The organism is Enterococcus hirae ATCC 9790 (genome assembly GCF_000271405.2).
Lineage (GTDB): Bacteria > Bacillota > Bacilli > Lactobacillales > Enterococcaceae > Enterococcus_B > Enterococcus_B hirae.
On record NC_018081.1, the window covers coordinates 346,029 to 403,699 of the forward strand.

Below are 57,671 nucleotides of genomic sequence, written 5' to 3' on the forward strand. Positions count from 1 at the left end.
TGGATATTGTCCAACCCAACATTTTCGAGATAATCAATTGCTTGACCTAGTGCGATGGCTCCAGCGATATTAGGTGTGCCGGCTTCGAATTTCCATGGAAGTTCTTTCCAAGTACTATCGTACAAGTCGACAAAGTCGATCATTTCGCCACCAAATTCGACTGGTTCCATTTGTTCTAACCATTTTCGTTTGCCATATAAGACTCCGATCCCAGTCGGTCCACACATTTTGTGTCCGCTAAACGCAAAGAAATCACAGTCTAATTCTTGGACGTTGATTGGCATATGAGGAGCGGATTGTGCGCCATCTACGACTAGTACCCCACCTTGCTCATGGACAAGTTTTCCTAGTTCTTTGACGGGATTGATCACACCTAAGACATTTGAAACATGAGCAATCGATACGATTTTTGTTTTGTTAGTGATCAATTGTTTTGCTTGTGCCATGTCTAAAAATCCGTCGGTAGTCAAGTCAATATATTTTAATGTTGCTCCTGTCTTTTTGGCTAATTGTTGCCAAGGAATGACATTGGAATGGTGTTCCATGTAAGAAATTAAGATTTCATCCCCTGCTTGCAGAAACTGTTCACCAAAACTGCGAGCGACCCAATTCAAACTCGTAGTAGTGCCACGAGTAAATAGGACTTCAGCAGTTTCAGCTGCATGGATAAACTTTCTGACCTTTTCCCGAGCGCCTTCATAGGCAAATGTTGCTCGTTCGGCTAAGGTGTGGACTCCTCGATGCACATTGGCATTATCTTGTTCGTAGTATTTTTTTATTGCTTCAATTACTGCTATTGGCTTTTGCGTAGTGGCTGCATTGTCTAAATAAACGAGCGGTTCATCATTGACTTCTTGAAATAATATTGGAAAATCTTCGCGAATGGTTTCTTTCAGAATCATACATTCAACTTCCCTTCAATAACCTCCACTAACTCTTTTCGGACTGCTTCTACTGGAATTGCTGTTAACACAGAGCCAAGGAAGCCTCGAATAACCAATCGTTCTGCTTCTTCTTTATGAAGACCACGGCTCATCAAATAATACATTTCTTCAGGATCGACCCGACCAACACTGGCAGCGTGTCCTGCAGTGACTTCATTTTCATCAATGAGTAAGATCGGATTGGCATCTCCTCTTGCTTTATCTGAAAGCATCAATACTCGACTTTCTTGTTGGGCATCGGCTCCTTTTGCGCCTTTTAAGATATGTCCGATCCCGTTGAAAGTCAACGTCCCTTTTTCTCGGATCACACCATGTTGTAAGATATGTCCGATCGTATGAGGCGCTTTGTTCGTGACACGCGTATCAATTCCTTGGATTTGTTTTCCTGAGCTAATGGCAACGATTTTCACTTCTGCATGGGCGCCTTCGCCAACTAAATCAGAATCAAAATCAGCAATTACATGTCCATCATTCATCACGCCGATTGCCCAATCTACAGAAGCATCACGTAAAATATGACCTCGACGATTGATATAAGAAGTGATATTTTCTCCTAATTGATCGACAGCTGAATATTTGATTTTTGCTCCAGCTTTAGCGATCACTTCGACAATGATATTACCAGAAGCTTTTTGGATTTTCTCTTTGGTCGATTGGAATCGTTCCAAGTAAGAAAACTCACTATGTTCCTCTGCGACGATCAAGACATGTTTAAAGAAATGCTGTGCTAACTTGCCATCTTGGATGAATAAGCTCTCAATTGGCTCATTGATCACGACATTTTTAGGAACATATAAAAACACTCCGCTGTTCATGAAAGCAGCATGTAAAGCGGTCAATTGATCTTCATCCATTTTCACTGCTTTTTCCATATAGTATGGTTTGATTAAATCTGGATGCTCTTGGAGCGCTGTGAAGATATCTGTAAAGATCACGCCTTTTTCCATGAGTTCCACTGGTAATTGTTCAAAGATCGTATTTGTTCCTTCTTGCACCAACACAGGGTTATCTTTCATTACGTCAAACCCAGCTACATTTCCTGTTTCACTAAAGTGGTCTGTGAACTCATGGATATCGAATAATGGCCAGCGATGGAATTTTACACGATCGATCTGAGGAAGTGGTAATTGATTGGCTTTTTCTAACGCTGCTTGACGTAATTGGGTCATCCATTCAGGTTCCCCTTTGCTTAAAGAAAAATTGGTAACTGCGTCAAGTTGGTCGAGCCAGTTCGTTTCTTTCATTTTCCGCTCCTCCTTACGCTTCTTCTTCTTTATAGTCGATTCCTAGTTCTTTGCTGATACCAGCATACCCTTCTGCTTCAAGTCGTTTTGCTAGATCTGCATTCCCAGTCATCACGACACGTCCTTCCATCATGATGTGGACGACATCCGGAGTGATATAATTCAATAATCGTTGGTAGTGGGTGATGATCAATGCGCCAAAGTTTTCGCTACGCATTTCATTGACCCCTTTTGCTACGACTTTCAATGCATCGATATCTAATCCAGAATCAATTTCATCTAAAATGGCAAAAGTTGGTTCTAACATCAATAATTGTAAGATTTCATTTCGTTTCTTTTCACCACCAGAAAAGCCTTCATTCAAGTAACGTTCGGCCATTTCTTCTGGCATATTTAACAGCGCCATTTTTTCATCTAATTTTTTCAAGAAAGTCAAAACAGACATTTTATCGTCTTCATCACGTTTGGCATTGATCGCTGCACGCATAAATTCTGCATTCGTGATCCCAGGAATTTCGCTTGGGTATTGCATCGCTAAAAATAATCCTAGACGTGCCCGCTCATCGACCTCTAAATCTAAGATATTTTTTCCGTCAAATAGGATCTCGCCTTCAGTGACTTCATAGTTTGGATTCCCCATAATAGCGGCTGACAGCGTCGATTTCCCTGTTCCATTTGGTCCCATAATGGCATGGATCTCGCCTGTTTTCATCGTTAAGTTTACGCCTTTAAGAATTTCTTTCTCTTCAATTGAGACGTGTAAATTTTTTATTTCTAAGACAGACATGCAAATTCCCTCCAGATTCTGTTTCGTTCTCACTTATTTTAGACTAATTGAGAATAGAGCGCAATGTTATAACCCACTAAAATCAAAACTTTTTTCACGAGTTATCATTAAATCAATATTACTAGATAATAATATTTATAAAGAAACTTCTGTTTTTAGCATTCATAGATCACTGGTTATGTTGATTTGTTTTATGTAAAACGATAGGTAAACGTTGGCTTGCAGAATGATGTCAGTACGCATCTCTTGATTACCGCTTATCTGTTCTTAATAAATGCTTCTTGAAAAATGCCATAATAAAGAGAGTTCTCTATTGGTTACATAGCTAATTTATTCACTATTCACTCTACAAAAAAACATCAAAGCTAGTAAAATCAACTAACTTTGATGTTTTTGATGACTTGATTATTTTTTAGATGAACATTTGATTTTGTTCAACTCTATTTTTTGAAGTGCTTATTTGGCATCAGCTGCGACAGGTTTGACTGAACCGCCCCATTTGTCTTCGATCCATTTTTGAACGTCTTCACGGTGTAAGACTTCAAGTAATTTTTTGATTTTTTCGCTATTTTCATCACCTTTACGTGTGGCAATGATATTCACATATGGTGAGTTGTCTTCTTCTAATAAGACAGAATCTTTCAATGGATTCAAACCAGCACCATAAGCAAAGTTTGCATTGATCGCTACTAAGTCACCTTCATCATTTTGATAAGTAGAAGCTAATAAAGAAGGATCAATCGAATGATTGAATTTTAAGTTTTTAGGGTTTTCAGCGATGTCATCAAACGTAGCTGTTTCTAGATCTACGCCATCTTTTACCTTAACTAAGCCAGCATTTTGTAAAATAGTGATGATTCGTCCCCAGTCAGATTCTGAATTTGAAGTAATCACTGTTGCGCCGTCTTTTAAATCAGCAATGTCTTTGATTTTCTTTGAGTACAAGCCCATTGGTTCAATATGGACAGCACCCGCATTGACAAAATCATAGCCTTTTTCTTTGATTTCTTTATTTAGATAAGGAATATGTTGAAAATAATTGGCATCGATATCGCCTTCTGCTAAAGATTGATTTGGTAAAATGTAGTCATCGAATTTCACGATCTCTAAATTAATGCCTTCGTCTTTCAATAGCGGTTGGACGTGTTCCAAGATTTCTGCATGAGGTGTTGGTGATGCGCCTACTTTTAAAGTTGTATCGTCACTTTTTGATGAAGCACCTTTACTATCGCTATTATTGCCACAAGCTGCTAACCCTACAGTCAGCAAGACCGCTGCTGCAAATCCAAAAATTTTCTTTTTCATATCCTTTATCCTCCTATTTCTTCTTATCTTTTATCTGTTTTCTTTGTTAAAAAGTCCCCGATTCCTTGAACAATAAATACAATGACTAGTATCACTAACGTTGCCACAAATGTCACGGTCAGATTACCACGTTGGTAACCTTCTTGCCAAGCAAGACCTCCCAAACCACCAGCTCCGATCGCACCCGCCATCGCAGTAAAGCCGATCATCGAAATGGTAGTAACTGTCAATCCGGAGATCAGTGCAGGCACGCTTTCTGGTATCAAGACTTTCCAAATGATTTCCCAGTAGCTGGCACCCATCGCATCCGCCGCTTCTAAAACTCCAGGACTAACTTCACGAAAAGCAATTTCAACTAGACGAGCATAAAATGGGGCAGCTGAAAGTACCAAGGCAGGAATAGCAGCTTGCGCCCCTAGCATGGTTCCGACGATTGCTTTCGTGAAAGGAATGATCAAGACCATCAAGATCATAAATGGCGTAGATCGAAAGATATTACTAATAATCGAAACAATGCCATAAATGATTCGTGCATAAGGTTTATTTTTCGTCCAATCGAATACAGGATCAAACCTAGTACCAAACCAATGATGGTCACTAATACCATGGACACCAACGTCATATACAGCGTATCGATGAATGCTTGTTTCATCGTTTCCATGTTGATTTGACTAAAATCTAAATACGTTTCTGCAAAGCTTTTATCCACGGTGGATCACCTCCACTCCAACACCTTGTTCTTTAATAAACCGCTCTGCTTGATCCAATTCGTTCTCTGACCCAGTCATCAGTGTCGTTAAGGAACCAAAAGAACCTTCTGCTGTTTGTTTGATTTTACCGTAAACGACATTGATGTCGACGTTATACTGACGAATGGCTTGAGAGATGACTGGCTCGTTAGCATTTTTTTCGTTGAACACTAATGTCACTAATCGACCTTTTGGATTTTCTTTGATCAATTCAGCCAATAATTCTTTTGAGTCTGCTTCTGGTTCGATATCTTGTTGCACGAAACGTTTTGTTACTTCTTGTTTTGGATTTTTGAAGACTGTCAAAACATCGCCTTCTTCCACAACTTTTCCTCGTTCCATCACAGCTACCTTGTTACAGATTTTACGAATCACGTTCATTTCGTGCGTGATCAATACGATCGTTAAATGTAATTTCTTATTGATAGCTAATAAAAGATCCAATACTTCTTCAGTGGTTTGTGGATCTAGCGCACTGGTTGCTTCGTCACAAAGTAAGATCTCGGGATCGTTTGCTAACGCTCGAGCTATCCCAACTCTTTGTTTTTGTCCTCCTGAAAGTTGAGAAGGATAGGCATTTCCTCTACCCTCTAATCCGACTAATCCAAGCAATTCTTCCGCCCGTTCTTTGCGTTGGGCTTTAGGTACGCCTGCTAATTCTAATGGTAGTTGGATATTTTCTAAAACTGTCCGTGACCATAACAAATTGAAATGTTGGAAAATCATACCGATTTTTTTACGAAATGTTCTCAGTTCTTTATTTTTTAGTTTGGTAATCTCTTGGTCATTCACAACAACCGTTCCGCTAGTAGGTAGCTCTAATCCGTTCAATAAACGGACAAGTGTACTTTTACCTGCTCCAGAATAGCCAACGATGCCGTAAATATCACCCTTTTCAACAGTTAATGAAACATCATTTACCGCTTGGATCGTTCCATTTCTGCCACCAAATGTTTTCTCAACATTGGTTAATTGGATCAATGACATATTGCTCACATCTTTCTTTTATTTTTTACATGGAGATCAAGTAGGAAACAAAAAAGCTTCCGCCCCCTTGCTTTAGCAAAAGGACGAAAGCTGAAACTTCCGTGTTACCACCTTGATTTGCTGCTATCTCACAATAACAACCTTTACCAGTACTTGGGTCATCGTTCTTTCATCATAATCCTGCCCGTATACCGTTGTGCTGTAACGGGCACCCCCGTAGTAAGTTTGCAAGGCTCACCTACTCTGCTCTAAGACCATCTTCCATCTCATTTCCGTTACCCTTTTTCAGCAATCAGGGCTCTCTTTGAACGTCTGTGACATGTACTCTTCTTTTCAAAGCTTTATTTATGATTGTTCTGATTATAGCAGTTGGAAAATAACGTGTCAACATTTTACCGGTTACTTCTTTAAAATTTTCTGAAAATTGCTAACTCTTATAATTTCTCAAATTCTGTTGGATCGACTTCTTTAAAGCTTAAAAGCCAAGCATTCATTTCATCTTGATCATTTAAGACATTGATATCTTCATTGATTTTTTCATTCACGGAAGAAACCGTACCGCTTAACGGGCTAGCAAATTCACTGACCGCTTTTTCAGCTTCCACTTCGATCAAAGGCTCCCCGATTTGATAAGACTGACCAGCTTTTGGCAAATTGGCAAATGTGATATCACCTAATTCTTTTTGTGCTTCATTAGTTAAACCGACACAATATTCTTTCCCATTAAATAAGATCCAAAGGTTATCTTTTTTCTTCAAGTGTTTCCCAGCCATTTTATATCAATACTCCTTCGTATATTTTTTCATTAAAACCGATTGCGACGAGTTGTTTGCCTTTGACGATCAGGGGACGTTTGATTAACATCCCATCACTTGAAAGAATGCGACTAGCTTCATTGATCGAAAAATCAGCCACTTGGTCTTTTAGCCCCATTTCCCGATACTTCATGCCACTCGTATTGAACAGACGACGTAATGGAATCTCATTATGTTCCAACCAGTCTGTGATCATTTCTTCCGATGGTGGACTAGCAATCATATCAATTACTTGATAATCAACATGATGCGCATCCAACCAAGCTTTCGCTTTTTTGCAAGTGGAACATTTCGGATACCAATAAAAACGATACAACAGTGTTACCTCCTAGAAGTTTTCGCAGGCGCCTCATTTTGATACCTCATGGATAATATCAAACCGATACCGATCATATTTCCAAGGATCGATGATCCACCTTGACTAATGAATGGCAGGGGAATCCCTGTTAATGGTAAGAGTCCAATATTAGCACCAATATTTTCAAATACATGGAACAAGAGCATCATGATCAAGCCGCTGGCGATATAAGCATAAAATTCATTGTTCGTATCAAAGCAGACACGAATCATACGATAAATCAAAATAAAATACAAGAAGATGACGAATGCGCCACCGATAAACCCAAAATTCTCACCAATCACGGTGAAAATCATATCTGATTCACGAACAGGTACATAGATATTACTTACATTAAATCCTTTACCTAATAATCCACCAGTTCCTATTGCAAGCAACCCTTGTGCTGGCTGATAGCTCATCCCAGTCGTGTCATGGAATGGATCAAGCCAAGAATCGATACGAGCAAACTGGTAAGATTTAAACCCGATTTTATATAATAAATCTCTTCCGCCTTCTGTGGTAACTAAAAAGATCGTCCCAGCACCGACAATCACTGCCAAAGCAATTACGGGCACGATAATGCGCCAAGAGATACCAGACATTAAGAAAACTCCACCAAAAATTGCTAAGAATACCAGCATGGTCCCAAAATCATCTTGTGCCATAATCAAGGCTAAAACCGGGAGCGTCACAATCAACATCTTGGCGATCAACCAAAAATCTGATTTGAGCGTTCGTTCCTTCATCTGAGTATTATGTTTTGTCACGATCAACGCCATCATTAAAATATAAGCAATTTTCATTAACTCTGCTGGCTGAAACGTCAAGGAACCAAAACTAAACCAGTTTTTGGAACCGGTCGACTGGGCGAGGTTGCGGTCATAAAACTTTAACAAGAGTCCCATTACAATTAGACCAAAACCATAGAGATAAGGTGTTAATTTCCAGATCCATTTGGAATTCAAATGCATAATCACGACAATAGCAATTGAGCCCACGATATACCAAATCGCTTGCATCCCAACACCTCTTACTACCGAAGGGTGGTTAGGATCATGACTCAGCGCGACATATAAAGAAAGCAATCCAATCAAACATAATAAGAAGACTGGTAATATGACGCCATAATCAATGCGATTATCACGATTATTATTAGAAGCTTTTATTTTTTTTCCATGTTTCATCCCTTTTCTTAAAAACCATACTGTTCTATATTATAGCGGTCTAGCGGCATAATTGAAAGCCAAAGCAAATACATTTGGGAAAACTTAAAATTATTCTTATCTAATCATCTGCCTTGCTGCTCTTCAGTCAGACCCATCATCGAGATAACAGATAACGTTCTGACGAATCATTTTTGATAGCGTTCATTATATCTCAAGATCTCTTTACCAATCGCTTGTAAATTCTCTGAAACTAAATTTGTTCGCTGGATCAAATAAAAATTTCGATGATACGCTAATTTCTCGGTTGGAACTTCTGGTGGCACCGCACGTTTTGATAAAATCGAACGTCCTACTCCTTCCTTTAAAAGAGCGACAATGACTTCGTTGCTTTTTACTAACAACTTTTTCCCATGGATATTTTTTTCTTCAAAATACCGTTGCGTATAATGAAAAACTCCAGAAGTTGTTTCTCGAACTAACCATAACTGACTGTCAGGATCCCCCGCGATCACTAGTTCATCCTCCATCAATGAAAATCTTTGAACACCAGAAGTTTCTAAAGGTTTTTCGATAAAACCAAAGTCAGCCTCGTGTTTTGCTACTTGTTCCAACGCATCATGAGAATTGGCATAGGCAATCACAAAATTAATTTTAGGATATTTCAAAAGCAAATCTTTCAACAATTTTGGTAACAGATAGACGGCAAAAGTGTGAGAAGCAACGATTCGGCAAACTTCTTCTTCATTTTGTTCATCTAGTAATTGTTGTTGTGTTTCTTGCCACTCCTCTAATAAAACTAACGCTCGTTCGTAGAGTAGATCTGCTTGTTTTGTCGGCTTCATTTCTTTCCGACCATTTCGCTCAAAGAGAATCACTCCTAATTCTCTTTCCAGCTGTTTGATTTGATTGGAGACAGCAGGTTGAGATAAGAAAAGTAATTCGGCTGTTCGAGAAAAATTTCTTGTTTCGTATACGACACGAAAAGTTGTTAACAATTTCAGCATGCGATCACTTCCATAATTTTTTATTATAGTAACTATATCAACTATTTGATTTAAATATATCACGAAATGACTATAATAGTAAATGTAACGCACAATATATGAGATTGAAAAGCAACGAATGTTTCAATCTCGCTCAGACATAAAAAGATCGTTACTTGTATTCTTAATGATCAGTCAGGGCTACCGATTTGTTTATTTCCCAATAAATAGTCATTCATAATTATTTATGCAACCTACTATCAACCTTTCCACCTGACTGATCATTTTGTTCTGAGCTTTAGACAACACACTCATCTTATGAAAAGGAGAATTCAATTAATGAAGAATTTTTTAAAACTTATTCCTGTCCCGATTTGTGGGCTCATTCTAGGTTTAGCTTCGCTAGGTAATCTGTTTAAAGAATATCATTGGATTCATCTAGGGAATATCATTGGTGGGATTAGTATGATTCTCATGATCCTAATGTTTAGCAAATTGTTCCTATTATTTGAACATACGAGACAAACATTACATGATCCAATCATTGCCTCGGTTTCACCGACTTTTACGATGTCATTAATGGTTATTTGTACTTACTTTGTACCATTTACGCACCTTTTACCAATCGTTCGGATCATCTGGCTTGGCGCTGTCCTGCTACAAGTGATTTTAGTTGTTTACTTTACTTACCATCATGTAATCAAAGCAGACTTATCACTGGAAGTCATTTATCCAAGTTGGTTCATTATTTATGTTGGTTTCGGGGTAATTACAGTAACTGCTGGAAACTTTTTCCCATTCATTGGCCAACTATTCTTTTGGTTATCTCTAGCTTGTTACGTTTTCTTATTGCCAATCATCATCCATCGGGTGTTTTTCGTGAAAAACATGGCACATCCTACACTACCATTGATCACAATCGTTGCAGCTCCGGGATCGCTTTGTTTAACTGGCTATTTGAAAAACTTTGCGCAACCTTCCTTTTATTTAGTCGTTGCCTTATTTATCCTTTCGCAAACTTTATATTTTATCGTGCTATCTCTTTTACCACGATTACTTAAACTACATTTTTATCCAAGCTACGCTGCTTTTACCTTTCCACTAGTTATTTCTGCAACTGCTATGTTTTGTGCTGTAAATTACTTTCATTCATTAGGGATCGCTACTGGCTTTTTAACGGTCTTGAAACTGGCTGAATTAGTAATCGCTACTGGAATGGTGCTTTATGTATTAGGTCATTATATCCGCTTCTTGTTCAAAGAACATGGAAACACAAATAAATATGTCCCTAAAGAAATTTAATTAAGATGTTATTCTTCTGTCTTTTTCAAATTTAGAAAAAGGCAGAAGATTTTTTGCGTTTTTAAACTTTGTCAATCAAAACGAATAGTGCTACTATTATCAAGGATATTCTTGAGTTCAGAGTCGTCGTCCTCTAAATACGAGTACCCGTTTTTCAACTCTGAAACATGCGCACAGATAATGAAAGGAATTTTTAGAACATGAATCTACAAGTAACCATTAATCAATTTAAAAATCAAGGCTCACGAAGAATCTTGCCTGGATTACTTCTTGCTTTTTCAGTAGCAGTCATGAGCAAACTTCTCGCATTGTTGCTCCCACAGCTTGGTGCTGCCACGATCGCCATTTTATTAGGGATCTTGTTAGGTAATACTTTTTTCAAACAACCTTCTTTAGCCATTGGAACGAAATTCGCTGAAAGCAAATTATTGGAATGCTCCGTTTTCTTATTGGGAGCAACGGTTACGGCTCAAACGATTGCTCAAATCGGCATTAAAGGGATTGCCTTCGTCTTGTTGCAAATGAGTGTGACGATCGTCGGTGCCTATTGGATCGGCAAAAAATTGTTGTTTAGTGATACAGCTTCCTTGATGATGGCAGGAGGAAATGCTGTTTGCGGTTCTTCGGCTATTGCAGCGATCTCTCCAGTGATCCATGCTGAAGAGGAAGAAAAAGGACAGATCATTACATTAGTTAATTTATTAGGAACGATCATGATGCTTTCTTTACCTTTTCTTGGCTTACACTTATACGGAGATCACTTAATTGAAAAAAGTGCCCTTTTAGGTGGAACACTTCAATCTGTTGGACAAGTAGTCGCTGGCGCCAGTTTGCTTGATGCTTCAGTTGTTCAATTTGCCATGCTCTTTAAAATTTTAAGGATCATGATGTTAGTTGCTGTTGTCTATTTATTTGAAAAATTTATCCAAAAAAAGACAGCTTCTGCTGAAACGATTTCGTCTGACAGTCCCAAGAAAAGAAGATTCCCATTACCATGGTATGTTTTAGGCTTTTTAGTTTTCTGCTTGCTCAACAGCCTATTTACGCTCCCAACTTTTATCGACAAAGGGGCTCACTTTATTAGTAATTGGTTTGAAATCACTGCTTTAGCCGCAATTGGTTTACGTTTAGATTTCGCTAAATTCATGAAAGAAGGACCTCGATTCTTATCTTATGGTCTAGCAGTTGGTTTACTGCAAACTGTTTCTGCGCTGCTATTCATTTGGTTAACAACACTATAACTACCGGATTCCACTGGTATAAGCGGTCTGCCTTTGTTGGCTTCATAAAATCCCCAGACTTAAAACCACCTCTTCGTCCCAAAATAGTCACTTCTATTTCAGGGCGAAGGGGTGGTTTTTAGGTCAAATAATTCCAGTTCTTTTTTATTCAGATAGTGCTTTTTCTAATACAAGTAGTTGACGTTTGATCAATAAGCCAGCTTCCGCATTTCCCATATAACCGGTTAATTGACCGTTTTGTCCAATCACTCGATGACATGGAATCACGATTGGTAATGGATTCATGCGATTCGCTTGTCCGATTGCTCGGACCGCTTTGGGATGATCAATGGTTTCTGCTATTTTTTTATATGTGCGTATTTCTCCATAAGGAATCTCTTGTAATGCTTGCCAAACCTTTTGTTGAAAAATCGTGCCTGTGTTTATTGATAACGGAAGTTGAAAGTCCTGCCGGTTTCCCTCAAAGTACTCAGCCAATTGACGTTCTGTTTCAAGTAGGATTTCTTGTTTCTTTCCTTGATCCTGTGCACCATTTACCGCCATTTCTTCAATCGGATGAAACGAAACCTTCGTCAACCCATTCTGATCTGCATCTAACCATAGTTCTCCAATTGGCGTATTTATTTTCATTTTCATCGTCTAATCCTGAATGAACTAGACTTGCCCTCCTCTACCGTTCTACTATTTTATTTATCTTGTATTATTTTAGCTAAAAATGCAATTTAAAGTTTTATTAAGTGTCAGCTTAATGATAAACTAAAAATGATGATTACTTAAGTAACAGAAAATACAGTTTATTTACTATTCTGTTCGAACAAATAATATTTGCTTGAAAGGATTTATCATATGAAAATATCAATTGTTGTCCCTTGCTATAACGAAGAAAAGACTGTACCGCTTTTTTTCGATGAAGTAGAAAAATTCAAAGACGGACACGAGTTTGAATACTTGTTTATTGATGATGGCTCCTCAGATGGTACGCTACAAGCCATTAAAGCATTAGCGAGAAAATATAAATATGTGAGATTCGTTTCTTTTTCTCGAAATTTCGGAAAAGAAGCTGCCCTCTATGCGGGTTTACAAGCTTCGACTGGGGAGCTAATCACAGTAATGGACGTTGATTTACAAGATCCTCCAGAATTACTACCACTCATGATTGAAAAAATCACGACAACTGACATTGATTGCGTAGGAACGAGACGCTCAACAAGAGAAGGAGAACCAGTGATTCGGAGTTTCTTCGCTAAACGGTTCTATCAGTTGATCAATAAAATCAGTGACACAGAAATGGTAGATGGTGCAAGAGATTTCCGTTTGATGACTCGACAGATGGTTGATGCTGTTTTAGAGTTAACCGAGTACAATCGTTTTTCAAAAGGATTATTTAGTTGGGTCGGTTTCAAAACAGAGTATCTTTCTTTTGAAAACCGTGAACGAGTGGCTGGTGAAACCTCTTGGTCCTTTTGGAAATTATTCAATTATTCGATTGATGGAATCGTCAATTTTTCAGATGCACCACTAACGATCGCCTCTTTCACTGGCGCTCTTTCTTGTATTGGTTCGGGAATTGCTATTTTATTTATCATTGCACGAGCCTTATTATTTGGTGACCCGACAGCCGGCTGGCCTTCAATGGTATCGATCTTTTTATTTATCGGCGGCATCCAATTACTATGCCTAGGGATCATTGGCAAATACATTGGTAAAATTTTCCTTGAAACCAAACAACGCCCCGTTTATATCATACGTGAAACAGAACAAACCATCGTTTCTCGTGAAAAAGAATAAGTCGTGAGAATAACTATTTCTATTTCGAGATTTTCTCCCTTCGTGCCAAGGTTTTCTCTATAAAAAAACACCTGAAATGAGCGTTTGATTTCAGGTGTTTTTTATTTTTCTAGTTAGCAAATACATTACTTCTAAACATAACAATAACATTCCGATAAAGCTATTGAATGAATCTCTGTCACATTATAGGCAGGTAAAGAAAAAAGACTAGCTGGTAGAGGAAACATTGGACGTTTCCTTTTGATTTACGACATTTTTTTCGCTGATGCATTGTTTAATTTGTTTAATTAGTTCTTGCCAATTATGATTGTTGGGCAATCGTTGCCATAAGATATGGGTACATTGAAGGTTTCCTAAATGAAAGTCAGAAATATAGATATCCGTTTTCGAAGAAATAACTTTTTCAATGACTATTTTTCCAGCTAAGGAATATTGGAGATGTTCTGCAATAAACTCTTCATACGCTTTTCCATAAGAAAAATCCAACGTAATATAAACAGCTTCTTCAACTGCTTCTAAGGGAAAATTTTCAATCAATTCCATCATATAGTACATGTATAAATCTGCTTTTTCTTCTTCATTAAGTAAAATAGAACGAGCTGTTTCCATAATGGTTTCATTGACTTTCTGATCAAATAAAGGATATTCTTCTCTTAAAAATTGAAAATTATGGATATTTCCAAAACGATGATGGATATCGGGCATAAATAACAACCGTTCATGTAGCGGTTGCACATTTTTCAATAACACTTTAAACAGACGTTGATCAACAAAAGTTGAATCAGCAATACCTTTTAGCATACTTGAATAATTATTGTTAAAAATTGACAGTGTCGGATCTAGTTCAGAAAAATCTAGACAAGACTTCTTATCAATGATCCGATTAACATATAAATAGGCATACAAGACTGAAGCTTCTTTTACTGCTACTGTATCTGATATTTGGTACTCTGTCTTCAATTTTCCTGCAAGTTTTTGAACCAATATTGAGGTCTGATCAACTTTGATCGTCAGATGTGCTTCATCCAAATACGCTTTTCTCTGAATCCGAAGCGCACTGATTGATAGAAATAAAGATAATTTATAACGTAAACTATTACGGATTCTAATCCTAAAAAATTGTTCGATCCAAAATACAAGCCGGTCACTTTGATTTTTTTGTTGCTCAGTAAAAGGGGAATCAATCCCATTCAAATTATGGAGAATGCCATATCCTACCGAGCGAATCTTCCATTCATTCCCTACTATCTTATTTTTCTTAATAATGAGATGATCTTTTTCTAACAATTTATTGATTCGTTTTTTATAAAGATATAAAGAAGAATTTGAAATGTAATGATCGGTCGTAAATTTATTAATCGGTCGGTTTGAAAACAGCAGGAAAATAAGCAGCTGATAAGTTAGCGAACTATTTAAATAGTGCTGACGTAATTTAAGAATGTTCTCATCACAAATAAAAGAATATACTTGAATAACGCCCCGCTTTACGACAAAAAAATCATTTAAGCATAATTTCTGTTCTAGCTCCATTTTCAACTCATGAATTAATTTACTTAATTTAAATTTAGATATACCTGTTTTCTGCGCTAAAAAAGAGATTTCTACTCTTTCACCAAGTTTTGTCTGAATAAGTTCCAGAAGTTTAATTTTCATTTTTGAGTTTTCATCTAGCAACTGAACGATATCCATTTCGCCATTCCTTTCCCTAATTACTTCCAGTAGATGAATTCAATACACTAGAAGTATGTTAATTATTCAGTTTTGCTCTTTTTCCAAAAGACCTGATAGTTTTCAAGAGCATTGAATCCTATTCCAAACATTTCGAATCAGAGGCTAGAAAGGTTCTTTTCGTTCGTTTTTGACAAACTTCGTTGTTTTATTTGTTGCTGTGTAGTTGGTTTTATTTGTTGTTTTATTTGCTGTTTTATTTGCTGATGAACTTGATAAACGATCTGTTTTACTTCATTTTTATTTATATTTTGAGTTTCAACAAGCTCTTTATTTTGAAGTTGACTAGGAATTTTAGGCGCTTCATTTATCGTTATTTTATGGTAAACATAAGTAACTGGTTGATACTGATCATTCAATGCATCCATACGCTCATCTGAAAACTTGCTCTCATCCAAAAGATTTCTTTCAAGTGTCGCTGCGTAAGCAAATGTTGTCCCGTTAGTAAGAACCTGACCAACAACTAACCCCATCACCAATACCTGATAAATTTTTTTCTTTTTCATTTTTCCCTCCTAATTTAAAATAAATTCAAATATATAATTAGAATAGAGTGTTTTTTATTGAATAAACACCAATTTTTCCGTTTTTTCTATTTTTTTCACTTTTAAAATAAAAAATAATAGTATTATGAAGGTTTGCTGATGTTTGCATATAAATATGAAAAATAAATAACTAATTTCAAGTGAATTTTTTTTGATCGTCAAATTTCTTCAACTTTTAAATCAGAAGGTCATGAAGCAAGATCATACAGACCATCGTTTATTTCAATATAAAAATACAACTACAGAACTAGTTTGCTATCATTAATAACGACAAATAAATAACCAATAAAAAAATCGGTATAACATTTTAAAAATTAGCAATCTATATTTACAGTGAAAAAAAAGGCGACTTAGATAGCAAAAAAAGGAATAATGTGCCAAATAATTGACTTGATTTAAGAAAAAAATCATTTCCTATCCGCTTTTTTCCTATCCATAATTTTACATTTATTAGAAATCCCACTTAGTTTTTTATAAAAAAGAACGAAACCTCTAGTTGTGCCAAACTCCTTTAATTTTCAACAGTTTTATGATTCCATCTGTTTTAGCACTTGATGGCTGTCATTTGTTCAACAAAAAAACATCAAAACTAGTAGAATCTACTAATTTTGATGTTTAAAAAATTGGTTGAAGAACCAGATCTTGATGCTTCTTCGCAGTTATTGAATAGTAAAACAGATCCAGAATCGACATCCCCGTATCCGCTATTTTTAATGATGTTCCTTCCTCTTCTTTTCAAATTCCTTACGAAAAAAAGCAACGATCTCAAAATAAAAAATCTTTGAGATCGTTGCTTTTATAAATGATGCCAGCTGCAGGAATCGAACCTGTGACCTACGCGTTACGAGTGCGTTGCTCTACCAACTGAGCTAAGCTGGCGTTTCCATATGAAATTATATACGTATTTTAAAAATTTGTAAAGGCACAAGTGTAAATTTCGTTCTATTTCATGATTTTTTTCATAAAACGTGGTATAATTGATTTGAAAGGCAGGTTTTATGAAAATGGCAACGTTTGGAAAATTTGATACAACTATCGTACCGTCAGAATTTGGGGAAAAATTTACGATCGACACTCACGTGACATTTATGATTCATGGAACACCGCAAACTGGAACAATTTCAAAACAACTGAAAAACTCGGCTGTGGTTGAAATTGACAAAACAGATGAAAATGCCAATTTAATGACACAAAGCAAAGGTGTAATCATCATCAATTACAAAGAATTGAAGAAAATTTAACACTGACCATCTCTGCGTTTTTTGGGATGTTTTTTTATTTGAAAAATTTCATCAACTATCTAGGATCACTTATTCCATTCATGGCATCATAAACGTGCCTATTGTTCTCTCTAACTTAAAAATAGTTTTTTTCTCACATCAATAAAGACTTATGAGATGTCAAAAACTATCCTCTATTCTTTTGCTGTTCCTCTTGTTCACTTAAGATTCTGCAAGACTCCATCCGTTTTTTCAAATTCCGTATATTCTTTGATCCATCTTCTTGCAGCTATTCTTTGAATAAACTACTTTCTATCAAAACCATGATAAATTACTAGAATTAATAACAAACAAAAAACCATAATAGAATAAGAAATCCTACTATGGTTTGGTGCCTTAGCGTTTATTATTTTTATTTCGTACCAAATAAACGGTCCCCTGCATCGCCTAGACCTGGAACGATGTAGCCGTGTTCATTCAATTTTTCATCTAATGCAGCTGTGTAGATGTCAATATCTGGATGTGCTTCTTGTAAAGCTTTTACACCCTCTGGAGCAGCTACTAGACAAACAAATTTGATATTTGAAGCGCCACGTTCTTTTAATGCATCGATCGCCATGATCGCTGAGCCACCTGTCGCTAACATTGGGTCAACAACAAATAATTGTCGTGCATCGATATCTTCAGGTAATTTTACGAAATATTCATGAGGTTCAAATGTTTCTTCGTCACGGTATAACCCGATATGTCCGACTTTCGCAGCTGGGATCAATTCTAAAATACCGTCAACCATCCCAATACCTGCTCGTAGAATCGGAATGATCGCTACTTTTTTACCAGATAACGTTTTTTGAGTTGTTTCTGTAATCGGTGTTTCGATTACGATATCTTCTAATGGCATGTCACGTGATACTTCATATGCCATCAACATAGCAATTTCGTCGACAACCTCACGGAAAACTTTTGTTCCACAGTCTTTGTCACGAATAATAGTTAGTTTATGTTGGATCAATGGATGGTCGATTACTTGGAATTTGCCCATTTTTCTGGTCTCCTTTGTTCTGTCGTTTCTTTTTAATTGTAAAACAAAAAGACCCAATTGACTAGTCAAACCAACAACTTTTCAAAAGAAAATAAAATAAATAAAACAACAGTAATCAAAAATAAAAAAAGCAGTAAAAAATAACAAAAAAGCTTTGAACAATGAGTTTTTTTGTTATTTTTACTGTCTTTTAGTCAGATTAATATTACATATATCTGGTTATATAAATAGGATCATCGATCCTGCTGTAACCACTGAGTCGCTAAAAGCATCGCTGCTCTGGTAGCATTGGTTTGGTCCAATGAATTGACCATCACAAAATCGTGGATCATCCCTTGAAAACGAACCTGGGTGACTGCCACACCTACATCACGTAACTTCCGAGCATAAGCTTCTCCTTCGTCTCTTAAAACATCCGCTTCACCAGTTAAAATCAAAGCTGGTGGTAAGTCTGCCAAGTCTTCAGAAGTCGCTCGTAATGGTGATGCGGTGATTTCTGACCGCTCTGAATCATCAGTTGTATATTGGTCCCAAAACCATTTCATTCCTTCTTTTGTTAAAAAATAGTTTTCGGCAAATTCTTGATAAGAATCAGTAGTGAAATTGGCATCCGTCACCGGATAAAACAAAAGTTGTTTTTGGATCGGCAACCCTTGGCGTTCTTTGGTTAAAATAGTCATTACAGTTGCCATATTACCTCCAACTGAATCGCCCGCTACCGCTAATTCAGTTAAATCTAACCCTTTTGATTCCGCTAGTTCACTTAGCTTTTGTAAGACTGCATAGCTTTGTTCGATCGCTGTTGGATATTTTGCTTCCGGCGAACGGCTGTACTCTGGAAAAACGACGACCGAGTTCGTGCGAACGGCTAATTCACGAATCAACTTGTCATGAGTTTGTGCGCTACCAAAAACCCAACCAGCTCCATGAATATAGAAAATCACTGGTAATTTATCAGTATTTCCTTCTGGACGGACAAAACGAACGTTGATGGACCCCCATTGACCAGTATCAACCTTTAAATCTTCAATGTCGACTGGTAGTTTATCAACGGGCGATTCTTGGACTTTTTCTAATAGCGCTCGTCCTTCTTCAGGTGGTAATTCGTAGATTCTTGGGTGGGGAGCATTTGCATCACTAAATTCGATTGCTGATTTTTCTAATGAGATTCGTTCGGTCATCATGGTTCCTCCCTAGATTATAATAAAAAGCCAAATTACACCTCATATACTAGTGAGCCCCAATGAAAAAGTCAAAAAATCAGTTTGTTTGTTTTCTCTCAAACTCAGTCAACATAAGCATTCCCCATACTTCCCCCAGTACCTCCGTCTTAGTTTATCCCTTCATTAAAACAAAACCTCAACACTTCCATACCTAATCCATCTCAGTCCTATATCTCAGGCTATTTTAAATAGATTTCACCAATGTATTCGTGCTGCATCGATAGAAGAAAACTTTTGCCTAAATAAAACTAAAACACCCAAAAGAAGCGATTCCAACAACTTTCCCTTGAAAAAGTGTCCACACACAATAAGCCATTTCAAAAAATAATCCAAAGAATTCCAAAAACAGGAGAAGCGATTTTGGATTCTTCGGATTATTTTTAATATACAATAAATTTTAGCAAACTAAGAATTTTGAAACAGTTGCTTTTTTATGTCTGCTGATGGTACTTCTTGCGTTAAGCGACTCGTTTTGTAGTGATTATTCCTTTTATTTATTATATAAAGGATATTTTTCAGTCAATTCACGCACACCAGCTTTGACTTCAGCTAATTCGGCTTCATTCTCTTTGGCTTGTAAAGCTTTGACGATCAATTCCGCCACCTTCACAGCATCTTCTTCTTTGAAGCCTCTTGTAGTAATTGCTGGAGTACCGATACGGATCCCGCTAGTCTTGAACGGGCTAAGTGTTTCAAATGGAATTGAATTTTTGTTAACCGTAATATTCACACTATCTAAAATACTTTCGGCTTCTTTCCCGTTTAACTCTAATCCACGGACATCGATTAAAACTAAATGATTATCCGTTGCGCCAGAGACCACTCTTGTACCGATTGCTTGATTGAAGACTTTTGCCATCGCTTTGGCATTAGCAATAATCTGTTCACTGTATTCTTTAAATTCAGGTGTCAAAGCTTCTTTGAATGCTGCTGCTTTCCCTGCAATGACATGCTCTAGTGGTCCACCTTGGATGCCAGGGAAAACTGCACTATTGATTTTTTTCGCTAATTCTTCATTATTGGTCAAAATCATACCACCACGTGGTCCACGTAATGTTTTATGAGTGGTTGTCGTAGTAATGTCCGCATAAGGGATTGGACTTGGATGGACACCAGCTGCAACTAAGCCAGCGATATGTGCCATATCAACCATTAATTTCGCACCTACTTCATCAGCGATTTCTCTAAATTTTTCAAAATCAATGATTCTACCATAGGCACTTGCTCCGGCAACGATCAATTTTGGTTGATGTTTTCTAGCTAAAATCCGCACAACATTGTAATCAATGACTTCTGTTGTTGGATCAACACCATAGGCTACAAAATGGTACGTTTTTCCACTAAAGTTCACAGGAGAACCATGAGTCAAATGTCCACCTGCTGAAAGATCCATCCCTAAAATCGTGTCACCAGGTTCTACTAAAGCAAGATATGCTGCCGTGTTCGCTTGTGAACCAGAATGAGGTTGAACATTGACAAATTTTGCACCGAATAATTCTTTTGCACGATCGATCGCTAAACTTTCGACGATATCGACAAATTCACAGCCACCATAATAACGATGCCCAGGGTAACCTTCTGCATATTTATTTGTCAAGATACTTCCTTGAGCCGCCATCACTGCTTCAGAGACAAAATTTTCGGAAGCGATAAGTTCCAAATTATTTTCTTGTCTTTCTTCTTCTTTTGCGATTGCTGCCCATAAATCTGGGTCAAACGTTTTGTAGTCTACCACACACAACAGCTCCTTCTTATTGTTTACTAAGAAATCATGAATCAACTAGCAATCTATGCACGATCAGCTAAAATCCTTAACTGGTCATTCAGATCGCTGTAAAAAGCTACATCTCACGAATGATTGCTGATTCTTTCTCTTTTGAACATGATCTCTCAGTTTTATTCAAGTTTATTCAAGTAGAGTTTACTTTATTGCATTGTATCATAATAAAGTATGGGTACAAGCTACCTACGTTCTTTTTTCAAAATATTTTTGTCCCGCTGATTTTTTTAAGCGATTCATATAAGCATTTCCCAGACCTTCTTCTGGAAATACTGCAACAAAGATCATATCAAGTCCAAGGTTCTTCTCATCTAACCCACGTAATCCTGCAAATAATCCTTTCGTAGCGGCTTCTACTGAATCATCAAAATACATGTAGACTGCTGCTACATCAAAACGAACAGCTTCAGCAATTTTAGGACCTGCAATTACTCCAACACGCAAATGTTCTTCTTTCGCCCATTTTACAGCGGCTTCCCAATCATTTTCTTGGACCATCATGACTTGCGTATCAGGCGAATAGTGCTTATATTTCATTCCTGGTGATTTAGGTGTTTCAGTGCTTTGGACTAAATGACGATCAACGGCCACCTTTCCACCGATCACTTTTTCAAGCTGTTCTTTGGTCACCGCTCCTGGACGTAAAATCATGGGTTCACGATCCGGATCACTGAGATCGATCACGGTTGATTCCACACCAATTCGGGTTGCACCATCATCAATGATCCCATTGATTTTTCCTTTTAAATCATGGTAGACATGTTCCGCAGTCGTTGGACTAGGTTTTCCCGAAGTATTCGCACTAGGACCAACAATTGGTATACCAGCTAATTGGATGACTTCAAGCGTTTTTTTGTTATCTGGCATACGAAAAGCAGCTGTGGATAACCCACCTGTTACAATAGGTGGTAAAGACCCTTTTTTGATCTCAAAAATAAGTGTTAAGGGACCTGGCCAGAAATGATTGACGATTTTTTCCGTTAAAGGATGAAAGTTATCCACAAATTGTTTTACTTGCTCAAACGATGAAACATGGACAATCAAAGGATTATCTTGTGGACGACCTTTGACCGAAAACACTTCGGTTACCGCTTCAGGCAAAAGTGCATTAGCGCCTAGTCCATAGACAGTTTCAGTTGGAAAAGCAACGAGTTCGCCACTTTTTAATGCTTGTGCTGCTTCTGATAATTGTTCTTCATGATAATAGTTTGTTTCCACAGTCTATCCACACCCTCATTTTTCAATATGCTTGATTTATTCTACTTTATCCTCATGTTATCAACAGAGTGTTGATAACTATTTTGTCAATAGTGGATAAGTATGTTGATAAGTCAATAACTCGTTTTCATCCTTGTAAAATCAATGTTTTTTTATGATAAAAAACATAAAAAATATTTTTCATCCACAATCAGCTCATCACAGAAACTATTCGTTCATTTCCAAATAAATCTTTATGAATACTTACTTGTTTATTGGGGAATGCCGTTTGAAAGATTTGTTTCACGATCTCCCCTTGGCTAAATCCTATTTCCAAAAATAGTTTTCCCTCTGGTTTCAAACATTGTTTTGCTTCTTTTGCTATTTTTTTATAGATGGCTAATCCTTCATCTTCGGCAAATAATGCCATTTTAGGTTCAAATGTCCGAACACTTTCATCCATCAATTCCCATTCATCGAAACGAATATACGGCGGGTTGGAAATAATGACGTCAAAGGTTTGATCACTGACCGGTGCCAGTGTATCTCCATGATAAAAATGGATCGCCAGTCCAGCTTGTTGCGCATTCTCTTTCGCTACTGAGAGAGCTGCTGGAGATAGGTCCACAGCCGAAACGTCCCAGTTCTTTCTTGCAGCTTTTAAACTGATCGCAATTGCCCCTGTTCCTGTTCCAATATCTATGACCTTCAAGTTTTGTTCTGACGTTTCTTGCAAACATCGTTCAACTAATTCTTCTGTTTCCGGTCTAGGGATCAAAGTGTCCTCTGTCACTTTTAGGCGGTGACCATAAAAGTCAGCATACCCCAACAAATATTGAGGCGGATAATTGTTCATCAAATGCTCCAGATCTTGTTCGATCATCTGTTGATCTTCGCTAGAAATGGGCTCATTCATCTGCAACAACCAATCAAGTTTTTGCCAACCTTTACGTTCAAGAAAAAGAAATTGGATACTATGTCCTTCTTTTCCATGATCTTCTAAAAAAGAAGAAGCCCGTGATAGGACTTCTAAATACGTGGTCTTACCCATTTTGCATTTCTTCCAATTTTGATGTTTGGTCATACATGATCAACGCATCCACGATCTCATCCATTTTTCCAGCAAGGATTTGATCTAATTTTTGGATAGTTAAACCAATACGATGGTCAGTCACACGGTTTTGCGGGAAATTATACGTACGGATCCGCTCAGAGCGATCACCCGTTCCAACGGCTGATTTACGGTTTGCATCGTATTCACTTTGTGCTTCTTGTTGGATTTTATCATAGACACGGGCCCGTAAAATCTTCATGGCTTTTTCACGGTTTTTCAGCTGTGAACGTTCATCTTGCATTGCTACCACGATTCCTGTAGGTAAATGAGTTAGACGAACTGCCGATGCTGTTTTATTGACGTGCTGACCGCCAGCCCCTGATGCATGATAGATATCTGTTCTGATATCTTTATCTTCAATATCGATTTCTACTTCTTCTGCTTCTGGCATGACCACAACGGTTGCTGTTGATGTGTGGATTCGTCCTTGTGATTCTGTAGATGGCACTCGTTGTACACGATGCGCACCACTTTCATATTTTAATTTTGAATAGACATTTTCTCCAGAGATCATCATGATGACTTCTTTATAGCCACCGATACCAGTAATACTTGCCTCCATCACTTCCGTTTTCCAACCTTGTGATTCTGCATATTTCTGATACATGTTGAATAAGTCACCAGCAAATAACGCTGCTTCATCTCCACCTGCTGCCCCACGAATTTCCATGATGATGTTTTTATCATCGTTCGGGTCCTTTGGTAGTAATAAGATTTTGATTTTTTCTTCTAATTCTTCTTTTTCTTTTTTCAAATCAGATAATTCTTCTTTGGCCATTTCAGCCATTTCATCATCCAACTTTTCACCTAACAGCTCTTCTGTATCTTTGATCCCTTGTACGACATCTTTGTAACGACGGTAGACATCAACAGTTTCACGAGTGTTTGCTTCTTCTTTTGACAATTGCATAAAACGTTTCGTATCTGAAATTACTTCTGGATCGCTTAGTAGCTCGCCCAGTTCTTCATAACGGTCTTCAATTGCTTGTAATTGATCGTACATCTTTATTCTCCTTCTGTCATAATTGATGGTTCAAAATAGTGTTTCCGACAAACGGGGTAATAGGCTTCATTTCCACCAATTTGTACCTGATCCCCCTCGTAAACTGGTTGACCATCGATATAATGTAAATTCATGATTGCTTTCTTATGGCAGAACCAGCAGATCGTTTTCATCTCTTCGATTTTGTCTGCATAAAGCAATAGATATTTTGATCCTTCAAATAACTCATTTCTAAAATCATTCTTCAAACCAAATGCCATCACCGGAATGTTTAATTCATCAACAATTTTCGTAAACGCAATTACGTGTTTTTTCTTTAAAAATTGCGCCTCGTCGATCAATATACAATATGGCTTATCCTCCATTTGAAAAATGACATCAAAGACATCTGTTTCTTCAAAAATCGGCGTGGCTTCTCTTTTTAACCCAATACGACTAGAGACAACACCAACACCATCTCTGGTATCGATCCCACTTGTCATCAAGACAACTGGTTTATTCTGTTCTTCATAATTATGTGCGACTTTTAAGATCTCAATTGTCTTGCCGCTATTCATTGCGCCATACTTAAAAAATAGTTGTGCCATTTACTTGCTCACCTTCCAGTTTGTTCCTATGGTATTATACTTGATTTTCATTATTTTTTACAGTGAGAATTTTTCATCTGGTAAAAACGTTACTTTAGATTAAAACACTCATACATTTAAAACAATAGCTGCGTGTCTTTCAATCCTTCAAAATCAACTAGTGGTTTGGGAAAACAGTTTTTTTTGCTATACTTAATAAAATTCATCTAACTTATGAAGTCAGGAGTGACCTTATGTCAGAAATCTTCAATCAAATCGCAAACCATTATGATACTCCCGAAAGAAAAGCACTAGCAAAAATTATTCAAGACGAACTAATTTCTCAACTACCTTCTTCCACCAAAGAACTGACTTTTATGGATTATGGCGGAGGTACCGGTTTGGTTTCGTTAGCTTTAGCTGACCGATTCAAGCAACTTCTTCTAGTTGATTCCTCTGATGCGATGCTAACAATTGCTGAAGACAAAATTAAGACTAGCGGATTAACAAACGTCTCTTCGGCAACGTTCGATGCCACAACCGAATCCATCGATCAAACAATCGATCAAAAAGTAGATCTTATTTTGATGTCATTAGTCCTACTGCATATTCCTGACACACGTTTGATCTTAGAAAAACTCTACCACATGCTTACGCCAAACGGTCAACTTTTGATCATTGATTTTGATCACAATGATGCGATCAACCATCCAAAAGTCCATAATGGGTTTGACCATGAAGCACTTATGGCTCTACTTGAACAAATTGGGTTTCATTCCACGAATATCCACACTTTTCACTCTGGTAAAAATTTATTCATGAACCAAGATGCCTCTTTGTTTTTTGCTAGCGGAAAAAAATAAAAATAAGCCACAGAATCCTTAAAATAGGAAAAACTATTTCGGATTCTGTGGCTTATTTTCTGGGCTAGACAACTTGGTCATGACCACTGTTGCCTGCATTTTTGCTCATGCTCTTTCTGATACCTGCTCAGAAAGAGACTTAAAAGATTTTGATTTCGTTCAAAGGCCAGTAACGGAAAACTACTTTTCCTTGAATCATGTCTGCATCCACCAAGCCAAATATTCGGCTATCTTTAGAGATCAAACGATTATCTCCCAAAACTAAATATTTTCCTTTGGGCACAACATATTCAAAATCACTTGTGAAATGCTGCGAATTTTCAGCCTGTGCTTGGAAAGCTTCACTGTAAGAATATTCATTCTGCAATTTATCTTTCGCAAAATCTTTTTTAAACTCATTTAAATAAGACTCATTATATTTTTTACCATTAATCGTCAATTGATCATTTTCCATTTTCACGGTATCGCCCGGCATGCCAATGATTCGTTTAACGATCATTCGTTCTTCATCTCCAGGTTCTTTCGTCGTGATAATATCAAAGCGTTCATACTTTGAGATTTTCGACGAGATCAATCGTTGACCATCACTCAACGTCGGATCCATTGAATGTCCGTTAACGGTAACTGGCGTAAATACATAGACCCGAGCTAATAAAATAGCTGCTAGTACTACGATCAAAATACCCCAATTTTTAAAAAATTCTTTCACAACATACCTCCCGCTTTACTTTTGTTTTCTCTTCGTATTATTCAATTGATTTTTTTATTGTTCTTTTTTATTTTACCTTTTTTAGAAAGTAAAGGAAAGAATAAGAATACATCACGTATAACCCTATTTTTTCTTTTATTATTCAAAGGGAGATTCTGTCATTTTTCATCCACAATTTTCTAACCTGTCTTGATCAACGTGATCCATTAACTTCGTGAATGCTTTCTTCGTTGACTTCTACTGTAAACCATTGCTTCATTTTCTGGTTGTTCTTTTTTCACGATAAGTTTTAAACGATAAGGCTCATGATACCTTAAGCCTTCTTTGACGAAGTCACCACCTACAATAAACAACCCAACTGGTTCGAGCTTTTCATCCGCCGAATCCATAAGAATCGTTCCAACAGGGGCTAAATCCGAGTAGCTGCGCCCAATACTCAACTGATATTCTTTTTCTGCTACTTTTTTAACGTAATAATAAGGATAAAGTGTGTTACGATCCACAAGATAGCCATCCATTCTTCCTAGATCATTTGTTTTAATCTCACCATTCCCGATTAAATAACGCATGTTTTCAGCTAATCGCAATTGATAATCTTCATCATAAGAAACACTGACTTCTTTCGTGTTCACTTTGTCGATTGCACCGCTATTCAGCATCGCTTCTTCTGTTTGAATATTGAATGCTTCTTCCGGTAAATATTTGACAAACAATTGTGTCACATCCGCTTTGGTATTCTTATCCAGAAAGTAATAAAATACATTCAAAATGATAAAATACACTAACACTAAAAAGCCGATTCCATACAAGAAAAATTGTAAGTAATTTTGGTTTTGCCAAAGTCCATAAATAATCCGTAAAAGATACATCGTTGGGATTACACTTAAAATCGTATAGCCTCGATTTAAATATTTAGGACTAATATCTAAATAACCTAAAAACTTATGCACGCTATTGATAATATCTAATAAAATTGTCATTGTGAATCACCTGCTTGCTGATTATACACTTGTTTTCCATCTGTATTTTGGGTTGGCGTTACATTTTTCACGGTAGCCTCTCCACTATCCTGTCCTTCAGTACTTGGTGTCGTATTACTTGGTACTGTTGACGAACTTGAGCTTGGTTCTGTATGATTTCCTCCATTGATCGCATTCGTATCACTGGTTTCGGATGAACTGCTTCCTTGCTTGTCAGACTTTTCTTTCGAACTACTTGGTTGCTCTGTAGAATACGTATTTTCGTTGGTTGAACTCGTATTTTCTTCCCATGTGCTCGATGAATCATTCGTCTGATCCAGTGTTGTCGACGTTTCATTAGATGTGGTCTCTGGTGTTGATGTTGGTGTTGTTTCTTCCACCGAACTTGAACTAGGGGTACGATAACTTGAGCTGTTGACAACACCGGTCGCAGTAGCAAAGATTGTTGAAATAGTTAAGACTGCTATTGGTTTCAAAATAGGTGCTACTTTTCGCATCATATCTCTTCCTTTATGTTTTATTTTTCATCACTATTATTTTTTATGCTTGGTCTAAAATTCATTTTTCCACCAAACTGAATATTCGTTTTCAATCGAATCAATCGCTTTTATTTTGACACTTAATTATACTTAACATAAATTTCTTATTTTTTTCTTACGTTTTCTTGAAAATTTTATAATAGAGCTAATTAATTGAAATTTTTGAACTTGCTAAATAATCCTTTGCTTCTTGGTTTATTTTCTTTAAATCACAACCTTGCTGTTTAGCTGCAAAGACACAGCCACAGTAACACTGACGAAAAATGTCATACTCTTTACACATCTGGATCGATCGCTCGTATCCTTTATTTTTCTTAAAATCACTTGGTAAGTAATGAGTTCCATAAATTTTTTGGATATCCATCCCGATTTGGTTGATCAGAGTAGCATTTTTCTTGGGTGAGATCGTTAATGCACTCCCAAAATAATCATAACCAAGTTCTTGGGCTTTTTGTGCTACCAGGTCTAAACGCATATTAAAACAGGCACTACATCTTGCGCCACCTTCTTTTTCTTCCGTAAGGCCTTGCGTAATGACCATTTTATTAAACTCGCTGGGGCGGTACTCATCAACGATCAGCTGAACATGATGATTGGTTTGCTCGTTAAACTGATTAACAAATCGCTTTTGTTCATGGAGTCTTCTTAAATATTCATTTTTAGGATGGATATTAGAATTTGAAAAAAATAAAGTAACCTCTGCAAATTGGCACATAAATTCTAACGTATGTGTGCTGCAAGGAGCACAACAAGTATGGATTAATATTTTTGGTCGAGTTTCTTCTTGTTGCCATTGTTGGATCATTTTTTGTAGTACTCGATCATAATTTATTTTCTGGTTTTTCATTTTTTCAACAATTACCTTTGCATCAATCATTGGGAGACCTCGCTATTCTTCAATTCTTCCATAATTATATGCTATTTGATAGCAAATCAAAAGAAAACGTACATTTTGTTTAAGATTTCTTTGAGTATTATTTATAACCTCGGTATACTGAAAGAAACAACTTTTAAAAAGGAGGATAGTTTCTTGAAATTAACCCTTTTCATGCGGAAATTAAGACGTCGAAGCGAACGTTACGCTTCTAGTCATTTTTCTTCAATCCAAGTCATTGTTTTTTACTATCTTATTATGACCATTGTCTCTTTAGGATTGTTTTACATTCCTTTTTTTCGTGAACCAGATAGTCACGTACCTTTTATCGATATGCTTTTCATGGCGATCAGTACAATCAGTGTAACGGGATTGTCCACATTTGATATTAATTCGGCTTTTAATGATAACGGGGTAATCTTACTTGAAATACTATTCCAAGTAGGTGGATTAGGGATTATGATGATCTCTACTGCTTTTATTATCTTTTCTAAACGAAGAATCACGTTACGACAGCGACAACTGATCATGACGGATATGAATCAGCCACGCTTATCTGGTATTGTTCGTTTGATTCGTATCACCTTTGTAATTTTGTTGTGGTTCCAAGTCCTTTTTGGCGCTTTCTTTTCCATTTATTTCTATTATCGAGGCTACTTTGATCATTGGCGGGATGCACTTTTCTATGGATTTTACCAATCGATTTCTGCTGTGACCAATTCGGGTTTCGATGTCACAGGAAACTCAATCGAGCCGTTTGCACATGACTATCTGTTCCTATTTGTTATCATGTTTTTGATTTTTATTGGTGGGATAGGATTTCCTGTTTTGATGGAATTTCGTGAATGGATTTTGTATAAACGCTCAAAAGCAAAATTACCGTTTCGCTTTTCCTTATTTACAAAATTAGCGGTTTTAGCCTTTATCATCTTATTTGTTGGTGGGACGCTGTTAATTTTTTTACTTGAAAAAGACCATCTTTTTCAAGATTCTAGTTTAAGTGTCAAGTGGATCAATTCTATGTTTTACTCTATGACTACTCGTAATGCTGGCTTACAAATCCATGATTTGGGTAATTTCCAAATCACTACATTGATCGTTTTTTCTTTATTGATGTTCATTGGATGTAGCCCCAGTTCGGTAGGTGGTGGGATTCGTACAACGACCGTAGCAATTATTGGTCTTTATCTCTACTCTTTCCTTAAAAGCGAAGACAACATCAATATTTTTGGTCGTCGAATCGATAATGATGATGTGCGTAAGTCAGTCGTTGTATTTATGTTATCTCTTGGTATGTGTTTTTTCTGTATCGTCTTTTTATCAGCTACAGAAAATCAGCCTTTAATTGCAATTATCGTTGAAGTAACTTCAGCCTTCGGAACCACTGGCTTATCCCTGGGAATTACTGGGAACTTGTCAGTAATTGGGAAAATCACGATCGCAGCTTTAATGTTTATCGGTCGTATCGGTATGTTGTATACTTTGATGTTATTTGTTCCAAAAGAAACACGAGATTTAGGCTACGAATACCCTACTGAAAAAATCATCATTGGGTAAAATTTCAGACAATCGACAAACCTTGAAAGGCTGAATCTGTATTTAGTATACAAAAATGCATCCTGTGTCGCTCTAATAAAAATAACCCAAAGTAGTCAGAAAATAGAAAAGCTATTTTCGGCCACTTCGGGTTATTTATTTGTACTGAAAACTTTGCTCTTATTTGTCTAAGAGGATAATAAACTTCCTAAAACAAAAGCAATTAAATCAAAAGCATAATGCACTGCCCAACTAGTATTCAATGACTTTGTTTTTAAATAGGCTTGGTTAAACCAAAGTCTAATTCCTCCTTGAACTAAGATGACTTGCACAATCGTGAACAACGCTGAACTTCCTAGATAAGTTTCAAAATGAATCAGTCCAAAAATAATTGCTGTGAGCAATGATGCCACCTTAGTATTGATCCTCATTTTTTTACGTAAAGTATCAAAAATAGTGATCGAAAATAGTTCTTCTCCCAGTAAAGCAATTGGTAAAATAAATACAAAAAACCACCAAGGATTATCTTGCGCACTATTTGCTTTCGTCTGAATATCTAACAACTGTGCCAGTATTCCCATGATCATCGAAGCCAACATACCATAAATTTGTGAACCAACTAAAATCAGCAAGAATGTTTTTATCAATCGTTTAGGTGTACTAAATAATTGCCTCACACCAACAAAACCAAATACCAGTAAATAGCTTACTAAACCACTAATAACAAGAAAACTAAACTGAATATAATAAAAGTCAACCTGGGTCAACCCATAGAACCCTACCCCTAACACTCCAAAAGCAATCATTATTCTAAGGACTTGATTATTTGGTTCTGTAATTCTTTTTGTCATATTTCTTGTTCCTCTTCCGTTAAATAATTATCATTTGTTCATTGATTAGTCGCTGACGACCCTTCACATGAGTATTGTTTACGTGTCTTTTATACTGCCCCATCTCCTCAAACAAGCCTTCATCATTGACAGATTTCCAATGATTTATCATGAATGTTTTCCTTTAATTTTCCATAGTATAATCATCTACGAATGAAAATTCTTTTATAGTCCTATATTTAAGACTTTTGGTACTTTGTATCTAAAAATAATCTGACCATAAATACAATAAATATGCGAATAATTAGTTTTTTTGAACTCCACTTGACCTTCATTCGTACTTATTTGTTATAAGAAACGTGCGGATAACACCCCTCGTCTAATTCTACTAAATTCTCTTTCTTTCAGTCGCTTTTCTGGTCACTTTTCCAAAAGTATCTTTCTTAGAATTTTGACAATTTTTTTGCTACTATTACTTCATTACATAAACACATAAAATAATTTTGATGGAGAGATACTATGGAGTATGGTCAGTTAGTACGAAAAATCCGATTAGATAAAGGTTTTTCTCAAAAGGAAATCTATTCAGGAATCGTAACAAAATCTTATTGCATTGAATTTGAAAAAGGAAACCATGACTTGTCTTTCCGACTTTTAGCTCAAGTGTTGGAGCGATTGCTGGTAGATGTGGAAGAATTTATCTTTTTATATGACTATTATCACTCTTCTTCACAAAATTTATGGAAACAATATGAATTGGCTTCTAATACAAAGGACTTAGAAAAGCTCTTTGAGATCTATCAAACGACAACCGCTTCAAAAGATAAAAAAATTCAGCTTCTAAACGCTTTAACTAAAATTGGCCATGATCAATTGAGCGACCATCAAATAGACAATGAGACCTTGGAGTTCCTTGTTGATTATTTAAAATCCATCGAAACATGGACACTACAAGAAATCAAAATTTATACCAACACCTTGAATTACTTTTCAGAAGAACAGCAACAAATTTTCTATAAAAATTCATTAAAAAAAATTCAGATCTATCAAGAATATCCCGCTGGTAAAAAAATTTATTTGACGTTGCTTCTTAATAGTTGCGGTCATTTTATTTCCTATGGGAATTTCTTTTTAGCAAAAGATGCGCTTAGTCATTTAAAGGAATTAACTACCGGAACTGAAGATACAATCTTTAAATTATATCGTATTTATTTTGAGAACATTCTGATTTACTGTACAGAAGAAAAAAGCACAAGTGAAACAATGATCCACTTTATTATCGAAACCTTAGACAAACTGGAGTATTCTTTTTTAAGCGAACAATGTACACTCTTTTTTCAGACGATCAAAAACAACTATTAATTCACTATAGTTATTCCTAAAAAATCAACTGTTATCCGCTGGGGCTATTCTTAGACTAAACGAAACTTCAAATAAACAATCAAGCCTAGTACCAATCGTTGTTAGACAAGAGAATCGCAACCATTTCTTAAAAAAAAGAAAAGCAATTTAACCTTTTTTTGAACATATGGTATGATTAATTGAATTTACTCGTCGTTAAGACGTTTTATGGAGGTTACATAATGGGAGTACGCAGTCAATTTGCGATTGCTGTTGGTAAAACATCACAATGGGCATTAAAAACCTTCTTTAAAGGAGGATCAAGTTTACCGGGTAAACTTGCACTTAAAATCGACCCACACATTTTAGACAGTCTTGCAAAAGATTATCAAGTGGTTGTCGTTACTGGAACAAACGGAAAGACATTGACAACTGCTTTGACAGTTAATATATTACGGCAACAATTTGATGAAGTATTAACCAACCCAACTGGGGCAAATATGGTTCAAGGAATCGTTTCTACTTTTTTGCAAGCCAAACCTAAAAAAGGGCAAAAAAAATTCGCTGTTTTAGAAATCGATGAAGCAAGTTTGAGTAAAGTAACTGAATACATGAAGCCTGAACTATTTTTATTTACAAACATTTTCCGTGATCAAATGGATCGTTATGGAGAAATCTATACCACCTACAAAATGATTGTAGACGGAGCAGCGAAATCACCCGATGCCACAATTATCAGTAACGGAGATTCGCCAATCTTCAACTCTGTGGAAACAATCAATCCTCGCCAATATTATGGGTTTGATCATGAAGAAGACCATGAACAAATGGCTCATTATAATACGGATGGTGTGCTCTGTCCTAAATGTCATCATATTTTACATTACAAGATGATCACGTATGCAAATTTAGGGAAATACTATTGTCCAAACTGTGACTTTAAACGTCCTGAACTTGATTATCGTCTAACGGATATGTTGCGCATGGACAATGTCTCAGCTGATTTTACGATTGATGGTCATAACTATGGAATTGAAGTTGGCGGGATGTACAATGTCTACAACGCGTTAGCTGCCACAGCGGTAGCTGAATATTTTGGGGTAACCCCTGAAAAAATCAAGCAAGGCCTAGGATACGACGAAAAAATATTTGGTCGTCAAGAAATCATTGATATCAATGGTAAAAAATGTACACTCGTACTTGTTAAAAATCCTGTTGGAATCAATCAGGTCATCGATATGATCGGCTTAGCCCCTTATCCATTCTCACTAGTTGCTTTATTAAATGCAAACTATGCAGATGGAATTGACGTTAGTTGGATCTGGGACGGAAATTTTGAACATTTTGCTGATATGGATATTCCTGCAGTGATCGCTGGTGGGGATCGTCATACCGATATGTCGTTACGTCTAAAAGTTGCAGGAATCCCTGAAGATAAGATCATCGAAACAAAGGAACTGAATGAAGTCATTAAAAATATCAAACAATTACCGACCGAACACGTCTACATCCTAGCTACCTATACAGCAGTTCTTCAATTACGAAAAGAATTAGCGAATCAAGGATTTATCAAAGGAGGGATGAATCATGCCTAATTATGAACTGAATATCGCCCATCTTTACGGTAATTTGATGAATACTTACGGAGACAACGGCAATCTATTGATGCTTAAATATGTCGCTAAAAAATTCGGTGTGACCTGTCATACCGAAATTGTCAGTCTGCATGAACCATTTGAAGCAGATAAATATGATTTAGTCTTTTTTGGTGGCGGACAAGATTATGAGCAACTGATCATTTCAAAAGATATCCAAGAAAAAAAAGCAGCACTAACAAACTACATTGAAAATGATGGTGTGATGTTAGCTATCTGTGGCGGGTACCAATTCCTTGGACACTATTATGTGGGTGCCAATGGAGAAAAAATCCAAGGAATCAGTGCCTTAGACCATTACACCTTAAGTCAAGAAAATAATCGTTTTATCGGCGATATCGTTATCTATAATGAAGAGTTTAATGAAACCTATTATGGTTTTGAAAACCACAATGGGCGGACATTCTTAGGGGAAGGCGAACGACCTTTAGGAAAAGTCGTTCAAGGTCACGGAAATAATGGTGAAGACCAATCCGAAGGCGTCATTTATAAAAATGTTTTTGGCTCTTATTTCCACGGACCGATTCTTGCCCGAAATGAGAATCTTGCGGAACGATTGATTCGTTTAGCACTTAAACAACGTTATGGAACAGAACTTGATTTACCAGTCGAATCTTTAGCATAAAACATAACTTTTGTTACCATTAATATTTGCTGGATTGTGATTGTAAATAAATCAATAGTAACAAGCGCAACACCACAACAGAAATAGCAAACTTTAATAATTGAGCCAAAGAATACGAAAATCACTGCTCTGATTTCTGGTATTCTTTGGCCTATTTTTGATCAAGTAATGATTATTACCTTGGGATACGATTGGAAAAGCAAATGACTTCACTGACGATAAGAAAGAATCGTTTGAAAAAGCGAACTAACTTTTCTGCCGTTACCTCTTTTCATTAACACTTCAACACTATCTTTTAACTAATAATTTTAGCTAATTTGCCAATCAGTTTTTCTTTTTTATTATTCTATTCCCCTTAATTAGTTACCCTTCGACAAATAACAACTGAATCCAAGACCACTCATTCCCTATCATTGATATCTGATTGACCAATCATTTCTAATCGTTGTTCCCACAATAATTGATTTCCCGGATCTTCATTTTGCTGGTATAACTCAATAAAATCAATAATGATGGAAGCTTGTTCGATATAAGTTTGTAATATTTTTTTCACTTCTTCCTCTTGGATCAATTCTAAATGTTTCGTTGTTTCTGCAATCTTCTTCTGTTTAAAAAAAAACAACCCTTTCTGTAAATAATTTTGGTCTAACTTTCTTGATAATTCTTCACTTTCTAAATATTTATTTAATATCTCTGCTTCGGCCAATTGTTCTAATTCAATGTAAGCAAATGCAAGCATCACTTTTCTTTTGTCAGATAAATTTTCTGGGGACGTTTCAATAACTACTTCCCAATTTTTTTCAAAAAAAGCTAAATCAAATTGTGCATCTGCGGTGGGGTAATATTCATTGATCTCTTTCAACCATGTAAATTCTTGTTGCTCTGTCAAATAGTCGATCAATTCATGACGCTTTTCTGGATATTCCGTTGCCGCTTGAAGATAGGCTTGCGCTTCGATTAATTTTGCCCACTCCTGCTCCTCTGTCGTGGTAATTTCTTTTTGATCTACTTTCGTAATAAAGTGTGGCCACATTACGCTAATGCCTATGAAAAGACTGAAAACAATCACCACAATAAACCAGACCCTTTTGATCGTGGGAATCAAAGATAGTAATTTTCCTTTGGTTGATCTGTTAGGTTCACCATACTTAATTGCTTTTTTCGTGCGTATCGCTGCTTTACTTTTTGTCGTCTTCTTTTTACTTCGGACTATCTGATATTGCCCACTGATTATTTCTTCTATGGCATCCTTTAACGGAAATTGTAATTCCATTGAATGAAGAAGGTGATTTTTATGATTGTAAATCCGAATACGACAACTACCTATGCTTTTATTAAGGATCGTTTGTTTATTGACCTCTTCTAATAAAATGAGGGCCTCGAAAATCGGTAGACGCTCTTCTTCGATTTCTAGCCTTTTGACATGATCAATCAGTACAGTTTCTCTTGCCATAGATAGACATCCTTTTCATTTACCAAAAGTGATGGACAAAACCGGTATTTTCATTCTGCGTATTCTTTCGATTCCTTTTCAGCTATCTCTATTGGTTGATACCTTTCCACCAAAAAGTGTTTTGTAGCTTAATCAAACACATACCAAATTTGAAACAGCCCTTCATTCTCAAGTGTTTTAGTAGACTTACCTTCTTGATTCAAACTATCAATCGTCCTTGTGACGTTGGCAATCACTTCAATTTGTTGGTCATTCACGTGACGTATAAAATTCTTACTTTTTATAAAACGAGAATGTCCAAAAAATTGTGGAAAAAAATCGCTTTGCTTTCTGCTTTCTTCTTCAGCAATTTTCGCTTGTTTTGCTAAAAATTTCTCATAATTCAAATAATTATCCCCGTACTCTGTGAAAGTAAAATACGAGCGTAAAAAATCATTGACCTGTTGTTCCGAGAAATGAGCAACAGGTATACGGTTATTTGCTTCTTGCTGTGTGTTCTTTTTACCAAAAGTATATCCAATACTTACGGCTATACTGCTACTGATAACCAAACAAGCAATCGTTGTAAATAATTGATGTTTATTTCTGATTTTTACCCGCTCCCTACGATTCGATAAAAGTAAACTGGTGCCAGTTGTGGATCACCATAATACCCTGCAAATGGAGTAATGACGACATCACCATTTTGACTAAATCCTTTTTTCGTAGCGGGTGTACAGTGAATAATCGTTTTTCCACCAGCATCTAAAAAGAATCCTGTATGCCCAAAATCGCCCGACGAATTACCTTTTTCTCCCCAAATAAATAAGTCACCTGCTTGTACTTCGGAATAGTTGATCGGATAGAGAAGTTGTCCTTCCAAACCATAAAGTGTTTCTGTATTTCCCAACGGTACATTTAGTCCCATTTCATTCAACACCCAAATTACGTAAGACGAGCAATCGTGATAAGGAAATACGCCTCTTTGGTTTCCCTGAGAATAATACACACCTTTTTGATGAAGACTTTGTGCTTTAGCTAAAAGAGCCTCATGAAAGTCAGAGAATCGCTCCCACAGCAATCCCATCTCTTGCTTTCCACCCAATTGCACCATTAATTGTTTGATCGCAGGCACCCAATAACGATTGAGCCCCATGGGATCATTTGTCGCATCAATCGGACAATAGACCGCTCCTAATTGTTCGACAGTTACTCGTTGCTGGTCAATAATCAGCTTTTTAAGTGTTCGACCAGTTGCTTCGATTCCTTCGTCTAACGTACGATATGAAATTAAACCTTGATCATTCATTAGACCAGCTGGGTTATTTTTTTCTAAGATTCCTTTACTAGTTCCCCAGGCACTTTCATGAATCATGATCGCCGCTAAGATCACCGGTGAGATGCCGTTTCTTTTTGCTTCTTGTAAAATTTTATCTGCTCGATCGCTAAACGCATGACACTTAAGCAGAATTAATTGCCGAAATGTCCATTCATCAAATGACGTGTTTTGATTACCAGAGTCTAATTGGAATGTTTCCGAATATGCTACTTCTTCAAAATAAAAACTTGGATTTACTGATTGTCCATTTTTGGAATATTCAATGGTTACTTCATTTTCTTTCGCTACAGTTCCAATCAATTCTCCCGAAACGACTTCTTGGTCATGATTGACTAATGGTGAAACATTCTTTAAGACAAGCTGTCGATTATTGAATTGGATCACGATTGACTGATCAGTCACAGTCGTTTTCCCAGCCATCGGAGCATATAATTCTATATTTTTCTCAGCTTGTAATTGGATTCCCTGAAATAGCTTTTTTTCTTGGCCATCGAGAAAGTAACCATATCTTTGATTGACCATTAATCGATGATCTTCCTTAAATGGCGATTGTAGTTCCATCAATTGACGATAACGACCAATCGTTGAACCAACATTCAATCGTTCTTTCAATTCTTCTGTCCATTCAATAATCTGAGTAAAATATTTTGTTGTTAATGTTGCTTCGTTCCCTTTTGCATGAAGGGACCATAAGTTATCATGGATCTCATGGATTTTCGCTTTGATTACTGGATTTTCGAGTTCCACATTCTCATAACAAATACCCAAATAAGACAATAATTCATCAATATTAGAAATCAAATTCATGTCTTGTGTCATCCCTATCTGTCCGTTGATTTTAATAATGTTATGCTGCTGACGAAGCACTCGATTTTTTTCAACATCCAAATGAGTCATGTACGTCCAAATATTTGTTAATTCAAATTCATTGATATTGGGTACACTCGAATAAATGACACTGGTTATCCCTATCGTCAGTAAGAATAGTAATACACAACTAAGAACCATGAGTGATCTAAAAAAATGCCATTTATTGGGCTGAACAGCTAAGAACTTACGACGCTTTTTTCTGAAGGGAACTAACATTTTATTTGTAACGCTCCGTTTTATCGATTGATTCAAGCTACTTGATAGAAAAATTTTCCGATACTCGTTGTCTCGTTTGTTCCAATTAGATTTATTCATCGGATTGTTCCTGTTTTCTTTTTATCCGTTCCTCGGGATCAGTCGTGATTAATTCATATAATCTTGTGGTTGAATCAACGGTATTAGAAAAAGGCACGATTGCATGACCTGCACGTATCAACCCTGCACCTTTTGGCGGATGGATCAAGTGTTTTTGTTGTTGAGTAGAAAGACGAAAAAGAGTAGAAAGTTCGTCCAGATCACTTTTAGCCTGTTTTAGCATAATGATAAATTCAGTGTTGCTTAGCATCCTCCGTGCTTTATCTGAAAGCAGTAACGTCTCCACATTTTGCGTGATCCCTGTAGGAATTGCTCCCCACTTTCGGATACGACTCCATAATTCAAAAAAATAATTTTCACAGTAAGGATCATTTAGCATCAACTGCATTTCATCAATGTAAATCCACGTAGTGATCCCTCGATCCCGATTACGTACCACCCGATTCCATACTTGCTCTAAAACCACCATCATCCCAAATGTTTTTAACTGACTTCCTAACTCTTTGGTGTTGTAGATGATAAAACGCTTATTTAACTCAATATTTGTCGTATGGGAAAAAATCGCTAAAGAACCTTCAATATATAATTCTAAGTCTAATACTAGTGCCTGCGCTTCTTTTTCCGGCTGTTCTTTGAGCAACGTAAACCATTCCTTCGCTAATGTTGGCATTTGCTTGTCCTGAGAATGAAAATAGTTAAAATAAGTCAAGCGAGTCACACGATCAATGATGGAACGTTGTGCGGAATTCAAACCCGATTGTCCACCGATCAAAGCTTCAAATGCTGTTAACAAAAAGTCGGATTTTAATTTTACTGGATCAACCTCCCCACTTAAATCATCTGTGATATCCAATAGATTGATAAATGTATCGGTATTTGGTGCAATTTTAACAATTTGCGCATCAAAAGTTTGCCCAATTAATGTATCTTCATCTTCAGGATCAATCGAGATGATTTCGTCTGTTGGATTTTTTAGTAGTGTAGTAATTTCTTCATATTTTTTGGCTACCCCTTTTCCTGAGCCTGAACTACCTAAAATCATTCCACTTGGGGTATTCAACCGTTTCCGATTGATCCGAACTACATTTTTCGTTAGCTCATTCATTCCATAGTATTTACCCTCCTCGTGGTCAAGTTCTTGCGCAGTAAATGGAATAAAAATAGCTGCACTTGCTGTAGTCAATGTTCGGCGGGTTGTTATCCAATTTTTTCCAAATGGAAGGACGGAGTTCATCCCTTCTAGTTGTAGATAATCCAAATAATGAAAGCCACAACCATTTTTTCTGGCAATACTCAAAACTCGTTCGGCTATATCAGTCAATTTTTCTTTTGTGTTTGTTCTGAAATAGACAAAAACCGAAACGAAAAATAAATTCTGTCCTTCTTTTAACAAATCATCTAATAATAAATTAGCTTCATTGATACTATTGGTTAATTCATATGGAATACTTGTATAAGGATCGTAGCCTTTTTGAGTTGCTTTTCTTTGAGCAGCGACTTTGTCTCCTTCCATATAGGCTTTTTTTATTTGAACCAGATGATTGGCTTGCTCAGCCCCGACTGGATCAATGTGGATCGATAACGTGATTTCTTCGGGTATTTCCATCAATTCTGCCATGAGTTTATCTGACAATCTAGCTGGATAGTCTTTTAGGTAAAGAATCTGGGCATATTCCTCATTGATTTCAAAATAGTTTTTCTTTTTAAAATTAAAACTGGAAGGAGCAATCACAGCTTTTGTTGAAAGATGATTAAAGACTAAATCGGAATAGTTAAATTGAAAGTGTTCCGATGATTTCAACAACTGATTGACCAATTTTAGACGCTTTAAACCGTCTAATGGGTCAACCGTTGAGCCAATTTCTTCCAAATTTCCGATTAAATTCTTTTCGATTCGTCCCAATAATTGTTTTGCCTGCTCTAAGTGATTGGCTGGAGTACTGAAAGTCAAATAGTTTTCTTTTGTAAAACGATTCTCCCCTTCATTGATTTTTTGAAGAAGCATCTGATTGACTTCTTCACGATAGCTATCATGTTGATCGCCTTTACTCTCATAAAAAAGCTTATCCGTCATCTCATCAAGCTCAACTCTTTTTTTTAAGATCGTGATTGTTAGATGGATCGTATCATCAAGACTGTTCAATAGTTCACCGTACCTTTGGAATATCAGCAATTGTTCATCTTGTTGAGCAATTTGATAATTCACATCTGAAAATCGAACACTTTTGGAATAATAATTAGGTACAATTTCACAAATGCCACTTTCAAACATTTTTTCATAACGCAACAAATCTTGGACATTACGCTTTGGCGCTAACTTTTTTTGATATTGCCCTCTTTTTTCTTTTGTTTTTGCATCAAACGAATAAATTTTTTATTATTAGTTTCCGTACTCAACTTGTTTTCTTTCGGCACGCTTACTCCTTTGACCCACCATGGCATTTGAATACAACTCCTCTACAATAGGATAAGTATAATAATTCGCCAATTGAAAATAATTCCATCGAATCTGCACATACTTTTCTAAAGGTAAGTGATTAGGTGTCAGCCAGCCCACTGACAAGATAGGGGCACTGAGTACCATAAAAACGATCCCGATATCATCAATCGGATACTTCCAACTGACATAATTTAAAATGCCCAGAGGAACGATCAAAAGCAACGTTACAACAGCAGAGATAAATTGTCTTAACGAAACGCCAAAAAACAATTTTTCTTGGTAGGTTAAAATTTCTTTTCGAATTGGTACTTCAATCATCGATTTTATTTCCCTCCAGTTAAAAATGATTCTCTAGGCAGTTGCAAGAATGATTTTTGCCCATTTATTGGTATAAAATAAACTAGCACATAATGTTAGACAATTCCCTGATATCCCACTGATCACTGCAATCATTCCCTGTTTTTCATCAATTGAAAACACAGAATGTACGAGCAGTGGATAAAAACTTAATATAATAAATAAGAGGATCCCTTGCAGGGAGGAAGCACAAACTAATTTCAAAAAATTTTTACCAATCGAACTAACTTCTTCATTAAGAAACGTCACAAGAGGTAATGGAGAAATGCTAAAATACAAATAAATTTCAAAAAAACGCATGAAAATAACCAGTTTTGTTAGCACACTTGTTAGTACGGAGAAAATCAACGGGATCAACAAAATAATTAACAACGTAAGTTTTTCAAAAAAGCCCCAATGGTAGATTCCCTCAATCAATGAAAGAACATCAACAGCCTTACTTCCACCTTCTCGAATCCCAATTTGACTGATACCATTACTGATTGTTGTACTAATTTCAACGATCATATGGATAAATATTGTTAAATGGCGCATGATCAACAGGCTTACTCCTAATTTAAGAAAGAGCGGGAGGAACAACTCCATGCCACCAAAACCGGAATAATTTCCATAAATCTTTTGTGCCATTTGTTGAAACTCCAGCAATAGTAAAAAGCCTAGTACAGAATAAGCAATTGGTTTGATTACTCCATTCATAATTAACTCACTGTATTGATAGATATCAGGTAGATAGGTTTCTAGATTTTGTAGTAGCATATTTTTAGGGTCGTTTGAAAAATTTAATTGATCAGCAATTGTTTGCAGTAAAAATTTGATTGCACCGTCCAGCTTAGCCACTTCCTTAGATTGAAATAGTTGCTACCCAAGCGCCAGCTGCAACGATAACAGCCCCACCAACGATCTGAAAAAGAGCATTTTGCATTCCGGGACCATTATGTTCTTTGATAGCCGCGCCGAGTTGAATAATCCCCCATACAGTGAGCAGACTGCCAGAAGCAAGTACTCCTTTTGAAAACAACGACATCGCTTGCTCAAAATAGTCCATATTATTCTTTCTCCTTTTCTATCGCTTGTTGATTCATAATGGTTACTTGGTAACTAGCATGTACCCGCTCAAAAGAATCACTGATACTCAAACTGACAGTGTAAGTTCCTGGTTTGTTGACATCGACGTTTTCAGTCACTTCGACATCTGTTAAAGATAATGTTTCTTCTTTGTCGTAAACCTCAATTCCTGCTAGCGGATCAAATGCCTCTCCAATAGCTAGCACCTTATCGGCTATGCCTATAAATCGTGGTGGTTCATTGATGACCGTGATTTTCCCATAACCACTGGTTGTTTTGCCATTTGTATCAGTGACTTTAAGAGGAAGCAAATATTTTCTTAATTTAGATGTATCGATCCGATTCCATGCTGCTTCATCTATTTCAATATTTAATCGTTCTAACGGATCTTCTCGATCTGAAACAACCAGTTGTGCAAAATAATCTTCTTTCTTCAAAGCAGAGAAAACATTGACTTGAAGATCCGCCTGGATGATTTTAGGGGCTTCATTCGTTACTTGTACGAGAAGTCGCCTCTCCTCTGCATATTTTCCATATCGATCTTGCACATTGCCAATCCTAAAGAAATATTTTCCTTCTTTATTGGAATCAAAATTAGTTTCTAAGATATTGGTTTTAGTTAATGAGATATCTCCGTCTTCCCTATCCCAAGCTTTCACATAGTCGAAAATATTCAACTCTTGATTTATCTGATGGTCAATCCATTCGGGTATATGGATTACCGGTGCATCATTTTCAATTTTGATAAACGCTTTCGTTTTCGCTTGAGCCCCATGTCGATCATTGACAGAATAAAGCACCTCATAGCTTCCTTCTTTGTTGATATCTAGATTTGTTTCGACTTCAATCTTTGCGGTTAAATCCTCATCTTCTTGGTCCATTGCGGATACTCCTGCTAACAAATCAACTGGTACACCGATCTGCTGGTACATTGTCGTCTGCTTCAAGTTGATTTTCGGTAAGCTATTAACAAAAAAGTAGATGGTGGCATCTGTAAACATTCCTGCCGAGTCGGTGACACGGATCGTAAATTTTTGCTCGCCCAGCTTCGACGTGTCAATAAAATTATGTTTGACTGTGGGAAGAGCGTCGTTACCCATGAGAATCTCAAAATAGTCTGCTGGTTCAAATTTACTATATTGCTCAATGACCATGTAAGTGGATGCTAGTGAAATTTGTGGTTTCTGCCAAGTCGTTTGGTCACTCTCACGATTCTTTTCTTTTTCAATAGAAACTGGAGGGGCCTCATAGACTGGGGCTTGTTTACTATCCGCTCTTTCTTTTGAAGTTTCTAAAGTTGTGACTTCTGTTTTCTTTTTTTCTTTAGCAAAGGCAACGACTAATTGCGCTACCTCATGCTCTAGTTGTTGAAGTGGCAATTCCGTTCCCTCAGTTTTAGAACTAAAATAGTCAAATTGTTCCATGACTGCGATTGCCGGATCATGATCCTCTTCAAGAAAATAATGAGTGGGTATTTCTTCTTTTTCTAAGTTTTTTGTATCAATGATATTTGCTACTTGTTTTTGTTTACTTGCTACTGTTTTTTCCTGATTGTGACTTAGGTAGATGCTAGTAATTCCTGTGATACTTCCACTGATAAAAAGGAACAAAAGTCCATATTTTATCCTGCCTAGATTCTTTTTCGATAACTGATCTACAACGATTGAACGTTTCACCATTCTTTAGACCATCCTTTCTTTTATCTTCTAAACACTTTGATCATACTTTTAGTAAAAATAAGCGAAATCAATTTTTTCACAACTTTACATGTTTCTGCTTTTTTTGAAGATAAAGATAACTGCTAACGATAATAATCAAGCTCAATCCAAGAAGAACCATCTCCAGCGAACGTCGTTCATTCGTTTTTGGCAATATGCTTTGCTTTAATAATAATTTTCTTTTTTAATGTAATTGTCTGATCTTTGTTCCTTAAATCATCCTCACGTCCTACTTCATTTTTTTGCTCTTCTTCGTAATATAAGACGTGGGTCGCTGTTAATTGATCGCTATCTTTGAGGATATTTGCCTTCAACTCAAGAAATACTTCAAATGTATCTTCTTTGTTCTTTGGAGTGTAAGTTGATGTCGCTTCACTGACCACTTCTCCTGTTTTCGTATTCTTATATTGCGTAAAAACAGTATAAGTGTGTCCGATTTCGATTGCCTCGCCTTTGACCCACACCACATCTTTCAACTGATTATCTACTGTTGGGTCAAGTGTTTTTTCGCCAGCAATATCGGTAAATAAAGAGGTCAACTCTAATGGTTCCCGTTCATTGTAGGCTTCAAGAACAAGTAGTTCGCCATCCTTTTCAACCGTGACAGAAAAATCCATTGGTTCTTCTAATAGTAAATAGCCTGCCAAAGGTTCCACTTCAACAAATTTATAGTTGCCATAAGGTAGTGCCTCTACATTGATTTTCCCTTCTTTATCAGTCAAATATTTTTCAATTAAGGTTTCAGTCAATTCTCCATTTTCATCCGTTGCTATGTTGTATAAATGAAATGGGACATTTTCTAATGGTTGTTCATTCAACCGATCTCGTTTGATCAATTGGATATCTTGTCGAGCTAAGCGATTCGGAATTTCTAAACGAATCAAGGCATCCGCATTCTCTTCTGTGACACTAAAAATGAGTGGTTCTTCTAGTGGTACATATCCTTCTGGTGCTTTGATCTCATGGAGTTCATAGCGATCCACACCCCAAGGCAAACTTTCTGTGGTAATGATTTCGCCTTTGTCATTAGTTTCAAAAATCTCGGTCTGTTCCGTGTCATTTGGTCGCACCATCGAAACAAATTCGCCTTCTCCTTCATTTGCCTAAGTATCAAAAATTTTGAACTGAGCGCCTGCGTAAGGTATGTTCTCGCCTGTTTCTTCATCCACTTTGATGATATGCAATCGAGATTCAATCACTTTATCTTCCAATAAAAAGAAATGGGTATAACCGTCTTCCGTGATCGTCACTTCAAATGGTTCGATCAATAAATAGCCATCCACACCTTGGGTTTCTTCAATGGTATAAGTGTCATAAGGTAGATTCTCAAACTTGAAATACCCGTTCTTACCAGTGACTTGGACATATTCTTGTCCAGTGGTGTGGGAAGTAGCTGTCAGTTCAACGCCTTCTAAAGGTGGCTTTACCCCCTGTTGCTCTTTCGCCAGTCTGGCAATTACTTCAAAAACGGTTTGAGGAATCAAGGGGCGTGAACCAAACTTATAGCCTTCTACATTTCCTTTGATGACTCGATCAGTCACCGTTTTACTGTGAAGCGCTACGGTTTCATTTTGTCCAGCATACGTGAGGTTAACGGTATGTTTTGTATCATCCAAATTGTAGCCTTCTGGCGGTTCGATTTCTTGGAGATAATAGGTTCCTAACTTTAATCCTTTCACCTCTGCTTGTGCTATGCCATTGACATCTTGCATCGTTAGTTTACTAATAGAAGTCCCATTCTTATCGGTTAATTCGTAAACAGCTCCTACCAATTGAGAAGCCCCTTGTGGTTTACTGCCTGTTTCTTCATCTTCTTTGATCACTTTGAGATTTGCTAGTTGCTCTTTATTATCTAAACTGATCGTGGTGGTCTCATTGGCTTTGATGGTCACTGTCTGAGGTGTGGCATTGAGGACATAGCCATTCGGTGCTTTGATTTCTTGTATCGTGACTTTTGTGTCGACTAACAAATCATTCCAGGTAGCATAGCCATCAGAACCTGTAGTGATTTCTTTGGTTTTTCCATCAGACGTAGTAAAACGAAAAACGGCACCTGCCAATGGTTGCTTGGTCGTTTCATCTACTTTGCGTACACGGGCATTGCCGTTTTTTAAAACAGTTATGGTTAAAGAAATTTTTTTACGTTCATTTAATCTGCCAACCATCATATTTTGGGTATATGGGTGTTGATAAATTAGCGGAACACCTTGAAAAGTAGAGGCAATATCATAGTCAAATTCAACTCGACTAGTCGCTTCTGCATTTTTGTTGGCAAGAATCGTTAATTGATTTCCTTTTTTAGAAATACTTAGTCCTTGTGAGACGAAAGATGGTAATGACTGATAATTACTAAAGGCATGGGTCGTGTCAGTTAAGGTGATACTTTCTCCAACTTTTAAGTTTATCGTTTGTTTGTCAAAAGAAGGTGATGTATAGAAATAATTGACATTTTTCATGACAGCAGATTTAAAGGTTTGATAGTCCGTCATCGAAAATACCCCTGAAATACTCAACGGTGTAATCCCTTGTTGTTCCCATGCCAAAATTTGAGTCATCAATTCTTTTTTCAACGTGTGGCCCGAAACCATCAGCCCGTAATACTTAATCAAAGAAATTTTTTTCATCTGTTCAGTATTTCGCTCAGCGACTGTATAGCCAGAGTTATTTCCAAGATTAAGTGCAGCACCTGGTTCTATGCACAAGGCAATTTCATTGTTGATCCGTTTACCGTACCAGCCATATTCACGTACACCGTTCGATAAGCGAATATCAATATTGGAGATATGAGCATTGGGGTCAACATAAATCGTTTGATTGTTTCGTTGGTGGGTTTGAGTTTCTCCTAAAGCAGCATGAATCGAGTGAGTGATGTAATTCGAAAGAGTTGTCGTATATAATTTGCCGTCTTCAGTTTGAATCAACTGATTCTCTTGAAGAAAACTTATCTTACGATCGTCTTGATCTGTATTTTCTAAATTTCCTGCTAAAACAACAAGTGGTCGGCAAAACGAAACGGATAATAAATGAATGATCAAAAATATGCGTACAATTAACTGGTATTTTTTCATCGAAATTCTCCTGTTTTTTGATAATAAACCTGCTTATCTACAAAAGTTCTCTCATAAACATAGAATTACTACTGACACTAAAAATCAAAATATTCGCTACTGAATCAAGCGAATCACATATTCATTTTTAGTGCGGTCATACCTTAAAACGCCACTTTTTTGTATCTGATTGATCAATTTTGCTTTGTCTCCATTTGTCCATCCATCTTGATGAACAAGTTGTTCATATTCACGCAAAGTAATCTGTTTTCTTTTACTACTACGCATAAAAGTTAATAATCGCTGGAGTTCTGTCATCAAGTTGTCACTCCTTAAAAATTTTAAGGCCACACCATTTTTAGGATAAATGGAAACCTGACTTTTTTAGGAAAAAGCCAACCCATATCCTCACGGTCCTCGGAAAAAACATTACGTAAGAAATTTTTCTTCAAACCATTAATCACAGTTATCGGTTCCGTCCTCCGTGAGAGATTCTAGTCATACTTTTGCTGTTAGCATGCCAACACTAACAGGACTGTCATTTAGTTGAGCATCGATAAAGATTGACAGCAAATCATCGTTATCAGTTAGATTGCTAACCAGTAATGATGCTCACATATAACGTTTTCAACGAACAAATATGTTTTTTTGCAACGACTAAACTTGCCAAGCTTTTACTTTCATTGGTCGTTCCACGTACTGTAAGTTTTGTTTTGTGTTCCTTCGTTTAGCAAAGATAAGACCGCCAGAAGAAACGGCTGTTTTTATTTGTGGATAAATCTTGTAGTCAGGTAATTCTTTTTTTGTCTCTTGATTGATAAACTGTCCATTCCCTAAATTAGCCCACGTAGAACCATCAAATAATCGAATCGTTAGTGCTTTACTTCGAATTGCTTTTTTTGAACAGATTCGTAACACGTAAATCCCTCCTCACTCTATAATTACGATTTATTTGCGATTCTTCCAAAAAAATAAAAGACATTGATCAACTTAAGTCAATCAATGTCTTTCAGTTCAGCTTATTTTGTTTTGGGGAAGAGTTAGATCATTACAGTGATCGTAGCAGCAGCTAAAATCAAGACTAGTCCAATAACTGTAACAGTCATTTCTTTCTTGGTTTTCTTTTGTCCTAGGAACCAAATACCAGTCAGTGTCGCTAATACTACGGATGTTTGAGAAAGAATAAACCCTGTTGCTAACCCATTCATATCTGGTTGAGCTGAAATTAAATAAGTTAAAGCAGCGAAGGCAAAGAAAAATCCTGAAAAAATATGTTTATAAGAGACCACTTCGACAAACGCTGATTTTTCTTTAAAACTTAAAACAGCTGAATAAACAACAGCAACGATTACCATACCAATTGCTTGAGGTAAAAAGGCATGCATTCCATCAATTGAAGTTGCTTGAGGAGCTGCGGAATAAGCCCAGTAGCCGATTTCACCTACTGCTAACAAAAGGACCGCTTTTTTCAATAAGTTACTGCCTTCTGTATTTTTCTTTTCAGTCCAAACAGTCATCCAAGCACCTAAAATAATCAAAACTAAAGCAAAGGCACCCAAGACTTTCGCAGTAGCGCCTGGCCAATTTCCTAAAGCAAACACGCCCCACAATGAAGCCCCTAATAATTGAAAAGCAGTAGTAATAGGCATTGCACGAGAAGAACCAATCAAGGTAAAGGATTGGAATGTAATGATTTGGGCGATTGCCCAACCAACACCAGATAAGATTGAAAAAGTCAGGTCAGATCCTGTTGGTAACTCCATTCCTTTATATAAAGCAAAAACAATTGCAAAAATCAATGTTCCTAATGTTGAACCTAAAATTTGATTGACCGGACGTCCCCCGATCTTAGATGCGATCGTAGGATATAACCCCCAACCAAGTAGTGGGCCTAAGCCAATTAAAAGCGCGGTAGTATTCATGGTAGACTATTCCTCCTTCTTTTTTAAAAAACGACGCCGCTTTCTAAAATAATATTAGCATAAGGTGTCATTTCCCCTGTGCGAATAAACGCATGACACTGATTCAAATCAGCTTTCATTTTACTATGAGGGATAAAAGTAATAGGTGTTTCAGGTAGCCGTTGTTGAATTTCCGATAATACTTTAGGGTTTTCTGACTTGATTTCTTCAGCTAAATAAATACGTTGAACTTCTAACTCTTCAAGCACATTGTTCAAGACTTCCATAAAGCTTGGAATACCATTATCCACAGCCAAATCGATTTTTTCAGTTGTCATCGGCACGGGCATACCTGCATCACCGATACTTAATGTGTCAAAATGTCCCATTTGTGCGATTACACGAGAGATATCTGAATTGATTACTTTTGATTTTTTCATAATAAAAACGTCCTTTCTTAATTCAATTCTTGTTTATATGGAATAGAAGGTTGTGCGCCAAAACGTTGAACAGTCAAAGAAGAAGCTTTATTTCCATAGGTAATTGCTTCCTCTAAATTACTAAAATCAGTTGCTAACATGCTACTCATCGCACCAATGAATGTATCACCTGCAGCTGTCGTATCGACTGCATTCACTTTGAACGCTGGCACGATCCCATTTTTGCTGTTTTTAATCGAGTAAAATGCGCCTTTACTTCCGATCGTGATAATTACAACTTCGATTCCTAATTGATGTAAGTGAGCTGCAGCCTGTTTTAAGCTTTCTTCGTCCGTAATCGAAATCCCTGTTAAAATTTCTGTTTCTGTTTCATTAGGAATAATCATATCTGTTACTTTCAATAACTCTTCAGGCACATTTTCTAATGCTGGGGCAGGATTCAAAATTGTTTTTACTCCAACCTCTTTTGCTAGGTTAAAAGCTTCAATCGTACTTTCTACAGCGCTTTCAAACTGTGCAATGATAAAATCACTTTTTTCGATGATCGCTTTGTTTTGTCTAACTTGTTCTGGTGTAAACGCATTGTTCGCTCCGGCATGGATCATAATACTATTTTCCCCAGCATCATCAACAATGATGTAAGCTTGACCAGTCGCTTGGTTTTCAAGAGTTGCTACACCTTGTAAATTGATTTCTTCTTGTTCTAAAAGCTCAGCCATTGTTTTGCCAGCTTCATCGGTACCAATCGCTCCAATAAAATGAGTAGTAGCTTCTGAACGTCTTGCAGCAACTGCTTGGTTTGCTCCTTTTCCTCCGCCAGCTGAAAATGTTTCTTTCGTGTGGATCGTTTCTCCTGGCTTAGGCATATGTTTGACTCGGATGGTCCGATCTAAATTAATGCTACCGATAACTGTTACAGTGTTCATTCCTTCATCACTCCATATTACATATTAATTGAATCAAACGCCATTCATCAATAATTAAAACGTTTTAACTCTACACCGAAAATATACCACAGATTGAAAGCTATTTCAAGAACCTATTTTTCCTAATTTTTTATTAGCAATCAGCAGCTTCATTTTTACCAGCATTCTAAAACAAAAAAGCTGAACACTTGTGCTGACTTGCTTCAGTTAGATCTTGGTCTAACTTAAGACATTCACAACACAAGGCTCAGTTTTTTTATTTCACAACACTAATCAGAAAAAATAACCATCTGCAAAGTTAACTAATAAATCACTGATTCTTTATTTCGATGCTTTACCTGGTTCAGAGGCAATGATTGATAACTCTCCTTGAACCGTCCATTCTGTCACATCATTTGGTAAAATAAAACTTGCCCCTTTAGTTAATGGGTAAATTTTTTCATTAACAACTAACTCTCCTGCCCCATCGATTACTGTCGCTAATGTATAAGGTGCTTGTTTTTTAAATGATGTGATTCCTTTGATATCCCATTCATAAACATTAAAAAACTCGGTCTCTAAATACGTAACGATCGAAGAATTCCCTTTACGTACTTCTTTCATTTGAATCTGTGGCGTAATAGCTGGAACAGTTGTCACATCAATTGATTGTTGGATATGCAATTCACGCGTATTGCCATTTGCATCTTTACGGTCATAATCATATACACGATAAGTCGTGTCCGAGCTTTGTTGCGTTTCTAAAATCATGATCCCTTTACCAATTGCATGGATCGTTCCACTAGGGACATAGAAAAAGTCGCCTTTTTTAACTGGGACTTTTTTCAATAAGTCATCCCAACGACCCTCTTGGATCATCTCAGCAAGTTCTTCTCTTGTTTTTGCATGATGGCCATAAATGATTTCTGCTCCAGGTTCAGCATCAATGATATACCAACATTCTGTTTTTCCTAACTCACCTTCGTGCTTCATTCCATAAGCATCATCTGGATGGACTTGTACTGATAATTCATCTTCTGCATCTAAGATTTTAATTAATAATGGAAAGACAAGCTCAGTTGGGTTGCCAAACAATTCCTTGTGGTTTTGCCATAACTCGTCTAATTTTTGTCCTTGGTATTCACCGTTTTCAACGACACTTACACCATGTGGATGTGCGCTGATCGCCCAATCTTCACCGATTTTATCATTAGGTATATCAAATCCAAATACTGATCTTAAACGGCTGCCTCCCCAAATCTTTTCTTGAAAAACTGGTTTTAAAAACATAGGTTCTTGCATAGTTCAAACTCCTCTCAATGTTCATAGTTATTATAGCATCATTTTTTTAATAACGCTTTCTCTTTCAAAAATTTTTCAACAATTTCATCACGACAACGAATATAAGCTTCACGATGATCCGTTGGATGGATACGGTTTGATAAGAAAATAAATGCTTCTTGTTCAATAATGTCAATTAGTAAGAACGTGCCCGTATAACCAGTATGAAAAAGAATTGGTTGCTGTTGTTCTAATCCTTTTTTTAAATCCCATCCTAAGGAACGATTGCCTTTTTTCGTTGGCGTATGATCTTGTAAAAGCGAGCGAATCGTTTGTTCTTCTAAAAAACGCCCATTTTCAGCTTTCCCTAAATTCAAATACATTTTTACAAAGGTAATACTGTCCTCTAAATCAAGAAACAACCCAGCATTTCCTGCATGCTCAGCGAGTACTCTCGCTTTAGGATCATGTGTAACTCCCCGCAAAACCTCACCTGAAGCGAGTTGTTGTGTGGGAACAATTCTTTTAGAAGGATAAGGTAAAAACGTACTGTGCATCATCCCTAAAGGCGCTAATACTTGTTCTTCAAATAATTCTGTGGCTGGCTCTTGGAAAATCTCTTCAAGCATCAATCCTAATAAAATCGTGCCTGCATCTGTATATTTCACTAATTTCCCTAACTGATCACCAGGTTGAAGCTTTAAATAGGCTTCGATCAGCTGTTCTTGAGAGAGTTGATCTCGATTAGGAATCCAAGTTTCAATATTTGATGTATGAGTCAGTAAATGTCGTATCGTGATTGTTTCATTTTCAAAAGCCGGTAAATAATGGTGTAACGGTTTGTCTAAGTCGACTTTACCATCTTCCCACAAGCGTAACACTAGACTGGTGGTAGCGATCACTTTTGTTAAAGAAGCCACATCAAATAATAGATCTGCTGTCATTGGTTGGGTTTCAGGTACGATCTGTGCATGACCTGCTGAAAAAGTTTCAACATGCTTATGCTTAATAAACGCACCAACAACACCAGGATAATGACCTTCTTCAAGTTTATTTAAAATCAACTGTTTCGTTTCTGGGTACATTTTATTCTCCTTCTCTGTCGAAGAAATCAATTTTTGTTCATCATGCTAAGTCAAATCATATAGCTTTCTCCTAGAGGATGCAAGTAGATAAAGGTCGTGAAAACATCGGGTAGCTCCGATGACAATAAAAAATTTTTTAAATCAACTTTTCTTCCATCATCTTATATCTTAGAGAAACTTCTTTAGTTGAAGAGTTGTTTCTGGTATCTCTTTATATATTGAACAAAAAATCAGCTTTCGATTTCCGTTGTTGCTTGTGATGCGCTTTGCCAACAATGAACAAAAGCAAAAGCCCCTAAACATCAAATCGTTAGGAGCTATTTCTACCTATTCAATTATTTGTCTTCGCTTTATTTTTTGGCTTTTTTTGTATCGATCACAAACCACCATTCGATACCAATCGCATCATAAATTGTTAACACAGTATGTCTTTGATCGATAAAGAAGTCAACTGCAGTTTCATTTAAATGCTGAATCAACTGTTCCATGCTTTCTTGATCAATCACGAATTTCAAGAAATCTAAACCTAATACTTCATGAGTCGGCAATGCTAATGCCTCACTATTTGCTTCTGAGATTCCTACATGGAAGTTCCCTTCATTTAAAACATGTAATCCGTTCTTTTCTTCCCGAACTTTTAGTCCCAGTAAATCACTTAAAAAACGGCGTTCTTCTTCGCTATCAAAAACGTTTAAATGGATTTTTTCAAAGTAAGAATTAGCGGATAATTTTTTGTAACGCTCTTCTGACTTACGTAATAATGACTCTTGATCCATTGCTTCTGGTTGATTTCGTTCTTGAACATTGTCCTCTTCGTGATAAATTTCTAATTCGTTACCTTCTGGATCCTTAAGTAAGATCCCCATGCGCCCTTGATCTTCTAACGCATCTTCAATTGGATAGTTTGTTTTACGGATACGGGAAAGGATATCAGCCATTTCTGCTACCGTTGGAATAATCAATGAAAAACGTTTCAGTTTTTTGATTTCCCCAATGTAATCATGCGCTCTAGGACTTTCTTCTAGCAATAGCATCTCACTATTTTGCTCTTGTGTCCCTAAAATAGCTAATTCATTTTCTTCCCGTTTCAAATCAAAACCGATCGTATTTTTGTAAAAATCAATCATTTTATCTCTATCTTTAACCCGGATTGCTACACTTTTTAGGTAAGTAGTAGACCCCAATTTAAATTCTTTCATTTTTCTTGCTCCCCTCTACGTCCAGCTTTATTTTAACGATGCTTCACATTTCTTTCAAGCAATAAATGGGTTTTTATTAAAAAAATGTGAGAATTTTCGCATTTTCCACGCAATACTGCAATTATTTTTAAATAACATTCATTATAATAAATAAAACGCATGGAACGCTTCAGATGCTCTTTCCATGCGTTTTACTATTAATGAATTGTTAAGAAACAGCTTCTTCGGAAAACTGGCTATTATATAAATCAGCATAAAATCCATCTTTTTCCATCAATTGATCATGATTTCCCGTTTCAACAATTGAACCATGGTTCATGACAATAATGTTATCAGCATCTCGAATGGTTGACAGACGGTGAGCTACTACAAAGCTTGTTCGATTTTCTAATAAACGATTCATCGCTTTTTGGATCAAAATCTCTGTCCGAGTATCCACACTAGAAGTTGCTTCATCAAGTATCAATACATCCGGATTAGCTAAAAATGCCCGAGCAATCGTGATTAACTGTCGTTGCCCTTGGGAGATGTTGCTGGCATCTTCATTTAATACCGTTTGATAACCTTCAGGCAGTTTGCGAACAAAGTCATCAACATGGGCAGCTTTGGCTGCTTCAATCACTTGTTCGTCAGTTGCATCATCGTTTCCGTATTTGATATTGTCGTAGATGCTACCTGTAAATAGCCATGTATCTTGCAGAACCATTGAAAATTGAGCACGTAAGTTATCTCGAGATAAATCTCTCGTATCTACCCCGTCATAACGGATACTTCCGCCAGAAACATCATAGAAACGTTCTAACAAGTTGATCAAGGTCGTTTTACCAGCACCAGTTGGACCAACAATTGCCACCATTTCTCCAGGTTTCACATCCAGATTAAAATCTGTCATCAATAGTTGATCTTTGGTATAACCGAATTGAACATTTTCAAAACGAACTTTATATGGTGTGTTCTCTTCAACAGGTAACCCAGATTTTTTATCAGACATTTCCTCTTCATCCAGCACTTCAAAAACCCGTTCCGCAGATGCAACAGTTGACTGGATCGTATTCATTAAACTTGCAAGTTGAGTAATCGGCTGTGAGAATTGTGTCGTATATTGTAAGAACGCTTGAACGTCCCCAAGTGTCATATTCCCATTTGCAACTTTGACCCCACCTAATACAGCAACAAATACATAGCCAAGATTTTTAACGAAGTTCATCAAAGGCATAATGATGGCAGAGATAAACTGCGCTTTCCACCCAGCAGCATATAACTTGTCGTTTTCTTCTTCAAAAACTTCTTGGTCTTTGGCTGTATGATTGAAAGTTTTGACGATCGTATGACCACCATAGGTTTCTTCTACTTGGTTGTTTAAGAGACCTAAACTTTTTTGTTGATCTGCAAAAAAGACTTGGGATTTTGGTGCAATGATCATCACGACGATCAAACTCAATGGAATCATCAGTAAAGCCACTAACGTCAATTGCCAACTAATAGAAAGCATCATAACGATGACACCGATCAAAGTAACTGCACTTGTTACAAACTGTGTTAAGTTTTGTTGAAGGGTACTGGCAATATTATCCATATCATTGATTGCACGAGACATGATGTCTCCATTTGTATGTGTATCATAATAAGAAATCGGTACTCGATTCATTTTTGCTTCTAGATCATGACGTAACTCATAAACTGTTCGTTGTGATACTCGTGTCATAATAAATTGTTGCAAGAAATTGAATACTGCAGAAATCAAATACATCACAATAACCGTGGCGATGATTTGAGCAATTTTATCAAAATCAATTGGGAATTTAGAAATTTGTTGCCCCGCTTGCATTTGTTTTGCACCAGCCATCACCCCATTAAAAATCTCAGTAGTTGCTCTCCCTAATACTTTTGGTGTTTGGATCTGGAAAATGACTGCTGCGATCGCTAATACAAATACAGCAATGATCGCAACCGAGCGTTTTGACATATAGCCAAATAAACGTTTCACTGTGCCCCAAAAATTCTTTGGTTTTTCTCCTTTTGCCCCAATGTTTCGACCGGGTCCGTGACCGCCGCCAGGCATTGGTCGTTGAGAAGGTTTGGTCGTTCCTTTACTCATGCTAGATCCTCCTCTCTTAATTGTGAATGAACGATTTCCTGATAGGTTTCATTCGTTTTAAGAAGTTCATCGTGTGTGCCTTTTCCAACTAGTTTTCCTTTATCAAGGACTAAGATCATATCCGCATCCATTACTGTACTTACTCGTTGTGCAACTAAAACCGTAATACTTTCTTTCATATTTTGTTTTAAAGCTTGACGTAATTTTGCATCTGTTTTAAAGTCCAAAGCCGAGAAAGAATCATCAAATACATAAATGTCAGCTGGTTTGACTAATGCTCGAGCAATCGCCAAACGTTGTCTTTGCCCACCAGAAAAATTTCCTCCGCCTTGTTCAACATGACTGTCTAAGCCCTCTTCCATTTCTGAAACGAAGTCTTTGGCTTGGGCGATTTCTAACGCTTTCCAAATCATTTCATCAGTAGCATCTGCTTTGCCGTACTGCATGTTTTCTCTGATCGTGCCAGAGAACAACATGGCTTTTTGTGGAACAAAGCCCATCAATTCACGCAAATTATACTGAGTCATATCGGTAATACTTACACCATCAATCTTGATTGTTCCTGATTCGACATCGTATAGTCGTGGGATAAGATTGACTAAAGTAGATTTACCCGAACCAGTTCCACCAATAATCGCAACAGTTTCGCCTGATTTTGCTGAAAAGTCAATATCTTCTAACGCCAGTTTCTCAGCTCCATGGTACCGGTAGTTGACATGTTCAAATGAGATTGTGGCAGCTTTACCTGCAGGAGTCACCTCAGTTGGGTTCTCAGGATCTGAGATACCTACTTTTTCATCTAATACTTCATTGATCCGATCAGCAGAAGCTTGCGCTCGAGGGACCATGATAAAAATAGCTGAAAGCATCATAAAGCTAATTAAAATTTGCATAGCATACGTCATAAATGCAATTAGGTTTCCGACTTCTAACGTCATATCTGCTATGTAGTGTCCACCAAACCAAGTAATTGCTACGTTTGTTCCACTCATAATCAAAGTCATCATCGGCATCATCAATGCAACGATCGTGTTGACTTTAATTGCTGTATTTGTATAATCTTTGTTTGCTAAATCAAATCGATTTTCTTCAAAACGTGTCTTATCAAACGCTCGGATTACCCTTACCCCTGTTAATCCTTCACGAAACACTAGGTTC

At 36.8% G+C, this 57,671-nt stretch carries 51 protein-coding genes, 1 tRNA gene, 2 pseudogenes and 1 other annotated feature (2 of these 55 cut by a window edge); of the genes and pseudogenes, 9 read left to right on the forward strand and 45 right to left on the reverse strand.

Annotation, left to right across the window (positions count from 1 at the left end; all coding sequences use genetic code 11):
* The 10 genes and pseudogenes from EHR_RS01700 to EHR_RS01745 all read right to left on the reverse strand — a co-directional run.
* Positions 1 to 902: the 5' portion of a cysteine desulfurase gene (locus tag EHR_RS01700; protein WP_010738385.1), read on the reverse strand. It extends 334 nt beyond the left edge of the window; only the first 902 of its 1,236 coding nucleotides appear in the window; its start codon is at positions 900 to 902; the stop codon falls past the left edge of the window.
* A complete protein-coding gene (gene sufD, locus EHR_RS01705; protein WP_010738386.1) occupies positions 899 to 2,188 on the reverse strand; it encodes a Fe-S cluster assembly protein SufD in 1,290 nt (429 codons plus the stop codon). The genes EHR_RS01700 and sufD overlap by 4 nt, the downstream gene beginning before the upstream one ends.
* 13 nt (positions 2,189 to 2,201) lie before the next feature.
* Positions 2,202 to 2,975, reverse strand: coding sequence for a Fe-S cluster assembly ATPase SufC (gene sufC / locus EHR_RS01710; protein ID WP_010738387.1), 774 nt, complete (start codon positions 2,973 to 2,975; stop codon positions 2,202 to 2,204).
* Between the two features lie 456 nt (positions 2,976 to 3,431).
* Complete coding sequence (locus tag EHR_RS01715; RefSeq protein WP_010738388.1) at positions 3,432 to 4,280, reverse strand: MetQ/NlpA family ABC transporter substrate-binding protein; 849 nt, start codon at positions 4,278 to 4,280, stop codon at positions 3,432 to 3,434.
* Positions 4,281 to 4,303: 23 nt separating this feature from the next.
* Positions 4,304 to 4,989 (reverse strand): annotated as a pseudogene (locus EHR_RS01720) (methionine ABC transporter permease).
* Complete coding sequence (locus tag EHR_RS01725; protein ID WP_010738389.1) at positions 4,982 to 6,016, reverse strand: methionine ABC transporter ATP-binding protein; 1,035 nt, start codon at positions 6,014 to 6,016, stop codon at positions 4,982 to 4,984. Before EHR_RS01725 ends, EHR_RS01720 begins: the two are co-directional and overlap by 8 nt.
* 76 nt (positions 6,017 to 6,092) lie before the next feature.
* Positions 6,093 to 6,362, reverse strand: a binding site (T-box leader).
* An 88-nt stretch (positions 6,363 to 6,450) separates the two neighbouring features.
* Positions 6,451 to 6,789 carry a glycine cleavage system protein H gene (locus EHR_RS01730; RefSeq protein ID WP_010738390.1) on the reverse strand — a complete coding sequence of 113 codons (339 nt, stop codon included), beginning with the start codon at positions 6,787 to 6,789 and terminating at the stop codon, positions 6,451 to 6,453.
* Position 6,790: 1 nt separating this feature from the next.
* Positions 6,791 to 7,147 carry an arsenate reductase family protein gene (locus EHR_RS01735; RefSeq protein ID WP_010719983.1) on the reverse strand — a complete coding sequence of 119 codons (357 nt, stop codon included), beginning with the start codon at positions 7,145 to 7,147 and terminating at the stop codon, positions 6,791 to 6,793.
* 5 nt (positions 7,148 to 7,152) lie between these two features.
* On the reverse strand, positions 7,153 to 8,355 hold the full coding sequence (locus EHR_RS01740) for an FtsW/RodA/SpoVE family cell cycle protein (protein WP_014834260.1): 1,203 nt from the start codon (positions 8,353 to 8,355) through the stop codon (positions 7,153 to 7,155).
* A gap of 167 nt (positions 8,356 to 8,522) precedes the next feature.
* The gene (locus EHR_RS01745; RefSeq protein WP_010738391.1) at positions 8,523 to 9,341 is read right to left on the reverse strand and encodes a LysR family transcriptional regulator; all 819 of its coding nucleotides are present in this window, start codon (positions 9,339 to 9,341) and stop codon (positions 8,523 to 8,525) included.
* Positions 9,342 to 9,659: 318 nt separating this feature from the next.
* On the opposite strand from EHR_RS01745, the gene EHR_RS01750 reads away from it, so the two are divergent.
* Together EHR_RS01750 and EHR_RS01755 are read left to right on the forward strand one after the other, a co-directional pair.
* Complete coding sequence (locus tag EHR_RS01750; protein WP_010738392.1) at positions 9,660 to 10,622, forward strand: TDT family transporter; 963 nt, start codon at positions 9,660 to 9,662, stop codon at positions 10,620 to 10,622.
* A 200-nt stretch (positions 10,623 to 10,822) separates the two neighbouring features.
* Positions 10,823 to 11,863, forward strand: coding sequence for a YeiH family protein (locus EHR_RS01755; protein WP_010738393.1), 1,041 nt, complete (start codon positions 10,823 to 10,825; stop codon positions 11,861 to 11,863).
* A 144-nt stretch (positions 11,864 to 12,007) separates the two neighbouring features.
* On the opposite strand, the gene EHR_RS01760 is transcribed toward EHR_RS01755, so the two are convergent.
* Positions 12,008 to 12,493: a methylated-DNA--[protein]-cysteine S-methyltransferase gene (locus EHR_RS01760; RefSeq protein WP_025480548.1), complete on the reverse strand. Its 486-nt coding sequence runs from the start codon at positions 12,491 to 12,493 to the stop codon at positions 12,008 to 12,010.
* Positions 12,494 to 12,709: 216 nt separating this feature from the next.
* Here EHR_RS01760 and EHR_RS01765 point away from each other — a divergent pair, with 216 nt between their 5' ends.
* The gene (locus EHR_RS01765; RefSeq protein ID WP_010738395.1) at positions 12,710 to 13,651 is read left to right on the forward strand and encodes a glycosyltransferase family 2 protein; all 942 of its coding nucleotides are present in this window, start codon (positions 12,710 to 12,712) and stop codon (positions 13,649 to 13,651) included.
* A 207-nt stretch (positions 13,652 to 13,858) separates the two neighbouring features.
* On the opposite strand, the gene EHR_RS01770 is transcribed toward EHR_RS01765, so the two are convergent.
* The 3 genes from EHR_RS01770 to EHR_RS01780 all read right to left on the reverse strand — a co-directional run bounded on the left by EHR_RS01770 (position 13,859) and on the right by EHR_RS01780 (position 16,803).
* A complete protein-coding gene (locus EHR_RS01770) occupies positions 13,859 to 15,340 on the reverse strand; it encodes a helix-turn-helix domain-containing protein (protein ID WP_010738396.1) in 1,482 nt (493 codons plus the stop codon).
* Positions 15,341 to 15,477: 137 nt separating this feature from the next.
* Complete coding sequence (locus EHR_RS01775) at positions 15,478 to 15,885, reverse strand: hypothetical protein (protein WP_010738397.1); 408 nt, start codon at positions 15,883 to 15,885, stop codon at positions 15,478 to 15,480.
* Between the two features lie 845 nt (positions 15,886 to 16,730).
* Positions 16,731 to 16,803, reverse strand: a tRNA-Thr gene (locus EHR_RS01780).
* A 119-nt stretch (positions 16,804 to 16,922) separates the two neighbouring features.
* Between EHR_RS01780 and EHR_RS01785 the strand changes: the two genes are divergently transcribed.
* Entirely contained in the window at positions 16,923 to 17,165 is a 243-nt protein-coding gene (locus tag EHR_RS01785; RefSeq protein WP_010719992.1) for a hypothetical protein, read from the forward strand.
* A 391-nt stretch (positions 17,166 to 17,556) separates the two neighbouring features.
* On the opposite strand, the gene upp is transcribed toward EHR_RS01785, so the two are convergent.
* The 7 genes from upp to EHR_RS01820 all read right to left on the reverse strand — a co-directional run bounded on the left by upp (position 17,557) and on the right by EHR_RS01820 (position 25,090).
* Positions 17,557 to 18,186 (reverse strand): uracil phosphoribosyltransferase, encoded by a 630-nt coding sequence (gene upp / locus EHR_RS01790; RefSeq protein WP_010719993.1) that lies wholly within the window; start codon positions 18,184 to 18,186, stop codon positions 17,557 to 17,559.
* Positions 18,187 to 18,419: 233 nt separating this feature from the next.
* On the reverse strand, positions 18,420 to 19,367 hold the full coding sequence (locus tag EHR_RS01795; RefSeq protein WP_010738398.1) for an alpha/beta hydrolase: 948 nt from the start codon (positions 19,365 to 19,367) through the stop codon (positions 18,420 to 18,422).
* Between the two features lie 532 nt (positions 19,368 to 19,899).
* On the reverse strand, positions 19,900 to 21,144 hold the full coding sequence (gene glyA, locus EHR_RS01800; protein WP_010738399.1) for a serine hydroxymethyltransferase: 1,245 nt from the start codon (positions 21,142 to 21,144) through the stop codon (positions 19,900 to 19,902).
* A 231-nt stretch (positions 21,145 to 21,375) separates the two neighbouring features.
* Complete coding sequence (locus tag EHR_RS01805; RefSeq protein ID WP_010738400.1) at positions 21,376 to 22,407, reverse strand: L-threonylcarbamoyladenylate synthase; 1,032 nt, start codon at positions 22,405 to 22,407, stop codon at positions 21,376 to 21,378.
* A 190-nt stretch (positions 22,408 to 22,597) separates the two neighbouring features.
* Complete coding sequence (gene prmC, locus EHR_RS01810) at positions 22,598 to 23,437, reverse strand: peptide chain release factor N(5)-glutamine methyltransferase (RefSeq protein WP_010719997.1); 840 nt, start codon at positions 23,435 to 23,437, stop codon at positions 22,598 to 22,600.
* Positions 23,430 to 24,503 carry a peptide chain release factor 1 gene (prfA, locus tag EHR_RS01815; RefSeq protein ID WP_010719998.1) on the reverse strand — a complete coding sequence of 358 codons (1,074 nt, stop codon included), beginning with the start codon at positions 24,501 to 24,503 and terminating at the stop codon, positions 23,430 to 23,432. Before prfA ends, prmC begins: the two co-directional genes overlap by 8 nt.
* A gap of 2 nt (positions 24,504 to 24,505) precedes the next feature.
* Complete coding sequence (locus tag EHR_RS01820) at positions 24,506 to 25,090, reverse strand: thymidine kinase (protein WP_010719999.1); 585 nt, start codon at positions 25,088 to 25,090, stop codon at positions 24,506 to 24,508.
* A gap of 233 nt (positions 25,091 to 25,323) precedes the next feature.
* Between EHR_RS01820 and EHR_RS01825 the strand changes: the two genes are divergently transcribed.
* Positions 25,324 to 25,932, forward strand: a complete 609-nt coding sequence (locus tag EHR_RS01825) for a class I SAM-dependent methyltransferase (protein ID WP_010738401.1) — start codon at positions 25,324 to 25,326, stop codon at positions 25,930 to 25,932.
* Between the two features lie 139 nt (positions 25,933 to 26,071).
* Here the strand turns inward: EHR_RS01825 and lepB are convergent, their stop codons facing one another.
* From lepB to EHR_RS01845, 4 genes are all read right to left on the reverse strand, one after another.
* Entirely contained in the window at positions 26,072 to 26,641 is a 570-nt protein-coding gene (gene lepB, locus EHR_RS01830; protein WP_010720001.1) for a signal peptidase I, read from the reverse strand.
* Between the two features lie 206 nt (positions 26,642 to 26,847).
* Positions 26,848 to 27,621, reverse strand: a complete 774-nt coding sequence (locus EHR_RS01835; protein WP_010720002.1) for a DUF6681 family protein — start codon at positions 27,619 to 27,621, stop codon at positions 26,848 to 26,850.
* Complete coding sequence (locus EHR_RS01840; RefSeq protein ID WP_014834263.1) at positions 27,618 to 28,118, reverse strand: hypothetical protein; 501 nt, start codon at positions 28,116 to 28,118, stop codon at positions 27,618 to 27,620. The genes EHR_RS01835 and EHR_RS01840 overlap by 4 nt, the downstream gene beginning before the upstream one ends.
* A gap of 187 nt (positions 28,119 to 28,305) precedes the next feature.
* On the reverse strand, positions 28,306 to 29,037 hold the full coding sequence (locus EHR_RS01845; protein ID WP_010738402.1) for an epoxyqueuosine reductase QueH: 732 nt from the start codon (positions 29,035 to 29,037) through the stop codon (positions 28,306 to 28,308).
* A gap of 171 nt (positions 29,038 to 29,208) precedes the next feature.
* Here EHR_RS01845 and EHR_RS01850 point away from each other — a divergent pair, with 171 nt between their 5' ends.
* Complete coding sequence (locus EHR_RS01850) at positions 29,209 to 30,591, forward strand: TrkH family potassium uptake protein (RefSeq protein ID WP_148282908.1); 1,383 nt, start codon at positions 29,209 to 29,211, stop codon at positions 30,589 to 30,591.
* Between the two features lie 167 nt (positions 30,592 to 30,758).
* Here EHR_RS01850 and EHR_RS01855 read toward each other — a convergent pair whose 3' ends face one another.
* Positions 30,759 to 31,421, reverse strand: coding sequence for a CPBP family intramembrane glutamic endopeptidase (locus EHR_RS01855; RefSeq protein ID WP_010738403.1), 663 nt, complete (start codon positions 31,419 to 31,421; stop codon positions 30,759 to 30,761).
* A 498-nt stretch (positions 31,422 to 31,919) separates the two neighbouring features.
* On the opposite strand from EHR_RS01855, the gene EHR_RS01860 reads away from it, so the two are divergent.
* The 3 genes from EHR_RS01860 (at position 31,920) to EHR_RS01870 (ending at position 35,021) form a co-directional block, all read left to right on the forward strand.
* On the forward strand, positions 31,920 to 32,762 hold the full coding sequence (locus EHR_RS01860; RefSeq protein WP_010738404.1) for an Rgg/GadR/MutR family transcriptional regulator: 843 nt from the start codon (positions 31,920 to 31,922) through the stop codon (positions 32,760 to 32,762).
* Positions 32,763 to 32,983: 221 nt separating this feature from the next.
* Positions 32,984 to 34,336: a Mur ligase family protein gene (locus EHR_RS01865; RefSeq protein ID WP_010738405.1), complete on the forward strand. Its 1,353-nt coding sequence runs from the start codon at positions 32,984 to 32,986 to the stop codon at positions 34,334 to 34,336.
* A complete protein-coding gene (locus EHR_RS01870) occupies positions 34,329 to 35,021 on the forward strand; it encodes a type 1 glutamine amidotransferase (RefSeq protein ID WP_010738406.1) in 693 nt (230 codons plus the stop codon). The genes EHR_RS01865 and EHR_RS01870 overlap by 8 nt, the downstream gene beginning before the upstream one ends.
* Positions 35,022 to 35,421: 400 nt before the next feature.
* Here the strand turns inward: EHR_RS01870 and EHR_RS01875 are convergent, their stop codons facing one another.
* From EHR_RS01875 to EHR_RS01970, 19 genes and pseudogenes are all read right to left on the reverse strand, one after another.
* Entirely contained in the window at positions 35,422 to 36,474 is a 1,053-nt protein-coding gene (locus tag EHR_RS01875) for a hypothetical protein (RefSeq protein WP_010738407.1), read from the reverse strand.
* Positions 36,475 to 36,602: 128 nt separating this feature from the next.
* Positions 36,603 to 37,025 (reverse strand): hypothetical protein, encoded by a 423-nt coding sequence (locus EHR_RS01880; RefSeq protein ID WP_010738408.1) that lies wholly within the window; start codon positions 37,023 to 37,025, stop codon positions 36,603 to 36,605.
* A 41-nt stretch (positions 37,026 to 37,066) separates the two neighbouring features.
* Positions 37,067 to 38,977, reverse strand: coding sequence for a peptidoglycan amidohydrolase family protein (locus EHR_RS01885; protein ID WP_010738409.1), 1,911 nt, complete (start codon positions 38,975 to 38,977; stop codon positions 37,067 to 37,069).
* Entirely contained in the window at positions 38,970 to 41,348 is a 2,379-nt protein-coding gene (locus tag EHR_RS01890) for a VirB4-like conjugal transfer ATPase, CD1110 family (protein ID WP_148282895.1), read from the reverse strand. The genes EHR_RS01885 and EHR_RS01890 overlap by 8 nt, the downstream gene beginning before the upstream one ends.
* A gap of 9 nt (positions 41,349 to 41,357) precedes the next feature.
* Positions 41,358 to 41,735 (reverse strand): PrgI family protein, encoded by a 378-nt coding sequence (locus EHR_RS01895; protein ID WP_010720014.1) that lies wholly within the window; start codon positions 41,733 to 41,735, stop codon positions 41,358 to 41,360.
* Positions 41,736 to 41,768: 33 nt separating this feature from the next.
* Positions 41,769 to 42,611, reverse strand: a complete 843-nt coding sequence (locus EHR_RS01900; RefSeq protein ID WP_010738411.1) for a VirB6/TrbL-like conjugal transfer protein, CD1112 family — start codon at positions 42,609 to 42,611, stop codon at positions 41,769 to 41,771.
* Between the two features lie 4 nt (positions 42,612 to 42,615).
* Positions 42,616 to 42,819 carry a hypothetical protein gene (locus EHR_RS01905; RefSeq protein ID WP_010720016.1) on the reverse strand — a complete coding sequence of 68 codons (204 nt, stop codon included), beginning with the start codon at positions 42,817 to 42,819 and terminating at the stop codon, positions 42,616 to 42,618.
* Between the two features lies 1 nt (position 42,820).
* Positions 42,821 to 44,518, reverse strand: coding sequence for an immunoglobulin-like domain-containing protein (locus tag EHR_RS01910; protein ID WP_010738412.1), 1,698 nt, complete (start codon positions 44,516 to 44,518; stop codon positions 42,821 to 42,823).
* A 76-nt stretch (positions 44,519 to 44,594) separates the two neighbouring features.
* Positions 44,595 to 47,625 (reverse strand): annotated as a pseudogene (locus tag EHR_RS14740) (SpaA isopeptide-forming pilin-related protein).
* 96 nt (positions 47,626 to 47,721) lie between these two features.
* Positions 47,722 to 47,922, reverse strand: a complete 201-nt coding sequence (locus EHR_RS01925) for a hypothetical protein (RefSeq protein WP_010720019.1) — start codon at positions 47,920 to 47,922, stop codon at positions 47,722 to 47,724.
* 339 nt (positions 47,923 to 48,261) lie between these two features.
* The gene (locus EHR_RS01930) at positions 48,262 to 48,522 is read right to left on the reverse strand and encodes a hypothetical protein (RefSeq protein WP_010738415.1); all 261 of its coding nucleotides are present in this window, start codon (positions 48,520 to 48,522) and stop codon (positions 48,262 to 48,264) included.
* Positions 48,523 to 48,644: 122 nt separating this feature from the next.
* Positions 48,645 to 49,526, reverse strand: coding sequence for a ribose/proton symporter RbsU (gene rbsU / locus EHR_RS01935; protein ID WP_010720021.1), 882 nt, complete (start codon positions 49,524 to 49,526; stop codon positions 48,645 to 48,647).
* A gap of 23 nt (positions 49,527 to 49,549) precedes the next feature.
* Positions 49,550 to 49,945, reverse strand: a complete 396-nt coding sequence (gene rbsD, locus EHR_RS01940; protein ID WP_010720022.1) for a D-ribose pyranase — start codon at positions 49,943 to 49,945, stop codon at positions 49,550 to 49,552.
* A gap of 17 nt (positions 49,946 to 49,962) precedes the next feature.
* On the reverse strand, positions 49,963 to 50,871 hold the full coding sequence (gene rbsK / locus EHR_RS01945; protein WP_010738416.1) for a ribokinase: 909 nt from the start codon (positions 50,869 to 50,871) through the stop codon (positions 49,963 to 49,965).
* Between the two features lie 321 nt (positions 50,872 to 51,192).
* Positions 51,193 to 52,152, reverse strand: a complete 960-nt coding sequence (manA, locus tag EHR_RS01950; RefSeq protein WP_010738417.1) for a mannose-6-phosphate isomerase, class I — start codon at positions 52,150 to 52,152, stop codon at positions 51,193 to 51,195.
* A 38-nt stretch (positions 52,153 to 52,190) separates the two neighbouring features.
* Positions 52,191 to 53,216 (reverse strand): serine hydrolase domain-containing protein, encoded by a 1,026-nt coding sequence (locus tag EHR_RS01955; RefSeq protein WP_010738418.1) that lies wholly within the window; start codon positions 53,214 to 53,216, stop codon positions 52,191 to 52,193.
* A gap of 350 nt (positions 53,217 to 53,566) precedes the next feature.
* A complete protein-coding gene (locus EHR_RS01960; protein WP_010738419.1) occupies positions 53,567 to 54,415 on the reverse strand; it encodes a VOC family protein in 849 nt (282 codons plus the stop codon).
* Positions 54,416 to 54,623: 208 nt separating this feature from the next.
* Entirely contained in the window at positions 54,624 to 56,513 is a 1,890-nt protein-coding gene (locus EHR_RS01965; RefSeq protein WP_010738420.1) for an ABC transporter ATP-binding protein, read from the reverse strand.
* A protein-coding gene (locus EHR_RS01970; protein ID WP_010738421.1) for an ABC transporter ATP-binding protein crosses the window boundary here: on the reverse strand, positions 56,510 to 57,671 show its 3' portion. The gene runs 566 nt beyond the window's last position; 1,162 of the gene's 1,728 nt are visible here — the last part of the coding sequence; its start codon lies beyond the right edge, outside the window — the gene reads right to left on this strand; its stop codon occupies positions 56,510 to 56,512. The genes EHR_RS01965 and EHR_RS01970 overlap by 4 nt, the downstream gene beginning before the upstream one ends.

Excerpts from the sequence above, each read along its gene's own strand:
- EHR_RS01875 (WP_010738407.1), bottom strand. The coding sequence starts at position 36,474 with ATGGCAAGAGAAACTGTACTGATTGATCATGTCAAAAGGCTAGAAATC.
- EHR_RS01765 (WP_010738395.1), top strand. The coding sequence starts at position 12,710 with ATGAAAATATCAATTGTTGTCCCTTGCTATAACGAAGAAAAGACTGTA.
- EHR_RS01870 (WP_010738406.1), top strand. The coding sequence starts at position 34,329 with ATGCCTAATTATGAACTGAATATCGCCCATCTTTACGGTAATTTGATG.
- EHR_RS01745 (WP_010738391.1), bottom strand. The coding sequence starts at position 9,341 with ATGCTGAAATTGTTAACAACTTTTCGTGTCGTATACGAAACAAGAAAT.
- EHR_RS01895 (WP_010720014.1), bottom strand. The coding sequence starts at position 41,735 with ATGATTGAAGTACCAATTCGAAAAGAAATTTTAACCTACCAAGAAAAA.
- prfA (WP_010719998.1), bottom strand. The coding sequence starts at position 24,503 with ATGTACGATCAATTACAAGCAATTGAAGACCGTTATGAAGAACTGGGC.
- EHR_RS01785 (WP_010719992.1), top strand. The coding sequence starts at position 16,923 with ATGAAAATGGCAACGTTTGGAAAATTTGATACAACTATCGTACCGTCA.
- EHR_RS01965 (WP_010738420.1), bottom strand. The coding sequence starts at position 56,513 with ATGAGTAAAGGAACGACCAAACCTTCTCAACGACCAATGCCTGGCGGC.
- EHR_RS01850 (WP_148282908.1), top strand. The coding sequence starts at position 29,209 with ATGCGGAAATTAAGACGTCGAAGCGAACGTTACGCTTCTAGTCATTTT.
- EHR_RS01715 (WP_010738388.1), bottom strand. The coding sequence starts at position 4,280 with ATGAAAAAGAAAATTTTTGGATTTGCAGCAGCGGTCTTGCTGACTGTA.
- rbsD (WP_010720022.1), bottom strand. The coding sequence starts at position 49,945 with ATGAAAAAATCAAAAGTAATCAATTCAGATATCTCTCGTGTAATCGCA.
- sufD (WP_010738386.1), bottom strand. The coding sequence starts at position 2,188 with ATGAAAGAAACGAACTGGCTCGACCAACTTGACGCAGTTACCAATTTT.
- EHR_RS01955 (WP_010738418.1), bottom strand. The coding sequence starts at position 53,216 with ATGTACCCAGAAACGAAACAGTTGATTTTAAATAAACTTGAAGAAGGT.
- EHR_RS01730 (WP_010738390.1), bottom strand. The coding sequence starts at position 6,789 with ATGGCTGGGAAACACTTGAAGAAAAAAGATAACCTTTGGATCTTATTT.
- sufC (WP_010738387.1), bottom strand. The coding sequence starts at position 2,975 with ATGTCTGTCTTAGAAATAAAAAATTTACACGTCTCAATTGAAGAGAAA.
- EHR_RS01855 (WP_010738403.1), bottom strand. The coding sequence starts at position 31,421 with ATGACAAAAAGAATTACAGAACCAAATAATCAAGTCCTTAGAATAATG.
- EHR_RS01835 (WP_010720002.1), bottom strand. The coding sequence starts at position 27,621 with ATGACAATTTTATTAGATATTATCAATAGCGTGCATAAGTTTTTAGGT.
- rbsU (WP_010720021.1), bottom strand. The coding sequence starts at position 49,526 with ATGAATACTACCGCGCTTTTAATTGGCTTAGGCCCACTACTTGGTTGG.
- EHR_RS01925 (WP_010720019.1), bottom strand. The coding sequence starts at position 47,922 with ATGACAGAACTCCAGCGATTATTAACTTTTATGCGTAGTAGTAAAAGA.
- upp (WP_010719993.1), bottom strand. The coding sequence starts at position 18,186 with ATGGGCAAATTCCAAGTAATCGACCATCCATTGATCCAACATAAACTA.
- EHR_RS01740 (WP_014834260.1), bottom strand. The coding sequence starts at position 8,355 with ATGAAACATGGAAAAAAAATAAAAGCTTCTAATAATAATCGTGATAAT.
- EHR_RS01860 (WP_010738404.1), top strand. The coding sequence starts at position 31,920 with ATGGAGTATGGTCAGTTAGTACGAAAAATCCGATTAGATAAAGGTTTT.
- EHR_RS01910 (WP_010738412.1), bottom strand. The coding sequence starts at position 44,518 with ATGGTGAAACGTTCAATCGTTGTAGATCAGTTATCGAAAAAGAATCTA.
- EHR_RS01840 (WP_014834263.1), bottom strand. The coding sequence starts at position 28,118 with ATGCGAAAAGTAGCACCTATTTTGAAACCAATAGCAGTCTTAACTATT.
- EHR_RS01905 (WP_010720016.1), bottom strand. The coding sequence starts at position 42,819 with ATGGACTATTTTGAGCAAGCGATGTCGTTGTTTTCAAAAGGAGTACTT.
- EHR_RS01755 (WP_010738393.1), top strand. The coding sequence starts at position 10,823 with ATGAATCTACAAGTAACCATTAATCAATTTAAAAATCAAGGCTCACGA.
- rbsK (WP_010738416.1), bottom strand. The coding sequence starts at position 50,871 with ATGAACACTGTAACAGTTATCGGTAGCATTAATTTAGATCGGACCATC.
- EHR_RS01775 (WP_010738397.1), bottom strand. The coding sequence starts at position 15,885 with ATGAAAAAGAAAAAAATTTATCAGGTATTGGTGATGGGGTTAGTTGTT.
- EHR_RS01820 (WP_010719999.1), bottom strand. The coding sequence starts at position 25,090 with ATGGCACAACTATTTTTTAAGTATGGCGCAATGAATAGCGGCAAGACA.
- EHR_RS01885 (WP_010738409.1), bottom strand. The coding sequence starts at position 38,977 with ATGAATAAATCTAATTGGAACAAACGAGACAACGAGTATCGGAAAATT.
- EHR_RS01960 (WP_010738419.1), bottom strand. The coding sequence starts at position 54,415 with ATGAAAGAATTTAAATTGGGGTCTACTACTTACCTAAAAAGTGTAGCA.
- EHR_RS01770 (WP_010738396.1), bottom strand. The coding sequence starts at position 15,340 with ATGGATATCGTTCAGTTGCTAGATGAAAACTCAAAAATGAAAATTAAA.
- EHR_RS01725 (WP_010738389.1), bottom strand. The coding sequence starts at position 6,016 with ATGTCATTGATCCAATTAACCAATGTTGAGAAAACATTTGGTGGCAGA.
- EHR_RS01760 (WP_025480548.1), bottom strand. The coding sequence starts at position 12,493 with ATGAAAATAAATACGCCAATTGGAGAACTATGGTTAGATGCAGATCAG.
- EHR_RS01845 (WP_010738402.1), bottom strand. The coding sequence starts at position 29,037 with ATGATTGATGCAAAGGTAATTGTTGAAAAAATGAAAAACCAGAAAATA.
- prmC (WP_010719997.1), bottom strand. The coding sequence starts at position 23,437 with ATGGGTAAGACCACGTATTTAGAAGTCCTATCACGGGCTTCTTCTTTT.
- EHR_RS01865 (WP_010738405.1), top strand. The coding sequence starts at position 32,984 with ATGGGAGTACGCAGTCAATTTGCGATTGCTGTTGGTAAAACATCACAA.
- manA (WP_010738417.1), bottom strand. The coding sequence starts at position 52,152 with ATGCAAGAACCTATGTTTTTAAAACCAGTTTTTCAAGAAAAGATTTGG.
- EHR_RS01750 (WP_010738392.1), top strand. The coding sequence starts at position 9,660 with ATGAAGAATTTTTTAAAACTTATTCCTGTCCCGATTTGTGGGCTCATT.
- EHR_RS01825 (WP_010738401.1), top strand. The coding sequence starts at position 25,324 with ATGTCAGAAATCTTCAATCAAATCGCAAACCATTATGATACTCCCGAA.
- EHR_RS01795 (WP_010738398.1), bottom strand. The coding sequence starts at position 19,367 with ATGACCGAACGAATCTCATTAGAAAAATCAGCAATCGAATTTAGTGAT.